The sequence below is a fragment of the Ciceribacter ferrooxidans genome (genome assembly GCF_004137355.1).
GTDB classification, from domain to species: Bacteria; Pseudomonadota; Alphaproteobacteria; order Rhizobiales; family Rhizobiaceae; genus Allorhizobium; species Allorhizobium ferrooxidans.
This window is the reverse complement of record NZ_SDVB01000170.1, coordinates 281,179-335,765: the sequence shown is the minus strand read 5'-3', so window position 1 is coordinate 335,765 and position 54,587 is coordinate 281,179. Positions and strand designations below refer to the sequence as shown.

The 54,587-nt window shown below is 63.5% G+C and carries 55 protein-coding genes and 1 tRNA gene (1 of these 56 running past the window's edge); 19 read left to right on the top strand and 37 right to left on the bottom strand.

The genetic code is table 11. From position 1 onward, the window contains the following. Positions 1-6: 6 nt before the first annotated feature. Positions 7-444 carry a YciI family protein gene (locus tag EUU22_RS06020; RefSeq protein ID WP_129331144.1) on the bottom strand — a complete coding sequence of 146 codons (438 nt, stop codon included), beginning with the start codon at positions 442-444 and terminating at the stop codon, positions 7-9. Positions 445-654: 210 nt separating this feature from the next. Here EUU22_RS06020 and lhpI point away from each other — a divergent pair, with 210 nt between their 5' ends. Beyond that, positions 655-2,388: a cis-3-hydroxy-L-proline dehydratase gene (gene lhpI, locus EUU22_RS06015; RefSeq protein WP_129331143.1), complete on the top strand. Its 1,734-nt coding sequence runs from the start codon at positions 655-657 to the stop codon at positions 2,386-2,388. Between the two features lie 45 nt (positions 2,389-2,433). Here the strand turns inward: lhpI and EUU22_RS06010 are convergent, their stop codons facing one another. Further along, on the bottom strand, positions 2,434-3,642 hold the full coding sequence (locus EUU22_RS06010; protein WP_129331142.1) for a serine hydrolase domain-containing protein: 1,209 nt from the start codon (positions 3,640-3,642) through the stop codon (positions 2,434-2,436). Between the two features lie 128 nt (positions 3,643-3,770). Between EUU22_RS06010 and EUU22_RS06005 the strand changes: the two genes are divergently transcribed. Then, positions 3,771-4,700 carry a helix-turn-helix domain-containing protein gene (locus tag EUU22_RS06005; protein WP_129331141.1) on the top strand — a complete coding sequence of 310 codons (930 nt, stop codon included), beginning with the start codon at positions 3,771-3,773 and terminating at the stop codon, positions 4,698-4,700. On the opposite strand, the gene msrQ is transcribed toward EUU22_RS06005, so the two are convergent. Beyond that, positions 4,697-5,329 carry a protein-methionine-sulfoxide reductase heme-binding subunit MsrQ gene (gene msrQ / locus EUU22_RS06000; protein WP_129331140.1) on the bottom strand — a complete coding sequence of 211 codons (633 nt, stop codon included), beginning with the start codon at positions 5,327-5,329 and terminating at the stop codon, positions 4,697-4,699. The genes EUU22_RS06005 and msrQ overlap by 4 nt on opposite strands. Further along, positions 5,329-6,279 (bottom strand): protein-methionine-sulfoxide reductase catalytic subunit MsrP, encoded by a 951-nt coding sequence (gene msrP, locus EUU22_RS05995; RefSeq protein WP_129331139.1) that lies wholly within the window; start codon positions 6,277-6,279, stop codon positions 5,329-5,331. Before msrP ends, msrQ begins: the two co-directional genes overlap by 1 nt. 245 nt (positions 6,280-6,524) lie before the next feature. On the opposite strand from msrP, the gene EUU22_RS05990 reads away from it, so the two are divergent. The 3 genes from EUU22_RS05990 to EUU22_RS25955 all read left to right on the top strand — a co-directional run bounded on the left by EUU22_RS05990 (position 6,525) and on the right by EUU22_RS25955 (position 9,274). Continuing rightward, the gene (locus EUU22_RS05990; RefSeq protein ID WP_129331138.1) at positions 6,525-6,728 is read left to right on the top strand and encodes a DUF1059 domain-containing protein; all 204 of its coding nucleotides are present in this window, start codon (positions 6,525-6,527) and stop codon (positions 6,726-6,728) included. A gap of 387 nt (positions 6,729-7,115) precedes the next feature. After that, positions 7,116-8,951: a dihydroxy-acid dehydratase gene (gene ilvD / locus EUU22_RS05985; RefSeq protein ID WP_129331137.1), complete on the top strand. Its 1,836-nt coding sequence runs from the start codon at positions 7,116-7,118 to the stop codon at positions 8,949-8,951. 200 nt (positions 8,952-9,151) lie between these two features. Then, positions 9,152-9,274, top strand: coding sequence for a hypothetical protein (locus tag EUU22_RS25955; protein WP_280956473.1), 123 nt, complete (start codon positions 9,152-9,154; stop codon positions 9,272-9,274). A gap of 45 nt (positions 9,275-9,319) precedes the next feature. Here the strand turns inward: EUU22_RS25955 and EUU22_RS05980 are convergent, their stop codons facing one another. The 6 genes from EUU22_RS05980 to EUU22_RS05955 form a co-directional block, all read right to left on the bottom strand. Further along, complete coding sequence (locus EUU22_RS05980) at positions 9,320-9,532, bottom strand: hypothetical protein (RefSeq protein WP_129331136.1); 213 nt, start codon at positions 9,530-9,532, stop codon at positions 9,320-9,322. A 47-nt stretch (positions 9,533-9,579) separates the two neighbouring features. Then, positions 9,580-9,990, bottom strand: a complete 411-nt coding sequence (locus tag EUU22_RS05975) for an SRPBCC family protein (protein ID WP_129331135.1) — start codon at positions 9,988-9,990, stop codon at positions 9,580-9,582. Next, positions 9,987-10,310, bottom strand: a complete 324-nt coding sequence (locus EUU22_RS05970) for an ArsR/SmtB family transcription factor (protein WP_129331134.1) — start codon at positions 10,308-10,310, stop codon at positions 9,987-9,989. Before EUU22_RS05970 ends, EUU22_RS05975 begins: the two co-directional genes overlap by 4 nt. Before the next feature lie 299 nt (positions 10,311-10,609). Then, the gene (locus EUU22_RS05965) at positions 10,610-11,110 is read right to left on the bottom strand and encodes a diheme cytochrome c (protein ID WP_129331133.1); all 501 of its coding nucleotides are present in this window, start codon (positions 11,108-11,110) and stop codon (positions 10,610-10,612) included. Between the two features lie 13 nt (positions 11,111-11,123). After that, a complete protein-coding gene (locus EUU22_RS05960; protein ID WP_205687857.1) occupies positions 11,124-11,528 on the bottom strand; it encodes a DUF1924 domain-containing protein in 405 nt (134 codons plus the stop codon). Further along, positions 11,525-12,661: a cytochrome b/b6 domain-containing protein gene (locus tag EUU22_RS05955; protein WP_129331132.1), complete on the bottom strand. Its 1,137-nt coding sequence runs from the start codon at positions 12,659-12,661 to the stop codon at positions 11,525-11,527. Before EUU22_RS05955 ends, EUU22_RS05960 begins: the two co-directional genes overlap by 4 nt. Positions 12,662-12,967: 306 nt before the next feature. On the opposite strand from EUU22_RS05955, the gene EUU22_RS05950 reads away from it, so the two are divergent. Further along, a complete protein-coding gene (locus tag EUU22_RS05950; protein ID WP_129331131.1) occupies positions 12,968-14,377 on the top strand; it encodes a DegQ family serine endoprotease in 1,410 nt (469 codons plus the stop codon). Further along, positions 14,374-15,690 (top strand): replication-associated recombination protein A, encoded by a 1,317-nt coding sequence (locus tag EUU22_RS05945; protein ID WP_129331130.1) that lies wholly within the window; start codon positions 14,374-14,376, stop codon positions 15,688-15,690. Before EUU22_RS05950 ends, EUU22_RS05945 begins: the two co-directional genes overlap by 4 nt. 5 nt (positions 15,691-15,695) lie before the next feature. Here the strand turns inward: EUU22_RS05945 and EUU22_RS05940 are convergent, their stop codons facing one another. Next, positions 15,696-16,010, bottom strand: coding sequence for a DUF1883 domain-containing protein (locus EUU22_RS05940; protein WP_129331129.1), 315 nt, complete (start codon positions 16,008-16,010; stop codon positions 15,696-15,698). A gap of 170 nt (positions 16,011-16,180) precedes the next feature. Between EUU22_RS05940 and EUU22_RS05935 the strand changes: the two genes are divergently transcribed. Further along, positions 16,181-16,417, top strand: coding sequence for a hypothetical protein (locus EUU22_RS05935; RefSeq protein ID WP_129331128.1), 237 nt, complete (start codon positions 16,181-16,183; stop codon positions 16,415-16,417). A 45-nt stretch (positions 16,418-16,462) separates the two neighbouring features. On the opposite strand, the gene EUU22_RS05930 is transcribed toward EUU22_RS05935, so the two are convergent. The 7 genes from EUU22_RS05930 to EUU22_RS25535 form a co-directional block, all read right to left on the bottom strand. Then, positions 16,463-16,894, bottom strand: coding sequence for a GNAT family N-acetyltransferase (locus EUU22_RS05930; protein WP_129331127.1), 432 nt, complete (start codon positions 16,892-16,894; stop codon positions 16,463-16,465). Between the two features lie 105 nt (positions 16,895-16,999). Further along, the gene (locus EUU22_RS05925) at positions 17,000-17,542 is read right to left on the bottom strand and encodes an SRPBCC family protein (RefSeq protein ID WP_129331126.1); all 543 of its coding nucleotides are present in this window, start codon (positions 17,540-17,542) and stop codon (positions 17,000-17,002) included. Beyond that, on the bottom strand, positions 17,539-19,686 hold the full coding sequence (locus tag EUU22_RS05920) for a copper-transporting P-type ATPase (protein WP_129331483.1): 2,148 nt from the start codon (positions 19,684-19,686) through the stop codon (positions 17,539-17,541). Before EUU22_RS05920 ends, EUU22_RS05925 begins: the two co-directional genes overlap by 4 nt. A gap of 150 nt (positions 19,687-19,836) precedes the next feature. After that, positions 19,837-21,336, bottom strand: coding sequence for a multicopper oxidase family protein (locus EUU22_RS05915; RefSeq protein ID WP_129331125.1), 1,500 nt, complete (start codon positions 21,334-21,336; stop codon positions 19,837-19,839). A 97-nt stretch (positions 21,337-21,433) separates the two neighbouring features. After that, entirely contained in the window at positions 21,434-21,799 is a 366-nt protein-coding gene (locus EUU22_RS05910; protein WP_129331124.1) for a hypothetical protein, read from the bottom strand. Between the two features lie 90 nt (positions 21,800-21,889). Next, positions 21,890-22,366: an HIT family protein gene (locus EUU22_RS05905; protein ID WP_129331123.1), complete on the bottom strand. Its 477-nt coding sequence runs from the start codon at positions 22,364-22,366 to the stop codon at positions 21,890-21,892. A 154-nt stretch (positions 22,367-22,520) separates the two neighbouring features. Next, entirely contained in the window at positions 22,521-23,081 is a 561-nt protein-coding gene (locus EUU22_RS25535) for a Holotricin-3 precursor (RefSeq protein WP_205687856.1), read from the bottom strand. Positions 23,082-23,403: 322 nt separating this feature from the next. Here EUU22_RS25535 and EUU22_RS05890 point away from each other — a divergent pair, with 322 nt between their 5' ends. Together EUU22_RS05890 and EUU22_RS05885 are read left to right on the top strand one after the other, a co-directional pair. Then, positions 23,404-24,270 (top strand): alpha/beta fold hydrolase, encoded by an 867-nt coding sequence (locus EUU22_RS05890; protein WP_129331121.1) that lies wholly within the window; start codon positions 23,404-23,406, stop codon positions 24,268-24,270. Between the two features lie 28 nt (positions 24,271-24,298). After that, positions 24,299-24,481: a DUF559 domain-containing protein gene (locus EUU22_RS05885; RefSeq protein WP_245484916.1), complete on the top strand. Its 183-nt coding sequence runs from the start codon at positions 24,299-24,301 to the stop codon at positions 24,479-24,481. 184 nt (positions 24,482-24,665) lie between these two features. On the opposite strand, the gene lepB is transcribed toward EUU22_RS05885, so the two are convergent. Then, positions 24,666-25,541 (bottom strand): signal peptidase I, encoded by an 876-nt coding sequence (lepB, locus tag EUU22_RS05880; RefSeq protein ID WP_165351098.1) that lies wholly within the window; start codon positions 25,539-25,541, stop codon positions 24,666-24,668. Between the two features lie 223 nt (positions 25,542-25,764). After that, positions 25,765-29,580 carry a vitamin B12-dependent ribonucleotide reductase gene (locus EUU22_RS05875; protein ID WP_129331118.1) on the bottom strand — a complete coding sequence of 1,272 codons (3,816 nt, stop codon included), beginning with the start codon at positions 29,578-29,580 and terminating at the stop codon, positions 25,765-25,767. Positions 29,581-30,266: 686 nt separating this feature from the next. Here EUU22_RS05875 and EUU22_RS05865 point away from each other — a divergent pair. Both EUU22_RS05865 and EUU22_RS05860 read left to right on the top strand, forming a co-directional pair. After that, a complete protein-coding gene (locus tag EUU22_RS05865; protein ID WP_129331116.1) occupies positions 30,267-30,656 on the top strand; it encodes a hypothetical protein in 390 nt (129 codons plus the stop codon). Positions 30,657-30,729: 73 nt separating this feature from the next. Further along, positions 30,730-32,409: a M10 family metallopeptidase gene (locus EUU22_RS05860; RefSeq protein ID WP_165351097.1), complete on the top strand. Its 1,680-nt coding sequence runs from the start codon at positions 30,730-30,732 to the stop codon at positions 32,407-32,409. A gap of 83 nt (positions 32,410-32,492) precedes the next feature. Here EUU22_RS05860 and gpt read toward each other — a convergent pair whose 3' ends face one another. The 3 genes from gpt to EUU22_RS05845 all read right to left on the bottom strand — a co-directional run bounded on the left by gpt (position 32,493) and on the right by EUU22_RS05845 (position 34,944). Next, positions 32,493-32,990: a xanthine phosphoribosyltransferase gene (gene gpt / locus EUU22_RS05855; protein WP_129331114.1), complete on the bottom strand. Its 498-nt coding sequence runs from the start codon at positions 32,988-32,990 to the stop codon at positions 32,493-32,495. Positions 32,991-33,204: 214 nt separating this feature from the next. Then, positions 33,205-34,047: a universal stress protein gene (locus EUU22_RS05850; protein WP_129331113.1), complete on the bottom strand. Its 843-nt coding sequence runs from the start codon at positions 34,045-34,047 to the stop codon at positions 33,205-33,207. A gap of 111 nt (positions 34,048-34,158) precedes the next feature. Then, entirely contained in the window at positions 34,159-34,944 is a 786-nt protein-coding gene (locus EUU22_RS05845; RefSeq protein WP_129331112.1) for a competence/damage-inducible protein A, read from the bottom strand. A gap of 228 nt (positions 34,945-35,172) precedes the next feature. On the opposite strand from EUU22_RS05845, the gene wrbA reads away from it, so the two are divergent. Both wrbA and EUU22_RS05835 read left to right on the top strand, forming a co-directional pair. Continuing rightward, positions 35,173-35,769, top strand: a complete 597-nt coding sequence (gene wrbA / locus EUU22_RS05840) for an NAD(P)H:quinone oxidoreductase type IV (RefSeq protein WP_129331111.1) — start codon at positions 35,173-35,175, stop codon at positions 35,767-35,769. Positions 35,770-35,915: 146 nt separating this feature from the next. Next, the gene (locus tag EUU22_RS05835; protein ID WP_129331110.1) at positions 35,916-36,161 is read left to right on the top strand and encodes a PilZ domain-containing protein; all 246 of its coding nucleotides are present in this window, start codon (positions 35,916-35,918) and stop codon (positions 36,159-36,161) included. A gap of 51 nt (positions 36,162-36,212) precedes the next feature. Here EUU22_RS05835 and EUU22_RS05830 read toward each other — a convergent pair. From EUU22_RS05830 to EUU22_RS05815, 4 genes are all read right to left on the bottom strand, one after another. Next, positions 36,213-36,297 (bottom strand) — tRNA-Leu (locus EUU22_RS05830). Positions 36,298-36,411: 114 nt separating this feature from the next. Then, on the bottom strand, positions 36,412-36,873 hold the full coding sequence (locus EUU22_RS05825; RefSeq protein ID WP_129331109.1) for a hypothetical protein: 462 nt from the start codon (positions 36,871-36,873) through the stop codon (positions 36,412-36,414). Between the two features lie 105 nt (positions 36,874-36,978). After that, complete coding sequence (locus EUU22_RS05820) at positions 36,979-37,584, bottom strand: hypothetical protein (RefSeq protein ID WP_129331108.1); 606 nt, start codon at positions 37,582-37,584, stop codon at positions 36,979-36,981. Between the two features lie 72 nt (positions 37,585-37,656). Beyond that, positions 37,657-39,111 (bottom strand): TrkH family potassium uptake protein, encoded by a 1,455-nt coding sequence (locus EUU22_RS05815; RefSeq protein ID WP_129331107.1) that lies wholly within the window; start codon positions 39,109-39,111, stop codon positions 37,657-37,659. Between the two features lie 100 nt (positions 39,112-39,211). On the opposite strand from EUU22_RS05815, the gene ilvA reads away from it, so the two are divergent. Then, positions 39,212-40,462: a threonine ammonia-lyase gene (gene ilvA, locus EUU22_RS05810; protein ID WP_129331106.1), complete on the top strand. Its 1,251-nt coding sequence runs from the start codon at positions 39,212-39,214 to the stop codon at positions 40,460-40,462. On the opposite strand, the gene EUU22_RS05805 is transcribed toward ilvA, so the two are convergent. Then, entirely contained in the window at positions 40,455-41,498 is a 1,044-nt protein-coding gene (locus EUU22_RS05805; protein ID WP_129331105.1) for a glycerophosphodiester phosphodiesterase family protein, read from the bottom strand. The two genes, ilvA and EUU22_RS05805, sit on opposite strands and share 8 nt — an antisense overlap. A gap of 102 nt (positions 41,499-41,600) precedes the next feature. Here EUU22_RS05805 and EUU22_RS05800 point away from each other — a divergent pair, with 102 nt between their 5' ends. Beyond that, positions 41,601-41,924 (top strand): HlyU family transcriptional regulator, encoded by a 324-nt coding sequence (locus EUU22_RS05800; protein ID WP_129331104.1) that lies wholly within the window; start codon positions 41,601-41,603, stop codon positions 41,922-41,924. Between the two features lie 231 nt (positions 41,925-42,155). After that, positions 42,156-43,421, top strand: coding sequence for a GGDEF domain-containing protein (locus tag EUU22_RS05795; RefSeq protein ID WP_129331103.1), 1,266 nt, complete (start codon positions 42,156-42,158; stop codon positions 43,419-43,421). Positions 43,422-43,448: 27 nt separating this feature from the next. On the opposite strand, the gene EUU22_RS05790 is transcribed toward EUU22_RS05795, so the two are convergent. From EUU22_RS05790 to EUU22_RS05780, 3 genes are all read right to left on the bottom strand, one after another. Beyond that, entirely contained in the window at positions 43,449-45,434 is a 1,986-nt protein-coding gene (locus EUU22_RS05790; protein ID WP_129331102.1) for a bifunctional 2',3'-cyclic-nucleotide 2'-phosphodiesterase/3'-nucleotidase, read from the bottom strand. A 236-nt stretch (positions 45,435-45,670) separates the two neighbouring features. Next, positions 45,671-46,009: a PilZ domain-containing protein gene (locus EUU22_RS05785; RefSeq protein WP_129331101.1), complete on the bottom strand. Its 339-nt coding sequence runs from the start codon at positions 46,007-46,009 to the stop codon at positions 45,671-45,673. Positions 46,010-46,102: 93 nt separating this feature from the next. After that, positions 46,103-46,564, bottom strand: coding sequence for an Lrp/AsnC family transcriptional regulator (locus EUU22_RS05780; RefSeq protein ID WP_129331100.1), 462 nt, complete (start codon positions 46,562-46,564; stop codon positions 46,103-46,105). Positions 46,565-46,719: 155 nt separating this feature from the next. Here EUU22_RS05780 and ald point away from each other — a divergent pair, with 155 nt between their 5' ends. After that, a complete protein-coding gene (ald, locus tag EUU22_RS05775; RefSeq protein ID WP_129331099.1) occupies positions 46,720-47,838 on the top strand; it encodes an alanine dehydrogenase in 1,119 nt (372 codons plus the stop codon). Between the two features lie 105 nt (positions 47,839-47,943). Here the strand turns inward: ald and EUU22_RS05770 are convergent, their stop codons facing one another. Next, positions 47,944-48,414 (bottom strand): DUF1203 domain-containing protein, encoded by a 471-nt coding sequence (locus EUU22_RS05770; RefSeq protein ID WP_129331098.1) that lies wholly within the window; start codon positions 48,412-48,414, stop codon positions 47,944-47,946. Between the two features lie 166 nt (positions 48,415-48,580). On the opposite strand from EUU22_RS05770, the gene EUU22_RS05765 reads away from it, so the two are divergent. Continuing rightward, positions 48,581-49,411, top strand: coding sequence for a DUF4344 domain-containing metallopeptidase (locus tag EUU22_RS05765; protein ID WP_165351096.1), 831 nt, complete (start codon positions 48,581-48,583; stop codon positions 49,409-49,411). A gap of 16 nt (positions 49,412-49,427) precedes the next feature. On the opposite strand, the gene sseA is transcribed toward EUU22_RS05765, so the two are convergent. From sseA to EUU22_RS05740, 5 genes are all read right to left on the bottom strand, one after another. Continuing rightward, positions 49,428-50,861, bottom strand: coding sequence for a 3-mercaptopyruvate sulfurtransferase (gene sseA / locus EUU22_RS05760; RefSeq protein WP_129331096.1), 1,434 nt, complete (start codon positions 50,859-50,861; stop codon positions 49,428-49,430). 18 nt (positions 50,862-50,879) lie between these two features. Next, positions 50,880-51,617: an alanyl-tRNA editing protein gene (locus EUU22_RS05755; protein ID WP_129331095.1), complete on the bottom strand. Its 738-nt coding sequence runs from the start codon at positions 51,615-51,617 to the stop codon at positions 50,880-50,882. A 9-nt stretch (positions 51,618-51,626) separates the two neighbouring features. Continuing rightward, positions 51,627-52,664 (bottom strand): cysteine synthase A, encoded by a 1,038-nt coding sequence (locus tag EUU22_RS05750; protein ID WP_129331094.1) that lies wholly within the window; start codon positions 52,662-52,664, stop codon positions 51,627-51,629. A 139-nt stretch (positions 52,665-52,803) separates the two neighbouring features. Continuing rightward, complete coding sequence (locus tag EUU22_RS05745; protein ID WP_129331093.1) at positions 52,804-54,252, bottom strand: cryptochrome/photolyase family protein; 1,449 nt, start codon at positions 54,250-54,252, stop codon at positions 52,804-52,806. Positions 54,253-54,329: 77 nt separating this feature from the next. Beyond that, positions 54,330-54,587, bottom strand: the 3' portion of a protein-coding gene (locus EUU22_RS05740) for a hypothetical protein (RefSeq protein ID WP_129331092.1). The gene runs 189 nt beyond the window's last position; only the last 258 of its 447 coding nucleotides appear in the window; the start codon falls outside the window, past its right edge — the gene reads right to left on this strand; it ends in the stop codon at positions 54,330-54,332.

Below are 54,587 nucleotides of genomic sequence, written 5' to 3'. Positions count from 1 at the left end.
GATGGCTCAGGACTTGCCGGCTTCACGCTCGGCGAGCCGCTCGCCGGTGCGTTCGTGCAGCTCGATGACATCCGGCGTCAGCGCCTCGGCGAAGTCCGAGAGTTCGTAGACGGGGCGGATTTCGATCTCGCTCGGCCCCGGCATCGGGTTCGGGCAGCGCTTTACCCATTCGACGGCCTCGTCCATGTCCTTGACCTCCCAGATCCAGTAGCCGGCGACCAGTTCGCGGGTCTCTGCGAAGGGGCCGTCGATCACACGGCGGCCCGGACCGTCGAAGGCCACGCGCTTGCCTTTGGATGAGGGTTTCAACCCTTCGCCGGCGAGCATGATGCCGGCATTCACCAGCTCCTCGTTGAACTTGCCCATCGCTTCACCGAGCTCGTTGCTCGGCATGACGCCTGCTTCGCTGTCTGTCGTCGCCTTGACCATGACCATTACACGCATCGTTCTTCTCCTCTGTTGAACCAAGGCCGCCTCGGCGTGCCCGACACCATGACGAACGAATGTTGCAGAAATCGACATGGGTGATGAATCTTTTTTGCCGATCGTTTGCAGCGTGTTGATGGCGGGCGACATTGCTCGGATGGTTGGTTCCTTGCAGCGTCTCGCGTCCGTGGTATGAGGAAGAGAATCGCGGCATCATGGGAGGCGACCATGGACGAGCAAAGCACGGCTTTCGCAGCCCCCGCGGCGATGCTGGTTGAGGGCAGGGCGGAGGGGCCGCTTCTCTTCTCCCACACTGCCTTGAGCTTCTGGGGCGGGGTCGATCCGGAGACCGGTATCGTCATTGACCATGCCCATCCGCTCCGCGGGGTTTGCCTCGCCGGCGCCGTGCTGGCTATGCCGGGCGGTCGCGGGTCCTGCACCGGCAGCGCCATCCTGCTGCAACTGATCGTCAACGGACTGGCGCCCGTCGCCATGGTCTTCTCGCAACGCGAGGACATCCTCACCCTCGGTGTGATCGTTGCCGAAGAGGTCTATGGTCGCTCTCTGCCGATCGCGGTGCTCGAGCCAGCGGATTTCATCCGCCTGGAGGGGCGGAAGAGCCTGTGTGTTGGGAGCGGTTCCGTGTTCGAGCCCGGTGCCACACCGGTGCGAGGAGAGAAGGTTGCCGCGTCCGCTGATCCGCTGACACTCGCCGAAAAAGACCGCGAGCTGCTTTCAGCATCCGTCTCCCCGGCAACCAGCCTTGCCATGCGGATCGTCACCCGGATGGCACGACTTGACGGGGCGGAGCGGCTGATCGACGTGGCGCAGGTCCATGTCGATGGCTGCATCTATACCGGTCCCGCGAGCCTCGATTTCGCCGAGAAGCTTGCCGGTTGGGGCGGCCGCGTCGTCGTCCCGACTTCGCTCAACGCAATCTCGGTGGATCAGGCGCGCTGGCGCGAGCAGGGAACCGATCCCGCGCGCTCGCAGGCCGCAAGCGCCCTTGCCGACGCCTATGTCCGCATGGGAGCGGCACCGACCTTCACCTGCGCACCCTATCAGCTCGACGACGCCCCGCACCGGGGCGAGGACATCGCCTGGGCGGAATCGAACGCCGTAGTCTATGCCAACAGCGTGCTCGGCGCACACACGATGAAGTATCCGGACTTCCTCGACATCTGCATCGCGCTCACCGGACGCGCGCCGCACGCCGGCTGCCATATCGACGAAAACCGCAAGGCCCGGCTGCTCATCGAGGTTGAGCCGATGACCGGTTGCGACGACTGCTTGTGGCCGCTGCTCGGCTACCAGGTCGGCCTCCTCGCGCCGAATACCATCCCGGTGCTGACCGGGCTAGAGACGGTCGCACCGAGTGACGACGACCTGAAGGCCTTCGGCGCAGCCTTCGCCACCACCTCTGCCGCGCCGATGTTCCACATCGTCGGGGTCACGCCCGAGGCGCCGACGCTTCAGGCCGCCGCGGGCGGCGCAACGCTGCCGGTGCTCACCGTGTCGCACGCCGATCTGCTGGCGGTCTGGCGGAGCTTCAATCCGGTGACCGGCGAGCCGGTCGACCTGGTCGCGCTCGGCAATCCGCATTTCTCCGCTGACGAATGCCGGCATCTCGCCGAACTCTGCCGCGGGCGGAAGAAGCATCCCGACGTGGCACTTACCGTTACGGCAAGTCGCTCCACTTACGGGAAGATCATCGAGAGCGGCCTTGCCGCCGAACTGGAGGCCTTCGGCGTCACCTTCGTTCGCGATGCCTGCTGGTGCACGGTGATGCCGCCGATCGTGCCGCCGGCGGCGCGCCTGATCGTCACCAATTCAGGAAAATACGCTCATTACGGCCCGGGGCTGAGCGGCAAGGAGGTGCGTTTTGCAAGCCTTGCGGGATGCGTCGATGCGGCTATCCTCGGCCGTTGCCCGGAAGCGCCACCGGCCTGGCTGACGAGCTGAACGCGCGTCGCAGGGCCGGAACGACCGGCCCTGCCGGGTTACAACTCAGTTCGCGAGGTTTTTGACGATCTGCTCGAAGAAGGCGATGTTCTCTTTCTCGAAGCCGAGCGGATCGGCCGGCGAATCGAGCTTGACGATCACCGTCCTGCTCGGCGGATCGATATAGATGAACTGGTTGAACAGGCCGATCGCCGCGTAGGCGTCCGAGCCCGGCACCGTCCACCACTGATAGGCATAGCCGAGCCAGTCGTCCTTGCTCGCCGGCTCCGTTGTCGCATCCGGTACCGTCGACTGTTTCACCCAGTCCGCTGGGATGACCTGACGTCCGTTCGCCTTGCCGTCGTCGAGCATCATCAGGCCGAAACGGCCGTAGTCGCGGAGCGCCGCATTCATGCCGGCGCCGAAGAACTCGCGGCCGACGGTATCCGGCCCGTCGAGCATGTAGAAGGCGTCCGATTCCATGCCGGCGGGCTTCCAGATCTTCTCGCTCAGATAGTCCGCGCCTTTCATGCCGGTCGCCTTTTCGAGGACGCACCCGAGAACGGATGTGTCGAGGGTCGAATAGTTGAAGACCTCTCCCGGCTTGTGCTCGGTCTTGGCGCGGTCCTTCGCATAGTCGCACCAGCGGTACTTGTAGGCGACGAGTGAATTGTTGTGCACTTCGGTCAGCTGCGTGTCGCTGCCGAATTCATACACTTCCAGCCAGGCGACACCCGAGCGCATCATCAGGAGATCGCGGATCGAGACATCGGCGTAAGCCGAACTCTTCCAGTCGGGCAGATAGTCGACCACCCTGTCGTCGAGGCTCTTGATCTTGCCCTCGGAGACAGCAATCCCGATCATCGTCGCCAGCATCGACTTCGCCATCGAAAAAGAAATGTGGTGTCCTTTTTCGTCGAGGCCGTTGCGGTAGATCTCGTTCACGATCTTGCCGTCGTGGATCACCAGAAGTCCGTTGGTCGCGGTCTTCTCGAGGAAATCATCGAGCGACAGGGATTGCTCGCCGAGCGTGAATTTCTCCCCGATAGCGCGTGGTTCGGAGGGCACTGCCCAGACGCTGTCGCCGGCCCGCACCGGTCTCGTCGCGAAGATCGAGTCCATGTGCTGGAAGGTGAGGACGGAAAGTTCGGGCGTCATCATCGCCGCGCGGGCGTTGACCATGGTCGGTGTCAGCCATTTCTGGTCGTCCGCCCGGGCGAGCGCAGGCATCGCAAGACCGGCCAGGATCACGGCCGAAAGAACTCGTTTCTGCATGTCGGAAGTTCCCCTTTTTTGTTGATCGATAAGGGGTAGAGCATCCACGGCTGGACTGGCTATCCGCTTCGTGTGATGATTTCTGCCTGTTTTCCGGGCAATCCGGATCGCAAGGCAATGGTTGGACGATGTTCTACGAGCGACAGTCTCTCCGGGATGCGAGTGAACACGACGCCTGCGACGGCGAGTGGGTGCAGAGCTATCGGCAGGTGAGCCGCGGGACCTATGGCGCCTCCTTCGAACTGATGGCCGTCGGCGATGCCGTAATCAGCCGCGAGCGCATCGCTCCATCGGTCGCGCAGGAGACGAGAAGCCCGGCCGGAAAGCTCTCCTTCATCTTCCCGATCACGGCGCAGGGCGGCTGGCGCGTCAACGGTCACCACGAAACGGGCACGATGGTCGCGCTGCGTCAGGGCGAAACAGAGTTGATGACCGTCGTGGGCGAGGAGAGCGACCTCATCAGCCTTACGCTGCCGGTCGAGGCGATAGGGCTTTCGATCGGAGGCTCGGCCGTCCGCTCACGCGCCCGTTCGCCGACCGACGAGGCCCTTGGCGACTGGCTCGCCTGCCTGCTCGGCTTCGGAGCGTTGGAGGGACGGCCGTCCGCCGATCTCGAACGGGTCCTGCCGGACCTCCTTGCCGAGAGGTTTCTCGACTTCTGGGCAGCTTTCGATGATCGCAGCAAAGGGCTCACCGGCCGGCGCGCCTCGCTCGACCTGTTCCGGCGGGTGGAGCGGCAGATTGCGGACGATCCGGGCGAACCGGTCACGCTACCGTCGCTCGCCAGTCAGCTCGACGTGCCGCTCGAACGCCTGCGTTCTGCCTTCTTGGATGCCGTCGGCATGCCGCCGTCGCTGTGGTTGCGTCTTGCGAGGCTCGACGGCGCCCGCCGTGACCTTCTCGATCCCAAATCCTCCCCGGGCGACGTCTCCGACATCGCCATGCGGTGGGGCTTCTTTCATCTCGGGCGATTTTCCGGACTGTATCGAACGCACTACGGCGAGACGCCCGTCGAGACCCTGAAGCGCCTCGACCGCGCGTCCGGCCGGCGACCTTAGGCTCTCGCGGATGCCGGCATCCGGCGCTGCCGTTTCCGGCTCATCAGCCGCGGCCGCACCAGCCGGTAGCCGAGAAGAAGTGTGACCGCGGCGATATAGAAGGCTGGTTCGGCGGTGACCGATTTCAACGACAGCGCATAATGGAGCACGCCGGCGGCGGCAATCGCGTAGACGAGCCGGTGCAGCATGGTCCAGCGCGGACCGAGTCTGCGGATCGACCAGCGGTTGGAGGTGAGTGCCAGCGGGATCAGCATGACGAGTCCCGCCATGCCGAGCATGATGTAGGGCCGCTTGGCGAGGTCTCCGGCGATCGACGTCAGGATCATCCCGCGATCGAGCGTGAGATAGACGGTGAAATGCGCGAGCACGTACCAGAAGGCGAGCAGCCCCAATGCGCGTCGATAGCTAATTAGGTTGATGCCTAAGAGATCGCGCATCGGCGTGACGAGCAGCGTCAGGCAAAGAAAGCGTAGCGCCCAGAGGCCGAGGAAGTGCTCGAAGGTCCTGACGGGATCGGCACCCAGATCGGCCGTGACCCCTAGGTAGAATGTCCAGAAGCCGGGTGCGAGGCCGATCGCATAGAGCGCCCAGACGGAAAGCGGTCGGTAGCGGGCGGGAAGGGCAGCCATCAATAGTACTTCGCGAGATCCATGCCGGCGTAGAGGCCGGCGACCTCTTCCGCATAGCCGTTGAAGGGCAGGGTCTCGCGCCGGGAGCCGCCGAAGAGCCCGCCGCCTTCGCCGATCCGCCGTTCCGTCGCCTGGCTCCAGCGAGGGTGGTCGACCGCCGGATTGACGTTCGCGTAGAAGCCGTATTCCTGCGGCGCCGAGAGGTTCCAGGTGCAGGGCGGTTCCTTCTCGGTGAGCGTGATCCGGACGATCGACTTGATGCCCTTGAAGCCGTATTTCCACGGCACGACGAGGCGGAGCGGCGCGCCGTTCTGGTTCGGCAGCGTCTCGCCGTAAAGGCCGGTCGCGAGGATCGTCAGCGGATGACGTGCCTCGTCGAGCCTCAGGCCCTCGACATAGGGCCAGCGGAGCGGCTGGAAGAGCCCGCGCTGGCCGGGCATTTCATCGGAGCGCACAACCGTCTCGAAGGCGACGTATTTCGCGCTGCCGAGCGGCTCTGCTCGGTCGAGCAGGGCCGAAAGCGGAAAGCCGATCCACGGGATCACCATCGACCAGGCCTCGACGCAGCGCATCCGGTAGACGCGCTCCTCCATCGGAAAGTCCTTCATGATATCGTCGATGCCGAAGACGGTGGGCTTGGCGACGAGGCCGCCCACCTCCACCCGCCAGGGGCTCGGCTTGAAGTCGCCGGAATAGCGGACCGGATCGGCCTTGTCGGTGCCAAATTCGTAGAAATTGTTGTAGCTGGTCGCATCCTCCTTCGAGGTGACCGTCTCGTCGACCTTGTAGTCGCTGGGCTTGGCGGCCAGGGGAGCGGCGTGCAGCGATTTCGGCAGGGCGGCGAGCGCAAGCCCGGCGCCGGCGGTCGCCATCAGCGTCCGGCGGTTCATGTAGAGCGCCGGCGGCGTGATCTCGCTCGCGGCGATCTTGGGCGGACGATAGGATGGCATGGCTCTGTTCTCTCGTCTTTGTTTGTCTTCTGAGGGAGTATACGCACGAAATTGGAGCAGAGTTTCACGCGCCGGAAAAGAAACTTTTGACCACGATTTCGTGTAGTCGTCCTGGCCCGGACAACGGCAATGATGAGAGGACGCATGCTGCACGGCCAGCCTTATCGTTTGTCGCCTCACGACAACGGGAGTAAAATACAAACGGGCTGGGTTTCTCAAAGGCAAGGCTTGTCAGGGAGGACAAAATGGGCCGCAAGTTTATCGATTGCCGGGAATTCCCGAGCGAAATGAAATGCACCGTAGCCATTTCCGCGGACAGCATGGAAGAATTGGTCGATGCAGCGGTCGTGCACGCGGTGTCGGTTCACGGAGAGCATGACACACCAGCGTTTCGCGCCGAAATCCGTAAAGCTGTCCATGAGATGGAAACCCCGCGCAGCGTCGCTTGACCTGCGCGGAACTTAAGGCCTTCAGGGGCAGAAGAAAACACGCACTCTTTCCCTGGAGCGGCGAGCGTGTGACTTCTGTTCAGTTGCCGAGGGCTCGGTTGACCGGGCGAACCGCACCAGGGGATCATGACACCACCGCCTCGTCCGGCCGCCGTGTTGACCGCTGGTCTTTGGGCCACCCATTTCATGGCATCGGTGGAACCCCGGCCTCAGCTGGCCGTGCCTCCAGGCTGTTGTCTTCGAGCGTACCGAATTGCCGGTTGCCGATAGTGACAGGCCGGATCCGATCCTTTACGAAAGACCACAAAAGTGCGCGTGTTTATGGCCTTTGGCCGGGCATGCCGGCGGGTAATCCCGTACGAGAGAACTGATCCGAGGAAATTACTGATGCCAGCTTATCGTTCAAGAACCACGACTCACGGCCGGAACATGGCGGGCGCACGCGGTCTCTGGCGCGCGACGGGCATGAAGGATGCCGACTTCGGCAAGCCGATCATCGCAGTGGTGAACTCGTTCACCCAGTTCGTTCCAGGCCACGTCCACCTGAAGGATCTCGGCCAGCTCGTGGCCCGCGAGATCGAAGCGGCCGGCGGCGTCGCCAAGGAGTTCAACACGATCGCCGTCGACGACGGCATCGCCATGGGCCATGACGGCATGCTCTATTCGCTGCCGTCGCGCGAACTCATCGCCGACAGCGTCGAATACATGGTCAACGCCCACTGCGCCGACGCGATGGTCTGCATCTCGAACTGCGACAAGATTACCCCCGGCATGCTGATGGCGTCGCTGCGCCTCAACATTCCGACGGTCTTCGTCTCCGGTGGCCCGATGGAGGCCGGCAAGGTCGTCCTGCATGGCAAGAAGCATGCGCTCGACCTCGTCGACGCCATGGTCGCCGCCGCCGATGACAAGGTGTCCGACGAGGACGTCAAGGCGATCGAACAGTCCGCCTGCCCGACCTGCGGCTCCTGCTCGGGCATGTTCACCGCCAATTCGATGAACTGCCTGACGGAAGCGCTCGGCCTGTCGCTGCCCGGCAACGGCTCGACGCTCGCCACCCATGCCGACCGCAAGCGGCTTTTCGTCGAGGCTGGTCACCTGATCGTCGATCTCGCCCGCCGCTGGTACGAGCAGGAAGATGCTACCGTCCTGCCGCGGACCATTGCCTCCAAGGCGGCCTTCGAAAACGCCATGGCGCTCGACATCGCCATGGGTGGCTCGACCAATACCGTGCTGCACATCCTCGCCGCCGCCCACGAGGCAGCGGTGGACTTCACCATGGACGACATCGACCGCCTGTCGCGCAGGGTCCCGTGCCTTTCCAAGGTGGCGCCGGCCAAGAACGACGTCCACATGGAAGACGTTCACCGCGCCGGCGGCATCATGCGCATCCTCGGCGAGCTCGAGCGTGGTGGCCTGATCAATCGCGAATGCCCGACCGTGCACGCCGCCACCCTCGGCGACGCGATCGACCGTTGGGACATCACCCGCACGAATTCCGAGACGGTGCGCGAATTTTTCAAGGCCGCTCCGGGCGGCGTGCCAACCCAGACGGCTTTCTCACAGAATGCACGCTGGGAGGAACTCGACACCGATGGTGAGAAGGGCATCATCCGCTCGGTCGAACACCCGTTCTCCAAGGATGGCGGCCTCGCCGTTCTGAAGGGCAACATCGCGCTGGACGGCTGCATCGTGAAGACGGCGGGCGTCGACGAGTCGATCCTGAAGTTCACCGGTCCGGCCAAGGTCTATGAGAGCCAGGACGCGGCGGTGAAGGCGATCCTCTCCAACGAGGTCGTTGCCCGCGATGTCGTTGTCATCCGCTACGAAGGCCCGAAGGGCGGCCCCGGCATGCAGGAAATGCTCTATCCGACGAGCTATCTGAAGTCGAAGGGCCTCGGCAAGGAATGTGCGCTGATCACCGACGGGCGCTTCTCCGGCGGCACCTCGGGTCTGTCGATCGGTCACGTTTCGCCGGAAGCGGCAAACGGCGGTACGATCGGCCTGGTTCGCGACGGCGATACGATCGAGATCGACATCCCGAACCGCACGATCAATCTCGCGGTCAGCGCTGATGAACTCGCGCGCCGCCGTGCGGAGCAGGATAAGGCCGGCTGGAAGCCGTCGAGCCCGCGCAAGCGCAACGTAACGACGGCGCTGAAGGCCTATGCCGCCTTCGCGAGCTCTGCCGACAAGGGCGCTGTCCGCATTTTGCCGGAATAAGGCCAGCACGGCGCCTACGAATTATCGCGGGCAACCCGCCGGTGAAAGCCGGCGGGTTTCTGTTTGACCGGCAGGACGCTTGCGACCAAACGGGACGTCAGGGCTTTCGCCGCGATTGATCCAATTCGAGCGATTGCCTTAGAGGGAAGTGAGGACCTTCGCGCTATCCTGTCTCTCGATTTCAACTGGGAGACAGTGTGATGAAGTTCGTATTTGGTGGTGTTGCAACCATGGTATTGGCCGTCATGGTCTTCATGCTGGTCGATCTCGACCCGCAGCCGGCCGACGCGGCGCCCCCCGTCAATGCCCAGATTACCGACTGATTGCCGCCGCGGTGCCGCCCGGCAACCGGCACGTTCGTCGCGGCTTCAAGCGGTTGCGGGTTTGGCTCTTCTGAAATAGGGAAGAGCGAACATGTAGAGGCCGCTGAACAATAAGAGGAAGAGCGGCGGCAGAGGTGAGTAGGTCACCCAGGCGGGTGGTTCCCCGAACGACATCGCGACGAAATTGGCGGCGACGGTCGCCGTGAAGACAATCGACGTCCAGCGGTGGAACTGGCGTATTCCGGTATTCCAGGTCATGCTTTGCTCCTTCGTAACGGGGGTCGGGCGGGCGCTGCGTGCTGACGTCAGTCCAGCCGCTCGAGGACGGCTTCGAGTTTGTCGATGAACTGCGGCCAGCCGGCCTTTGCCCCGCCATAGAAACGCGGCTGATCGGACTTGAAGCCTGTCTGTTCCATGCGCAGATGGGTTCCGCTCTCCACGGGCGTCAGCGTCCAGGTCACGACGCTCCTGAGGTCGTGGGCGTCCCAGGTATAGGAGAGCGCCCGGTCGGGCTCGACGGTGCGGACCACGCAGTCGATAGAGCCCCAGTCGGCTTCCAGCCTGAAGCGGTGGCCGGTCTCCGGCTTGAACTCATTCTTCATCAACCACTCGGCGATGAGATGCGGCTGCGTCAGCGCGCGCCAGATTTTCTCCGGCGGAAAGGGAAGTTCGCGCTCGACGACGACGGAGCGCGTTGCGGTCTCGGCAGTGGTCATTGGTCCATCCTCCTGAGTAGGTCCTCGAGCTCGTCGAAGCGGGTGTGCCAGAAGCCGGACATCTGCTTTGTCCAGTCGACCAGCGGCGCCAGAGCCTCGAGCCGGGCGCTGTAGTGGGTCTGACGCCCCTCGTGGCGGTCGCACACGAGGCCTGCGCGTTTCAGTACCGCGAGATGCTTGGACACGGCGGGCTGCGAGACGCCCGCCTCAGCCGTCAGCGCGGTGACGGTCTGGTCGCCCTCGCGGCAGAGCCGTTCAAAGATGGCCCTGCGGGTCGGGTCGGCAAGTGTCCTGAAAAGGATATCGTGTACGTCCGGCATGAAATCGATAACTCTTTGGTTATGTTTATTTATATAACCGTGAAGTTATGGATCAGTCAAGGGGTGTCTGGTTCCACGAGGAGTTACGTTCTCGAAGGAAAAGGAAGGTGCGGAGGTAATGACCTAATTATGCCGGTGCCGGGCCATCTTCTCGTTCGCGCGGATGAACCCGCCCGCCGAACTGCGACCGTGGCAATCGCGCGACGTGCAGAAAGGGCAAGGCCCGCCGGCGGGAGCGCGTCGGCGGGCCTTGCCGTCCGGTGCCGCCGACGTGGAAGGCAGCACTTTCAGGCTCTCGATCAGTCGTCTTCGAAATAGCCCTGTTCGGCGCCGCGGTGGCAGGCGGCACAGTTCGAGATCGAACCGATCTTCGGGTTCGACTTCGCCCGGGCGATGAGTTTGGAGCCGTGCTCGCGTGTGAACCACGGCAGCTCGGAGATGCGCAGCGGGATCTGGTCTGCCTTGAGTCCGCGTATGGAGCGGCCGCCGGCGTCCGCCGCATTGGCGACCAGATAATCCTCGATTTCCTTGCGGACAGGTTCGTCGAGGCTTGCGTCCTCGCCGAAGTGGTTCGACAGGTCGCCCATCAGCGCCTGCCAGGAGCGCTGCGGCAGCAGACCGGGCGGATAGGCCATGTGGCAGGCGGAACATTCGGTCTTCACCGTCTCGTTGGTGACGGCGCGTATGCCGCCTTCGCCACCCTCATCGTCATCGGCGAAGGCAGGGCCGAGGAGGGCGGCACCCGAAAAGGCGGCGGCAACGAGCGCCAGTTTGAGAGCGGACTTCAGTGTCGTCGTCATCGGAGATCTCCGGTCAGAGGCTGGAAAGATAGGTGATAATATTGCCCTTTTCCTCGGCGGTACATTCGCGCCCGAGGACCGAGGTGCAGTTGCGGCGGAACCATTTTTCCACCTTGGCAGCATCGGTGAAGCGGCTCGAATTGACAGAGACGGCCATCGGCTCGATCGGCTTGCCGACGCGCGACTTGCCGGGCTGGCGTGGATCGGCGGTGTGGCAGGTCGTGCAGGAGGGCGTGTCCGGCTTGCCTCCGGTGTGGTTCGCCTGAAACAGCGCCTTGCCGGCATCCGCCGAGAAGGAGGCGACGCCGGCGGCGCTCGCATAGTCCTTCAGGATGGCGTCGCGGGCAGGGTCGGCGTTTGCGGGCGCCGCCGCAAGCAGGCCGACGCCAAACAGCAGGAGCATCGCTGTCTTCTTCATTTCAAGTCCTCCTTCGGGATGTTGATATTCGCGGGATAGAAGGCGCCGCTCTCGGCATCGCGGTGGCAGGCGGCACAGTTCGCCTTGCTGCTCACGGGCTTTGCCGAAAAGACGGTGTCCGGAATGTCGCCGTGCATGCGCTTCCAAAACGGTGCCGCTGTGAGTTCGTAGGGCGATGCCGGATCGAGGCGGCGGAAGGCGTTGGCCGGCTTGGTGTCGGCGCTTTCGGCGGCGTTCGCAGTCAGGAACGCCGTGATCGTTCCCGCCGTTGCGGGATCGAGGCTCGCATCCTCGCCGAAATGGTCGTCGAGGTTCTCCATCAACGCCTGCCAGCTGGCGGCCGGCAGCAGGCTCGGATGATAGGCCATGTGGCAGGCGGTGCATTCCTGCCGGTAGATGGGATCGAGTTGCGCCACGGGCATGCCGGATGGGGGGATGGCTGCAAGCGAAAGCCCGAGCGGCACGGCAGCGCCGAACAGCACGAGTATCGTGACGAAGGCCACGAGCGGACGGGCGACGACCGGCCGCTCCTGATGCATTCCGGGCTCCAGCCGCTTGCGGCCCGTCACCATCGCACGGGTCAGGTTTTCACCCGTGCGCCAGCTTTCAAAGAGCGCGCCGGCGATGTGCAGCCCGACGAGGCCGAGCAGCGCGAAGGCGAGCAGTTCATGGACCTCGCGCGCCGAAAATCCGGTCGCAAAGGAGAAGAGGGCGGCGTCCGGCCCCTTCTTGAAGACCCCGCCGAAAATGATCGTGCCGGACACGACGAGACCCGCGATCACCGCGACAAGCGCGAGGATCATCAGGGCGCCGAGCGGGTTATGGCCGAGATGAGGGCGGGCGGTTCCCGATTTCAGTTCGCCGACATGGGAGAGTACCGTGCCTAGTGACGGCAGGAATGACGAGAAGCGGGCATAGGTGCTGCCCGCGAAGCCCCATACGATGCGGATGACGAGGAGGGCGGCGAGCACCGCCCCCGCCCAGATATGCACCTCGATCCAGCGCCCGCCGAGAAGGAATCCGGTGACGGCCGCGACCGCGACGAGGGCGAACTGCGCCCAGTGATAGGCGCGGACCGGCAGGTCCCAGACGGGTATGCGGGTGTCCCTCGGCTGTGGCGCTTGGTCGGGCATCTTCTTTCCCTCGGAATCGGCTCTTCCTCGGGAAAGCTAGAGGTGCTTCCTGACAACCACCTGAACGCGCATCGTCGGAATTGATAAAGCGCAAGTCAATCAGAAGGTTATGTGCCGGGTCGACTTGCCGCGCTCCGGGACCGGGAGCCGGCCTGTGACCGGAAAACATGACGGACTTGTAATGTCGCCGGCCTTGGAAATGTGCCGCGCCAGGCTAATTGTAGGGATCGAAGGAGGGCGATTTGCCGTTCCCTTCCGGTTCGCTCCGCACTAAAAGCCATTCTGTAAATCTATCGGGAGTCTCCCATGCAAGGCCTGCTCCGCTTCGCCGCCGTTTCGGTGCTTTCGTTCGCTCTGCTGTCGCCGGTTTCTGTTTTTGCCCAGGAGGCGGCCAAGGTCTTGCCGCGCTCGCAGGCCGAGATGCAGCTCTCCTTCGCGCCGCTCGTGCGCGAGACCCATGGCGCGGTCGTCAACGTCTACGCGGAACGCATGGTCCAGCGGCGCATGTCGCCCTTCGCCGGCGATCCGTTCTTCGAACAGTTCTTCGGCCAGCGCATGCCGAACCGCAGCGAGAAACAGACATCGCTCGGTTCGGGTGTCATCGTCGATCCCAACGGCGTCGTCGTCACCAACAACCACGTGATCGGCGGCGCTGACGAGATCAAGGTCGCGCTCGCCGACGGGCGGGAGTTCCCCTGCAAGGTGGTGCTGAAGGACGATCGTCTCGATCTCGCCGTGCTGAAGATTGATGCCCGTGAGCCGCTGCCGGCCCTGAAGATCGGCAATTCGGACGCGATCGAGGTGGGCGACCTCGTGCTCGCCATTGGAAACCCCTTCGGTGTCGGCCAGACGGTGACGAGCGGCATCGTCTCGGGGCTCGCCCGCAATCAGGTGACGGAAGGCGATTTCGGCTTCTTCATCCAGACCGATGCGGCGATCAATCCCGGCAATTCCGGCGGTGCGCTGATGAACATGAATGGCGAACTGATCGGCATCAACACGGCGATCTTCTCCAAGGGTGGCGGCTCGAACGGCGTCGGCTTTGCGATTCCCGCCAATCTCGTGAAGGTCTTTCTCGCCGCCGCCGAACGGGGTGACGTCAGTTTCGAACGTCCCTATATCGGCGCCTCCTTCGATGCCGTGACCTCGGATGTCGCCGAAGCGCTGGGGCTCGACAGGCCGCGCGGCGCCTTGGTCGTTCGCGTAGTCGAGGACGGACCGGCCGCGAAGGCAGGACTGCGTCCCGGCCAGGTGGTGACTGCCGTCAACGGTGTTCCCGTTGAACATCCCGACGCGCTCGGTTACCGGTTGACGACCGCGGGTCTCGGGTCGTCGGTAACGCTGGCCGTCAAGGAGAACGGGTCGGAAAAGGAGATCAGCCTGCCGTTGACGGCTGCGCCGGAAACCCGCCCGCGCGACGAGAGGATGATCGGCGGTCACAGCCCGTTCGCCGGCGCTACCGTCGCCAATCTATCGCCGCGGCTCGCCTACGAGCTGCACATGCGGACGGAGGTCACCGGTGTCGTCATCACCGCCGTCGACGGCAGTTCCATCGCTGCACGGCTCGGCTTCCAGCCTCACGACATCATCGTCGCCGTCAATGGTACCGACATCACGTCCAGCGCCGACATGGAGACGTTGGCCGCCACCGACCCCGGCATCTGGCGGGTGGAAATCGAGCGTGACGGCGAGCGTATCAGGCAATTTTTCCGATGAGCGACGATCTCTTTGCACCGCAGGTTCCCGACGCCGTCGCCTCGAAGCGGCCGCTCGCCGATCGGCTGCGTCCCACCTCGCTTGCCGAGGTGACCGGGCAGGAGCACCTGACGGGCGACGATGGCGTGCTACGCCGGATGATCGACAGCGGCTCGCTCGGTTCGATGATCTTCTGGGGGCCGCCCGGCACGGGCAAAACCACCGTCGCCCGGCTGCTTTCCGGCGAGGCGGGCCTTGCCTTCGAACAGATCTCGGCAATCTTTTCCGGCGTCGCGGACCTCAAGAAAGTCTTCGACGCGGCGCGGACGCGGCGGATGAACGGACGCCAGACGCTGCTTTTCGTCGATGAGATCCATCGTTTCAACCGTGCACAGCAGGACAGTTTCCTGCCGGTCATGGAGGACGGCACGATCATCCTCGTCGGTGCAACGACGGAGAACCCCTCGTTCGAGCTCAACGCCGCACTTTTGTCCCGTGCCCGGGTGCTGACCTTCAAATCCCATGACGAGGAAAGCCTCGAGACGCTGCTCGCGCGAGCCGAGGCGGTGGAAGGCAAACCTCTGCCGCTCGATGCCGAGGCGAGGGCGAGCCTCATCCGCATGGCGGATGGCGACGGCAGGGCGGCGCTGACGCTTGCCGAGGAAGTCTGGCGCGCCGCCCGTAAGGACGAGGTGTTCGACACGGAGGGCCTGACCCGGATCGTCCAGCGGCGTGCGCCGGTCTACGACAAGGGACAGGACGGCCACTACAACCTGATCTCTGCGCTCCACAAGTCGGTGCGCGGTTCCGATCCAGATGCCGCGCTCTACTATCTCTGCAGGATGTTCGACGCCGGCGAGGACCCACTCTATCTCGGCCGTCGGCTGGTTCGCATGGCCGTTGAGGATATCGGTCTTGCCGATCCACAGGCGCTGGTGATCTGCAACGCCGCGAAGGACGCCTATGATTATCTCGGCTCACCGGAGGGCGAACTGGCGCTGGCCGAAGCCTGCGTCTATCTCGCCACCGCGCCGAAGTCGAATGCCGTTTACACCGCCTACAAGTCGGCGATGCGGGCGGCCAAGGAGAACGGCTCGCTGCTGCCGCCGAAGCACATCCTGAATGCCCCGACAAAGCTGATGAAGGGCGAGGGTTACGGCGAGGGCTACCGTTACGACCACGACGAGCCGGACGCCTTTTCGGGCCAGGACTATTTTCCGGAGAAGATGGGACGAAAGACCTTCTATGATCCGCCGGAGCGCGGCTTCGAGCGGGAGATCCGCAAGCGCCTCGACTGGTGGTCGAAGCTTCGCCGGGAGCGCGGCGGCGCCTGATCGCCTTACGACGCCTTCTGCTGACGCTGCTGCCGGGCCGGCGAAGCGATCATGCGGACGGAGGAGTCGGCAAGTCCGTGATGGCCTTCCATGTCCACGATCAGATGCCAGTGGGCGGCTTCCGGAATGGTCAGCCGGATCGGCGACTTCTTGGCGACGCCGCCGATATACTTGAAATCCAGGGTTTCCTTGAAACGCTGGAAATTCGTCGCCGTCATCAGGCGTACATTGTTCACAGCGCTGAGCGTCACCTCGATGATCGCGCCGGCCGGCTGTTCCTTGAGGTCGTAGTGGGTGAAGCGGAAGGTCGGGTTCGGCATGCAGGTCTCGCGTCAGTCAGTGCTTTGAAGGTGCACTCTAAGGCCCGGCGGTTAAGGATTGGTGGCCTGGCGCTCGATGCTCGCACAGGCTCATCCGGAACCATCGGTCGCCGCCCCGCGTTGAACCGGTACATGTAGTCAGACAGGCCCCGTGGGCCGAGGAGGCGATCATGAAAACCGATCTGTTCATCACCGTGATGGTGGGGATGATGGTGAACGCCGTGCTGTTCGGCATCGGTGCCGTCACGGTTCTTTCGATTCCGGCCCTGAACGAACAGGCGAAATACCTGCTGCCGGCCGTGATCGTGCTCGCATTCGCGCTGACGCCGTTCATTTCGCGCGCCATCGCACCCCACTTGCGCATTCGCAACTGGTATAACTGGCGGGAAAACAGGTACAACGCCTGACGGCGACGCCGCTCGTCAGGGCGGCCTCGTCTACCCGTCAGACGGTCAGGAAAATCGCTTCTTCAGGAAGAACTGGCCGTGAGCGCCGGAACCGCCTTCGAGTTCGCCGAAGACGGTATAGCCGAGCTTCTCGTAGAAGGGCCGCGCCTGGAAGTCGTAGGTGTCGAGCCAGACCCCGACGAAGCCGCGCCGGCGTGCGATCTCTTCCGCTTCCTCCATCAACCGGCTGCCGAGCCCCAGCCCGCGGAGGTTCTCCGGCACCACCAGATACTTGATGAAAGCCCATCCGTAGCTCTCTTCCCCATAGAGACCGCCGATTACGGCATCGGTTTGTGGGTCGCGCAGCAGCACGGAGAAATCGGCGCCGCGAACGCGGCCCGTCTGCGCCTGATTGTAGGTGCGCAGCACGGCGAGCACCGCGTCACGGTCGTCGGGCGGCGTGTCGCTCACGACGACATCGATGACGGGGCTTTGCATATCGGCTGACCTCGGGGAGGGGATGTGGGAGACGGGAATCGCCGGAAAGAGCATAGACCGAGACGCACCTGCGGAATACCGGCCGGTGCGCCTCTCTGCCGTGAATCAGACGGCAGATGCGGAAGACTTGGCGAGATCGGTCGCATCCTCGGCGATTCGCCGGACGCACCAGCGGGCATAGGCCGGCCCGAACAGCGATCCCGCGATTCGACCCAGCCGTGTATCCGGATCGTTATAGTCGATGAAGACGCGGAGATGCGATCCGTCCGCGGCGGGCGTGATGTCAAAGCCCATGCGGTAAGCACCGATCACCAGAAGGCGAGGGCATCCGCGTGTGACCCAGACCTTCCGCGACGGCCGCCGATGCTCGGTCACCACCTCATCGACGGCCAGCTTGAGGAAGGCGAAGCGACCTTCCATCCGGATCGACGATCCGACGGCCCGGCCTTGGCCTTCGTCGAGGCGATAGCGCATCCAGCCGCCGAGCATCATCAGCGATGGTTCACGCATGTGTCGGCCGAGCCGCGTAGGATCGTCCAGCGCGTCGAACAGATATTGGGGCGAGGCCGCGATCTCCCTGTCGGCCGAGGCCGAATGTGCATAGTTGGCCTTCTCGTCCTCCCGCTGCCGATCGTCGCCGGGCGTCACAGCTGTGCACTCCGCAGGCGTAGTGCATTGGTGATCACGCTGACGGAGGAGAGCGCCATCGCCGCCGCCGCTATGATCGGCGACAGCAGGAGGCCGAAGACGGGATAGAGCACACCCGCCGCGACGGGCACCCCGAGCGCGTTGTAGATGAAGGCGAAGAAAAGGTTCTGGCGGATGTTCCGCATCGTCGTGCGGCTCAATTGCCTCGCCCGCACGATGCCTTCGAGATCGCCCCTGAGGAGGGTGACGCCGGCGCTTTCGATCGCGACGTCGGTTCCCGTTCCCATGGCGATGCCCACGTCGGCAGCGGCAAGGGCGGGAGCGTCGTTGACGCCGTCGCCGGCCATGGCGACGGCACGGCCTTCCTTGCGCAGCCGCGCGACGATTTCGCTCTTGTGCTCCGGCAGCACCTCCGCCTCCACCTCGGCAATCCCGAGCTTGCGGGCGACGGCGTTTGCGGTGGTGCGATTGTCGCCGGTGAGCATCACCACGCGTACGCCTTCCGCAAGGAGCGCGCTGACGGCGGACGGCGTCGTCGGCTTGATCGGGTCCGCGATGGCGAAAAGACCGGCCAGACGGCCGTCGACGGCGGTGAAAATGACCGTCGCGCCTTCGCCACGTAACTCCTCCGCCTTTTCGTTAAGCGCCGAAATGTCGATCTTCTCGTCCGCCATGATCCGGTGGCTGCCGATGATCAGCCGGTGTCCGTCGACGGTGCCCGTTACGCCGCGTCCGACGGGGCTGTCGAAGTCCCGCGCATCGGCGAGCGTGATCTTGCGGACTTCGGCCGCGTTCACCACGGCGGTTGCCAGCGGGTGCTCGCTCGACCGCTCCAGGCTTGCCGCAAGTCGCAGCAGTTCGCTCTCATCGACGCCGGGAACGGCGGCGATGGCGACGACCTCCGGCCGTCCGGCCGTCAGCGTGCCGGTCTTGTCGACGACGAGTGTGTCGATCTTTTCCATGCGCTCCAGCGCCTCGGCATTCTTGATCAGCACGCCCATACCGGCGCCGCGCCCGACGCCCACCATGATCGACATCGGCGTCGCGAGCCCCAGTGCACAGGGGCATGCGATGATAAGCACGGCGACTGCCGCCACGAGGCCGTGGGCGAAGCGCGGCTCGGGCCCGACCGCCATCCAGGTGCCGAAGGCGACCAGCGCGACGAGGATAACGATCGGAACGAACCAGCCCGACACGTCGTCGGCGAGCCGTTGGATCGGCGCCCGCGAACGCTGCGCTTCCGCCACCATATGGACGATCTGCGAGAGCACCGTGTCGCGTCCGACCCGCCGCGCCTCCATGACGAAGCCGCCGGTACGGTTGATCGTGCCGCCGATCAGCCTGGCGCCGACCTCTTTGGTGACCGGCATGGATTCGCCGGTGATCATCGACTCGTCGACGGAACTGCGGCCTTCGAGGAGCTCGCCGTCGACAGGAACCTTCTCGCCTGGACGGACGCGCAACCTGTCGCCGACCGCGACAATGTCGAGCGGCACGTCCTCGTCGGTCCCGTCGCTGCGCATGCGCCGCGCGGTCTTCGGCGCGAGATCGAGAAGCGCGCGGATCGCACCGCCGGTCTGCTCGCGCGCACGCAATTCCAGCACCTGCCCGAGCAGCACCAGCACGGTGATCACGGCCGCCGCCTCGAAATAGACGTCGACTGCGCCGTCGCCGGAGCGGAAGGTGGCGGGGAAGAGCGACGGAGCGACGGTCGCAACGACGCTGTAGATCCACGCCGCGCCCGTGCCCATGGCGATCAGCGTGAACATGTTGAGGTGGCGCGAGACGAGCGAGGCCCAGCCGCGCTCGAAGAAGGGATAGCCGGCCCAGAGCACCACCGGCGTCGCTAGCGCCAGCTGGATCCAGGAGCCTGTCGTCGGCGGGATGAGCATGTGCAGGTCGAAGAGGTGCTGGCCCATCTCCAGAAGGACGACCGGCAGGGTCAGCGCCAGTCCGATCCAGAAGCGCCGCTGCATGTCGAGGAGTTCCGGGCTCGGGCCCGTCTCCAGCGTCGCCGTCTCCGGCTCCAGCGCCATACCGCAGATCGGGCAATTGCCGGGTCCGAGCTGGCGGATCTGCGGATGCATGGGGCAGGTGTAGACGATCCCGCTCTTGCCGGAGGCAACCGGTGGCGGCGACGCCATTCCGCTGGCCTCGCGAGCGTGATGAGTAGAGTGCCCGGTCGGCCTGTGGTCATGACCGTGATGGTGGTGATGGTGTTCTTCAGCCACAATTACCTCCTCGCGTTAACGGTCGGGACACGGGCGAGGGTCAAACCTCGCCCGTGCATTCTATCAGGCATTGTCGTAAGCGACGAAGGCCATCATGCCCGAGGCCATGTGGTAGAGGTGGTGGCAGTGGAACGGCCAGCGTCCGGCATTGTTGGCGTCGAACTCCAGTGCGACCTCGACCATCGGCGGCAGCAGCACCGTGTCGCGAACCGCGCCGGCGATTTCGACGCCATTGACCGCCGTCACCTGGAAGTGGTGTCCATGCAGGTGCATCGGATGCGCCATCATCGACATGTTCTGGACGACGAAGCGGATGCGCTCGCCGGTGCCGACGGCAAGCGCCTCGGCGCCTGCGATCGACCAGGTGTAGCTTGCCATGTCGCCGCCGAGCACCATGCGGTAGCTGCGGGCGGGCGGGCGCCTGTCGAGCGGCGTTACGGCCCTCAGCCGTTGTTCGAGTGCCAGATCGAGCACGGGACCGGTCTCTTCGCCGTCACCGGCGAGCTTGCCGATCGAGGCCCCGGCACTCGCGAGCACGATGCCGGTCCGTTTCGTCGAGCCCTCGCGCAGGGCGAGCACCGGGAAGGCGCCGCCCTCCTTGGGAAGCTCGACCATGATGTCGAGCCGCTGGCCCATGGAGGCCGGGAAGCGCGTGCCGGCGATCGGCTGCACCGGCTGGCCGTCGACCGCGACGAGGCGGCCGAGCACCTCGCCGGTGTCGATGGTGAAGGCGGTTGCGGTGGCGCCGTTGATGATCCTCAGCCGCACCCGTCCGCCTTTCTCGACCTGCACCACTTGCGGGTCGTCGAGTGTGCGGTCATTGGCGAGATAGGCGTCGTATTCGATGTCGTTGAGGTCCATGCCGGCCATCCCGCCCATTCCGGGCATGGCCATGCCCTGCTGGCCACCCATGGAGCCGCCGCCCATGGAACCACCCATGTCGTGGCCCATATGGCCCATGCCGGACATTCCGCCCATCGACATTCCGCCCATCTGGGCGGCGCCGTGGCCGTCACCACCCTTCAGTTCTGCGAGGAGCTCCTCGGGAGACTTGAACGAGAAGTCATGGAGTAGGATGACCACCTCCTGCTCGTCGCTTCCGGCCTCTTCCGGCCGGCGGACGATCAGTGGCGCGGCCAGCAGGTTCTGCTCCTGCAGCGTATGCGCGTGCATCCAGTGGGTGCCGCCGGCGCCGACGGGGAAGGTGTAGCGGCGGGTTTCCTGAGGCGCCAGCAGGGCGGCCGGATTGTCCGGGACACCGTCCATGGCCCAGGGCGGGGTGAGCCCATGCCAGTGAATGAGCGTCGGCTCGGCGGTCTCGTTGGCGAGCAGTACATCGAAATCGGCGCCCGCGTCGAAGGTCAGGCCGGGCGTGCCGTCCGGCTGGACGAGCCCGAACACCTTGGCCGGCTTGCCGTTGACGTCGAGGACTCGGCTGGTGACGGCGAGGCGCTTCGCCGGTGTTTCGGCGGCGGCCCGTGCGGAGGGTGAGAGGAAGGAAGGGGCGAACCCGGCCGCGGCGGTGCCGAGGGCGAGGGTCTTCAAGAATTGACGGCGATACACGATCTTTTCTCCTGATCGGTGTGTCGGCTTCGGCCGACAGCAGTTTCATCCATGCATGTGGGGACATGCCGCCGCTGGAACGCGGCCGGCGGATCGATCAGGCGAGGGGTCGTGGCGGTTCGAAATCCGGCGGCGGCTCGCTGCCGGAAAGGCCGAACTGGCGTTCGGGATAGCGAAGATGAAGGAAGGCGACCGCATGGGGAGCGGCCGCGGCGGGACCGGCTGCCGAAACGCAGAGCGGGCAGGCGATCGTGCAGCAGGGAACCGCTGCCGCTTTAGTAGCCGTGCTGTCACCGGATTTTGTATGGTGGTGCTGATGATGGGCGCCGTCGGCCGTGACAGTCACGACGCTGCCGCAGTTCTTCTGGTGCGCGCTGGCTCCGGGCGCACCGGCAAAGGCGAGCGCGGCCACGACGACCAGCACCAACCAAGCAAGTCTCCCGAAATCGCGCAATTGCCGCATCAGGCCATGTCTCCGCGAAGGACGATGCATCGGGATCGAACGCGCCGCCTCCGTCACTCTCGCTTCATCTAGGACGCATTTGCGGCATTCTCAAGGGGGCGACGGCCGACCGGTGTCACCGTCCGCGGCAAACAGCGCCCGCAGATGGGCGGCGATCGCATAGGCCTCCTCGAGCGGCACCGGCGGCGGGGGCTTGGGCGAGGGGTTCTGGTGGTAGCGGGTATCGGCGATGACGTAGTGTTTCCACTGCCGCGGCGTGTCGTAGCGCGGGATGGCATGCACATGAAGTTGCGGCCATTCGTTGCCGAGCTGCGTATGATTGAAGCGTGCCGGCCGGAACGCCGCCCCGACGACACGCTCATAGCGCTGCAGGACATGCCGAAGATCGCCGTACTCATCGTCGGTGCAGGTCGCGAGCGAGGTATCCGAGACGCGCTTTGCGATGACGAGGCAGCGCCCGAGATAGCTCTGGTTGAAATGAAGGCGCGTCAGCCAGTGCTCGCTCTCGCAGACGTCCATGCGCGCGAGATCGACGTCTTTCATGCGGATGTCGAAGGAGAGAGGCATTGGCGGGCTCTGCCGGGGAACGGTGCCCGATGTTCCCGCGATTCGTGCGGAGGTTGCAAGGCCGCGTGCGGCATCCGCCGCAATCGGTTGCGCCTTTGTCCGGCCGGGCGCGACGGCCCTCTCCTGTTTGGGGGAGAGGGCGAGAGCGCCGGGCTCAGCGCGAATCGAGAATGGCGTTCAGCTCATCGATCTGGGCGGTGGTCAGCGTCAGGCCGAAGCCTGCTTCCAGCTCATCGACGGCGGCGTCGAGGGCGGCCGTCTGGGCGGTCGGATCGGCAAGTCCGAGGGCTGCGGCGCGGGCTTCCTGGTAGGTGGCGACCTTGCCGACGGCCGAATTCGGCGAGGCGAACATGCGCGCGACCGGTGAGGCGTGGGCGGCGTTGAGCGGGCCGAGTTCGTCCGCGCCGATCGTTTCGGTCTCCGTTCCCTTCACCTTCGTCGGCCTGTTGCCGAGTTTGCCATAGGCATTGCCGTTCCGCGACTTGTCGGAGGCATGACCGTTGCCACGGCCACCGCCGTTCTCGCCGCTGTGGCCACCACCGTTGCCGCCACCGTGGCCGCCGCCGTTTCCACCCCCGTTGCCTCCGCCATGACCGCCGCCGTTTCCGTTGCCGGCAAGTGCCTGGTCGACGAAGCCGAAGCCGCCCGCGGACGGCATCGTGAACGCGACGGCCAGCGCGGCGGTGCAGACCGCAATGCGCGCAAAGTGTTTCATCGGAACCTCCATTGTCGTGTTTCCCACCTTCTTCGTTACAGTGCCGGGATGTCTGCCCCTCTTCCGGGGGCCTTGCAAACTTCAGCCGCGGCGCTCCTCATGGATCAAAAGGAAGGATACGAACATTAATATGACATGAAGAATTTGGGTGCAAAGCAACGGGTCCTCCGGCCAAAACGCTTGCAGTCGCCGTCCTCCCCAAAAATTGGGGTATCCCGCACAGTTCGCCGCGCTCCCGCTCTGCCGCCGGGAAGGCGGCGGGCGGGAACGTTGCGGCCGTTTCGACATTCTGACGGTAACAGACATCGGGAGGAGACTGCCCATGCGCCCGGCTGCCCGGCAACGACTTCGCCTGTCCGGCGGAACGGACTTGCCCTTTGTTACCGCGGGTGATCCATCCGGACGCGCCGTGCTGCTGCTGCACGGATTTCCGAGTTCCGCGCGGACATTCCGTGACATTATCGAACCTCTGTCGAAGGTCGCCTACGTCATCGCGCCCGACCTGCCGGGTTTCGGCCAGTCCGACGTCCTGCCGGCGCCCTCGTTCTCCGCCTTCGGCGCGGTGGTTTCGGAACTGCTGGAGCGGCTCGGGACAGGACCGCGCTATATCTACCTTCACGATTTCGGCGCGCCGGTCGGCTTTCACATCGCCATGCAGGAACCGGAAAAGGTCCTCGGCTTCGTCATCCAGAATGCCAATGCACACAAGACGGGGCAGGGAGCCGGATGGGCCGCGACGCAGGCCTTCTGGCAGGACCCGAGCCCGGAGAACGAGGCGGCTGCGACCGCGCACCTGACCTTCGGGGGTACGCGCAACCAGTACATCGCCGACCTGCCGCCTGAGATCGCCGCGCGGATCCCGGCGGAAAGCTGGGAGGAGGACTGGCGGGTGATGTGCCTGCCCGGCCGGATGGAGACGCAGCGCGCGCTCGTCGCCGACTATGGCCGTTACGTCGCGTCCTTCGATGCCATCGCCGACTATCTCGCACACCGGCAGCCGCCAGCGCTGCTGCTCTGGGGACGGTACGACGCCTTCTTCGACATCGCCGAAGTCCTGTCCTGGATGAGGGCTCTGCCGAGAATGGAAGCCCACATCTTCGACGCCGGCCACTTCCTGCTCGAAACCCACGCGGCCGCGGCCGCGTTGCTGATGCTGGACTTTATCCGGCGCAGCCGGGACGAGCGGTAAGCGACGGCTGATTGCGGGCTGCTTCGAGGTGAGGCTGATCGTGGAGGTCGACGGGGGGCAGCATGCCGAGAGTGCCGGCGATGCGGTTCGGGACCGAGTTTTCCGGAATGACGGCGTCCGCATTCGTGGCTTCTGGAACGAGGAGGTAACCGACAATCTCGACGGTGTGTGCCTTGCCATTCGGGCGGAATTGCTGAACACCGGGGAGTAAGGCGCTTGCGGACGTCTCCTCGCCCCTTGTGGGAGAGGAAGCAATTTCAGCATTTTAGCTGCGCTAAGACCGCGATTTTGTAACATCTCCCGCAGAAGGAGAGGAGGGCGTCGTGTGGACCGGCGTGGTTCTCATCAAACTGCAGTGCCTTCGCCGCCTCCAAGGGCGCGATAGACCGAGACGGCTATTGGACTCTGAGCCAGGACCTCCCGGCCACTTCGGAATTGAAATATATGAGCCATGGCCGTGAGGCGATGTTCTCATTGGGCACGAATCCGACATCAAACCGGCTGTCCCGACTGTTGTCCCGGTTGTCGCCCATCATGAAATAGTGATCGTCGGGCACCAGAAATTCGCGGGTGTTGTCACCCCGTGAAGTGTCGTCGAGCATCTCTATGATGGGGTGCACAACGCCTCCGGGGAGATGTTCCATGTAGAGGGTTACGCCGGCCTCATGCGGGATGTCCGTTGTGATGAGGGGTTGTCTCTCGACCATCACGCCGTTGATGAAGAGTCTGCCGTCCCGCATCTGGATACGATCTCCGGGTTGGCCGATCACGCGACTGACATAGTCGACCGTCGGCTCCGCGGGAAAGGCGAAGACAACGACTTCACCTCGTTTGGGCGGCCGTCCCCCGAGCCGATGGCTCGGGCCCATGCCGAACATCAGTGAATACCTGCTGATCCCGTAGGTCAGTTTTTCGGAGAACAGAAAGTCCCCGACCTGGAGGGTCGGCATCATTGAACCGGAGGGGATATTGAACGGCTGAACCAGGAAGTTTCGGATGATCAGTGCTGTAAGAAGCGGCACGAGGAAGAAGACGAGAATCCAGTTGTGGAGCTTTGCGAACCACGGATAGCGATCCCGCGGCACGTGGTTCGACGCCGCGATGTAGGCATGGATGCCACCCGCGAGACGGAAAGCTAGGCCCATCAGGATCGCCATCCAGCTGGGGTAGCTTATGGCCTGCAGATGCAGCGCAGCTGGCACGGCATAGGTTACGGCAATGCCGGCGACAAGGTACGCGATCCCCATCCGGCCTCTGCCGAGATAGAACATGCCCAGTTCAGGGGACAGAAAGAAGCTGATGGCGGCGGCCCAAACCGGATGTCGTCTCCGATAGGAAGAAAATATCTGCACTTGTTAAACCTGATGAAAAGGCTGACTGGGTGTGTGTCAGCAAACGAAAAAAGCCGTGATGAACTTAATCACCACGGCTTGCAGATTGGAAGCCCGTGAGAGGGAACTGACCCGGATTGGTCGTCCTCTCCCCGAGATTAGTTCAAGAGCACCCGCTGGTCGCCCCGCACGTGTCGCACTTCTCGCACGTGCCGTTGCGCACCATGGTGAAGTTCTGGCACTCCGAGCACATGTTGCCGGTGTAGCCCTGGGCGATCGAGCGCATGCGGCGCTCGGCCTCGACCTTCTTCGCTTCCGCCTTGGCCGATGCCGCGTCGGCGGCGGCCTTGTCGGAGAAGAGGGCGGTCTTTTCCTGGCCCACCTCGTCGGTCACCGTCTCGGCCTCGATCTCCTCGGCGAGTTCGGCGGCGCGTTCCTCGTAGTCCCGCTTGAAGGAGACGATCTCGGAGGTGGAGATCGCAACCGTCGTGTCGAGCTTGCGGGCGGCGGAGCCGGCAAAGGCCGTCACGTTGCCGCCGGCGGATGCCTTGGCGGGAGCCGCGGTCGAGGCACCCTTCGGTTCGGAGAGCGACCGGTCGACGCCCGTGCCGCCGACCAGCGTCGGCTTGTAGCCGCGGGTCCAGCCGGTGGAGACGAGGTTGGTCTTGCCCTCCTTGATGCCCTTGCCGAGCGCGGTGTTGGAGAAGTCCGACGTGTCGACATGGGCGAGATCGTGGCGGCCGAGATAGGAGACGGCGAGTTCGCGGAACACGTAGTCGAGGATCGACGTCGCGTTCTTGATCGCATCATTGCCGATGACCATGCCGGCCGGCTCGAACTTGGTGAAGGTGAAGGCCTCCACATATTCCTCGAGCGGCACGCCGTATTGCAGGCCGAGCGAGATGGCGATGGCGAAGTTGTTCATCATCGCACGGAAGGCAGCACCTTCCTTGTGCATGTCGATGAAGATCTCGCCGATGCGGCCGTCACCGAATTCGCCGGTGCGCAGGTACACCTTGTGGCCGCCGACGGTTGCCTTCTGGGTATAGCCCTGGCGACGGTTCGGCAGTTTCTCGCGTTCGCGGGTGACGCGCTCGATGACCCGCTCGATGATCTTCTCCGTGACCGTCACCGCCTGGGCGGCGGCCGGCTGCTGGATGAGATCCTCGATGGCGTCCTCGTCTTCCTCGTCCTCGACCAGCGCCGAGTTGAGCGGCTGCGAGAGCTTGGAGCCGTCGCGATAGAGCGCGTTCGCCTTCAGCGCGAGCTTCCAGGAGAGCATGTAGGCGCTGCCGCAATCCTCGACGGTTGCGTCGTTCGGCATGTTGATCGTCTTGGAGATCGCCCCCGAAATGAACGGCTGGGCGGCCGCCATCATGCGGATATGGCTTTCGACCGAGAGGTAGCGCTTGCCGATCTTGCCGCACGGGTTGGCGCAATCGAAGACCGGCAGGTGCTCGGCCTTGAGGAAGGGGGCGCCTTCCAGCGTCATCGCACCGCAGATGTGGATGTTGGCCGCTTCGACGTCCTTCTTCGAGAAACCGACATGCTCCAGGAGGTTGAAGCTCATGTCGGACAGCTGTTCGTCGGTGACCTTCAGCGTCTCCTTCAGGAAGTCGGCGCCGAGCGTCCACTGGTTGAAGGCGAACTTGATGTCGAAGGCGCTCTTCAGCGCGCCGTTGACGGCGGCGACCTTCTCGTCCGTAAAGCCCTTGGCCTTGAGCGTGCCGGGGTTGATGCCCGGTGCCTGGTTGAGGTTGCCGTGGCCGACCGCATAGGCCTCGATTTCGGCGATCTGGCTTTCGGAGTAGCCGAGCGTGCGCAGCGCTTCCGGAACGGCACGGTTGATGATCTTGAAATAGCCGCCGCCGGCGAGCTTCTTGAACTTCACCAGCGCGAAGTCGGGCTCGATGCCGGTGGTGTCGCAATCCATCACGAGGCCGATCGTGCCGGTCGGCGCGATGACCGAGACCTGGGCGTTGCGGTAACCGTGCTTCTCGCCGAGTTCCAGCGCCTTGTCCCAGGCGGCGGTCGCGTGGGCGATGAGCGCCGGGTCGGAGCAATCGGCGTGGATCAGCGCAACCGGGTTGACCGACAGGCCCTCATAGCCTTCCGAAAGACCATGGGCGGCGCGGCGATGGTTGCGGATGACGCGCAACATCTGGTCGCGGTTCGGCTGGTAGCCCGGGAAGGGGCCGAGTTCCGAGGCGATTTCGGCGGAGGTCGCGTAGGAGACGCCGGTCATGATCGCGGTCAGCGCGCCGCAGATGGCGCGGCCTTCGGCGGAGTCGTACGGAATGCCCGAGGACATCAGCAGGCCGCCGATATTGGCGTAGCCGAGGCCGAGCGTGCGGTATTCGTAGGAGAGTTCCGCGATCTGGCGCGACGGGAACTGTGCCATCATCACCGAGACTTCGAGGACGACGGTCCACAGCCGAACGGCGTGTTCATAATCGCCGATTGCGATCTTGCCGGTCTTCGCGTCCTTGAACTGCAGAAGGTTGAGCGAGGCGAGGTTGCAGGCCGTGTCGTCGAGGAACATGTATTCCGAGCACGGGTTCGACGCGCGGATCGGACCGGCGGCCGGGCAGGTGTGCCAGTCGTTCATCGTCGTGTTGAAGTGCAGGCCGGGATCGGCCGACGCCCAGGCGGCGTAGGAAATCTTCTCCCACAGGTCGCGCGCCTTCAGCGTCTTCATGACGCGGCCGTCCTTGCGGGCGGTCAGGTTCCATTCGCCGTCATTCTCCACGGCACGCAGGAAGTCGTCCTTCAAAGAAACAGAGTTGTTGGAGTTCTGGCCGGAGACGGTGAGATAGGCTTCCGAATCCCAGTCCGTGTCGTAGGTCTTGAACTCCATGTCCTTGTAGCCCTGCTGGGCGAACTGGATGACCCGCTTGATGTAGCTTTCGGGAACCTGGTCCTTCTTGGCGGCGCGGATTTCGCGCTTGAGTGCCGGGTTCTTGTTGGGATCGAAGCAGTCTCCGTTGTCGGCCTCGCAGTTGACGCAGGCCTTCATGATCGCCTTCAGGTGCCGGGCAACGATCTTCGAGCCGGTGACGAGGGCGGCGACCTTCTGCTCTTCCTTTACCTTCCAGTCGATGTACTCCTCGATATCCGGATGATCGATGTCGACGACGACCATCTTGGCGGCGCGCCGCGTGGTGCCGCCCGACTTGATCGCGCCCGCAGCCCGGTCGCCGATCTTGAGGAAGCTCATGAGACCGGAGGACTTGCCGCCGCCCGAAAGCTTCTCGCCTTCGCCGCGCAGGTAGGAGAAGTTGGAGCCGGTGCCGGAACCGTACTTGAAGAGGCGCGCTTCGCGCACCCAGAGATCCATGATGCCGCCTTCGTTGACGAGATCGTCACCGACCGACTGGATGAAGCAGGCATGCGGCTGCGGGTGCTCGTAGGCCGACTTTGACTTGACGAGCTTGCCGGTGAAGGGGTCGACGTAAAAATGGCCCTGGCCGGGGCCGTCGATGCCGTAGGCCCAATGCAGGCCGGTGTTGAACCACTGCGGCGAATTCGGCGCGACGCGCTGGGTGGCGAGCATGTAGGCGAGTTCGTCGCGGAAGGTCAGCGCATCTTCTTCCGACGAAAAATACTTGCCCTTCCAGCCCCAGTAGGCCCAGGTGCCGGCGAGACGGTCAAAGACCTGGCGGGCATCGGATTCGGCGCCGTAACGCTCCTTTTCCGGCAGCGCCTTCAGGGCTTCGGTATCCGGCACGGACCGCCACAGGAAGGAGGGAACGTCGTTCTCCTCGACCTTCTTGACGATCTTCGGCACGCCGGCCTTGCGGAAATACTTCTGCGCCAGCACGTCGGTCGCCACCTGGCTGAACTGCGCAGGCACGTCGATGTCCGCAGCCCGGAAGACCGTCGAGCCGTCGGGATTCTTGATTTCACTCACCGCCTTGCGGAATTCGATTTCCGCATAGGGCGACTGACCCGGCTTGGTAAATCGGCGTTCGATGCGCATCTGCCTTCGTCCCTCGTTGTTCGGCGCCAGACGGCGCGACAAATCCCGTCCGGCCACTCGGTTCGACGCGTGCAGCCGGTCTCACTTCATACTGTTCAGGTGAATCATTCCCGTGATGATCGACCTGTATCTTGTGGTGAATGTGGCTGCAAACACTAAATATAGTATTAACAGTTTATTTCCGCCAGTCCCCGCATCGCGCTTTGGCGAAAAATTTCGCGCACGAATACCTGCAGGTTGCGCCCACTTCATGTGAACTGCCCCCTCGCTTCGCATCGCGATTTTTCTGGAACGAACCGGTCTCGTTAATCCCGGTCCAGCCGCCGCCGCAACATAAGAATGTATTAACTTTGAAACGGCCGATTCCGTCAAGGGCTGGTTTGCGTCGAAATGGTTAACACCACATCTTGTGTGTTCATCTGTGGAAAACGGGGAAAGCGGCGATCCCGATGGAATCACTTGTGTTTTCCGTCCGATCCCACGCCGGCAGGGCGCAAAGGGTAGCCCGCCGTCACGTTCTCGCCGCACGATATCCACGATCGCGTCGATATCTTGCACTAACAGAGCATTGTCGTTGCACGAAGTGCGCGAATGCGTTAACGACACAACGAGTGCGCGAGTGTTCGCGTTTACGGTCCGCTAAAGGCTGCCTCGTAGCTTGGTGTCGTAAGCTGTTGGGCCGGATTATGAAGAAGATCGGGAAGCTATTGCCCCTTGTAGTGGTGACGTCGATGGCCGGCAGTGTGGGTGCCGAATCACTCGTCTTCGAATGTCAGGCGGAGACAGGCGTCGCTGCGACAGAAAATTTCCGGCTGGCCTGTTCTTCGGTCGAGGGGGAGGTCCGCAAGCGCCTGGCCACTCCGCCCGCCGGATCTGCCGTGCGCCTCGAAATCACCGCGCTCGACGAGCGGCGGATTTCCGGCAGGCTTTCCTGGGCGGGGCACTCCGGCGCGAGCTTTGCACACGGTCCGACCATCAGCACTAGCATTTCGGATGCTGCGCTGAACGCACGTACGATCGCGAAGTTCGCCCGCGACCTGGTGCAGGTATCGGATATTGATTTCAACCGGCTTTGACCGCGGGGTAGAGAAAATGTCGAGAAGCCAGAATAGCGTTGATGCTTTCGAGATGCATGAGCGCAGCTACGACTTGCAAGTCGCAGATGATGCGTTCCGCTCGGAACACCGCGAACTTTCCGCGGATGAAGACGGGACCGACCGGCTGAACGACGCGTTTGCCGCCTTCTCGATGTCGTTCGCCGGAACTGTCACGAAGGCCGCGCTGCCGATCTACACCAACGACCAGATCGCCGCGTATCTGACGGATGGCTTCTGGAATTCCGAAGGGGAAAGCTGGCGCAAGTTCGCCGTCAGCGCCGGCGGGACCATCACCGTCAACATTGCGGCCTTGACGGCGGCCGGCCAGCAGTTCGCCAAATGGGCGCTCGCAGCTTGGACTGCCGCGTCGGGATTGAAGTTCTCCTACACGACCGGTTCCGCGCAGATCACCTTCGACGATGCCGGCAGCTATGAAGCCTGGTCCAGTTCGACGACCAGCGGCAACACGATCATCTCGTCCGAGGTCAACATCTCGACCGACTGGATCAACTACTACGGTTTGACGAAAGACACCTATTCGATGCAGACCTACATTCACGAGATCGGGCACGCCCTCGGCCTCGGGCATGCAGGCCCCTACAACGGAACCGCCACCTACGGCACTGACAACATTTATCTGAACGATTCCTGGCAGGCGACGATCATGTCGTACTTCTCGCAGTACGATAACACCTATGTCGACGCGGACTTCGCCTGGATCGTCACCCCGATGATCGCCGACGTGCTGGCGATCCGTGACCTTTACGGTACGACCGCCATCAATTCCGGAAACACGACCTACAGCTATAGCTCGTTTGCCGGTGGAGACCCCATCGCCGCGACCATCGTCGATACCGGCGGCGTCGACACCATTGATTTCAGCTGGGTGAGTGTCGCTCAGCGGATTGATCTCAATCCCGAAACCTATTCCGATACTGCGGGGCTCGTCGGCAATCTCGGCATTGCCCGCGGCACGATTATCGAGAACGCGATCGGCGGTTCCGGCAATGACAGGATCTACGGCAATGCCGTCGCAAACGTCCTGACCGGCGGTGCTGGAAACGATGTCCTGGATGGCCGTGGTGGGACGGACACCCTGAATGGTGGCGCCGGCAACGACACCTACATTATGAGTGCAACGGGGGACAAGATTGTCGACGCGAGCGGCGTCGACAAGATCTATGCCTCCGTTACCATGTCGCTCGTCTCCTACACGGCAGTCGAACACCTCGTCCTGACGGGTTCAGGCAATGTCAGCGGCACCGGAAACGGGCTGGCGAACATTCTGAACGGGAACGGTGGCAACAACATGCTGAATGGCGTCGGCGGAAACGACACCATCAATGGCGGCGTCGGTACAGACCGGCTCTATGGCGGCCTCGGCAATGACAAGTTGACGGGCGGCGTGGGAGCTGACGCCTTTGTCTTCAACACGACGCTGAATTCGTCCACCAACGTCGACACGATCACCGATTTCTCCGTCGCCGACGACACGGTTTGGCTGGAGAATGCAGTGTTCAAGTCGTTAACGAAGACCGGAGCACTCGCGTCCTCGGCCTTCTACGCCAGCGCGGCAGGCCTCGCCCACGACTCCAACGACCGGATCATCTACGAGACCGACACGGGCAATCTTTACTATGACTCGAACGGCAGCGCCGCGGGCGGCAGGATCATGTTCGCGCACCTGAAGGCCGGCCTCGCGTTGACTTACCAGGATTTCCTGGTGGTCTGACGGCCCGCCAGTTCTCAGCGAACCAAAAACAAGAAGCGCCGGCGGGTTTCGCCGGCGCTTCTCGTTTTTCAACTTCGGGAACTTCAGCCCTTGTGGCCCTTGGCGATTGGCTCCTGATAGGTGAAGCCCATGTCCCATGGAAAATAGATCCAGGTGTCCTGGCTGACCTCGGTCACGAACGTGTCGACCGTCGGCACGCCCTTGGGTTTCGCGTAGACGCAGGCGAAGTGCGCTTTCGGCAACATTGCCCGCACCTCTGAAGCGGTCTTTCCGGTGTCCGTCAGGTCGTCGACGACCAGGACACCTTCTCCGCCGTTCTCCGTGAGGTCGGCGGTGATCCCCTTCAGCACGTTCATATCGCCCTGGTTCACATAGTCGTGGTAGGAGGCGATGCAGACCGTCTCGATGAGGCGGATGTTGAGTTCGCGCGAGATGATGGCCGCCGGAACGAGCCCTCCGCGCGTGATGCAGACGATTGCGCGGAATTCCTGGTTCAAACCGGCGAGGCGCCAGGCTAGCGCCCGGGCATCGCGATGGAACTGATCCCAGGAAACGGGAAAGGCTTTATCGGGGAGGGACATTCGAGGACTCCGCAAGACGTTCGGTTTGGCGCCGGAGGTCCGGCGGGTTGTCGGACGGGCCGGGCCGGAAGCGACCATCGTCGTGTCGGCGCGAGGCCAAAAACACGATTCGCGCGGTTGGCGCCGCGCGAATGTCGCCCCCTTGGGCTTTCGTCTTTGACCGCTGCTATTAGCGGGTTTTGCCGGCGCATGGCAAGGGCGCCGCGCCGCCTGCTCAGCGGGAGAGGAGCGTGAGTGCCGTCATCGAATCGAGCACGGTTCGGGTCACGCCGCCGAAGAGCGCTTCCCACCACCGCTTGTGGGTGTAGGCTCCCATGACGAGGAGGTCGATGCTGCTGTCCGACAGCCGGTTCTCGATCGCTGCGGGAGCGGGCATCTCGTCTGTCGCTGCCTGTGAAACGGTTACGTTTATGCCGTGGCGGGCGAGCGTGGCGGCGATTTCCGCGCCGGCGACCGTAGTGGACCGGCCGCTCTGCTCCGGCGGTTCGACCGAGAAGACTTCTACCGTCTCGGCGCTCTTCAGGAAGGGAAGGGCATCGAAGGTCGCCCGTGCCGCTTCGCGCGAACCGTTCCAGGCGATCAGAACGCGCTTGATCGGCTTCGGTTGCTTGAAGATGTAGGGGACGAGCAGGACAGGCCGGCCGCTTTCAAACAGGAAGTGCTCCAGCTCTGACCTGCTTTCGGAGAGAAGGCTGTCGTCTCCCTGTGCAGCGATCACGAGGTCGCAGCTGCGGGCGCTGTCGATCAGCGACGCGGCATTGAGGCCGGCCGACGACAGAAAACTGCGCCACTCGTAGGAGATGCCTTCCCGCGCGCAACGATCGCGGAAGAACTGTTCGATCGTCACCGTCTCGTCATGCGCCATGTCCTGCAGCGCCTGGACCGTCGCGGGGTCCGGGATTTCCATCGGCGCCACGAGCGGTACGGAGGCAATGGCTTCCGCGTGGAGGCCGATGACATGGGCGCCGAACCGTTCGGCTATGGAGAGGGAGAATTCGGTAATCTGCCGCGCGTCCTTCGGAGTGTCCAGGACAGCGAGAATGGTCTTGTACGCCATGATTGCCTCCTCAGCGGTGACACGGGAGAACCCCGCGTCAGAATTCTATGCAGGCGATTGTGGCGCTCTTCCTTGACTTCGGTCAATCCGCGTCACGAAGAAAAGATCGAGTCAGACTGGTTCGGCGGGATGTCCTCGTTCGGCTTGAATAGCCTGTTTTTGTTCAGCGATTTTCTCGATCATGGTCGAGATCGCAGCGGCCGCCGCTTCGAGGGCGTCCTTGTCGCGCGAGCGCACGACGAGTTCGGTCGAGAAGCGCTCGCCGTCGAACTTCGGATAGGAGCCGATGCTGGTCGAAGGGTGAGCGTCCTGCACCGCGGCGAGCGCGGTCCCGATATCCCCCTCGCCGTAGGGGCAGCGAATAACCTGCGAGAGGACACGGACGCCGGCCGGCAGGGTGGCGATCACGTTGTCCACCATGGCCTGGAAGACCTGCGGTACGCCGGCCATCACGTAGACGTTGCCGATGATGAAGCCAGGCGCGGTGGATACGGGGTTGGGGATGTGACGGCTTCCCTCCGGCATGCGTGCCATGCGCTGGCGCGCCTCGCTGAATTCCATGTTCCGGCGCGCATACATCTCGCCGAGCAGCCGCATGGCCTCGGCGTCGTGGGTGCATGGGACCCCGAAGGCGCGGGCGACCGCATCTGCGGTGATGTCGTCGTGAGTCGGCCCGATTCCGCCCGAGGTGAAGACATAGTCGTAACGCGTGCGAAGCGCGTTTAGCGCCTCGACGATCGCGTCTTCCTCGTCGCCGACGATGCGAACTTCCTTCAGGTCGATGCCGGCGAGCGTCAGAACATCCGCGAGATGGCCGATGTTCTTGTCCTTCGTTCTTCCGGAGAGGAGTTCGTCGCCGATCGCGAGCATGGCGGCCGTCTTGATGTCATCGGTCATGGAGGTCGTCCGGTAAGAGGTGATCGCTTCCTATCTAGCCGGCCCCGCCTGCTTTGAGAAGCGCAGCCGGGCTGAACCGTTCACGAAAACATCGAGGGCAGGCCACGGGTGCAACAGCGCCGGATGGTGAACACTGCGTCTCGCAGCCGTGATCTGTTCGTCGTCGGGCTGAGTGCTACATGGGGATCAGACAAAACGGGTGATCGCCCACAACGAAGGAGATGTTTCGTGGCAAAGGTCCTGGTTCTCTATTATTCGTCTTACGGCCATATCGAAACCATGGCGTACGCCGTCGCCGAAGGCGCGAAGTCGGCCGGCGCGGACGTGACCGTCAAGCGGGTGCCGGAGCTCGTTCCGGAGGACGTTGCCAGAAACTCCCACTTCAAGCTGGATCAGAAGGCCGAGATTGCGAAGGTCGACGAACTTGCCGACTACGACGCGATCATCATCGGCGCCGGCACGCGATTCGGCACCGTTGCCTCGCAGATGCGTAATTTCTGGGATCAGACCGGCGGCCTCTGGTTCAACGGCAAGCTGGTCGGCAAGGTCGGCTCCGTCTTCACCTCTTCCGCCACCCAGCACGGCGGACAGGAATCGACCATCCTCGGCTTCATCCCGACGCTCCTGCACCATGGCATGGTCGTCGCCGGGCTGCCCTATGCGTTCCAGGGACAGTCGGGTGTCGAGGCGGTCAAGGGCGGCTCGCCCTACGGCGCGTCCACCATTACGGATGGCGACGGCTCGCGCCAGCCTTCCGAGGTCGAGCTCGAGGGTGCTCGCTACCAGGGCGCGCACGTAGCGCGCATCGCGGCCAAGCTCGCCTGATTTTTCAGTCGTCCGACATTCAAGGCGCGGGACACGTTCCCGCGCCTTTTTTGTTTGCCGGGACAACAATTTGCACTGGCGCAATCCTCCGCGCGTTGTATGTATTATGCGTGATATTGCATGTTCTCGGCAGGGGGTAGAACGCGATGGACGACAAGAGGGCGGAGCCACGCCTGCGCTCGCTCAAGGGTGCGCGGATCGTTTTCAACAACGGTTTCTCGACGATGGACTGCATGGCGCGGAATCTCTCGCCGGGCGGCGCCAAGCTGGTGTTGCCTTCGACGGCGGGTATTCCCGATTCCTTCGGATTGAACTTTGAGGACGGCAAGCGTCACACCTGCACTGTGCGCTGGCGAACCCCGACCGAACTCGGCGTCTCCTTCGAAGACTAGGAACCGATCGGACCCAGACCGGTTGCCGGCCGCTGCAAGGCGGGTACGACCTGGTGCGGACGACGGGGGTCGAACCCGTACGGATCGCTCCGAGGGATTTTAAGTCCCTTGCGTCTACCAGTTTCGCCACGTCCGCGCGGGCTTCTGTTTCGACGAGTTGCGGGCCGTCGTCAAGGCCGGTGGCGGCAATTGTTGCTGCCGTCGTTCGTCACTCCACGACACGACATGCCCAGGGGCGGAAGGGCGCTGACTACTGCTTTCCGCCGAAATCCTCGGGAAAGGCCGCAGCATAGGCGTTGAGATGGTCTTCGCAGACGGCGAGCTTCTGCTGGTACTCGGCGTCCATCTTGCCCGCGGCGGAGTAGACGTTGATGCCTTGTTCCTGGATTTGGGCCATGCTCTGCGCCGATCCCAGTGCCAGCCTGGCGGCATCATCCTCGTTGATGCCGCGATCCTTCTTCAGACGGTGCACGGACAGCAGCCAGAACATGGTGGTGCGCTCTTCGAGCGCCTTCACCTCCGGTTTGCTCTGCGTGACGGCCCAGCCGGAGAGAACCTTCAGCCGTCCGGCGCAGGAGGCCATCGTTTGCCACCATTCGGTGGTTATCGTTTTTCCGGTTGCGTCGGCATAGGTATGCATCCGGTCGTCCGCTACAGTCACACCGGCACTAGCGGCAAGTAGTGCTACAGCGGCGATAAGTCTCTGCCTCATCTTCCAAGTTTCCGTTCGTTCTTCGTTTCTATGGCCTCGTTGGTCGTTCGGGGCGATGGGCTGAACGCGATGCGCGCCTGACCTTGGCCGCTGCCGCGTCGGGCGTTATTCCCCCGCGAGCGTGAAGGGCTGTTCCACCTTGGCCGTACTGCCGCCGACCGTATCCTTGATGGTGTAGCGCAACACATAGTCGCCGGGGTCGGCGCCGCTCACATCCAGCGTCAGGTGTGTGAATATCTCCTGATTGCGGACGAAGCCGGTGAAGGTGAAGTTTCCGAAATTTTCCTGAGAGGCGAGCGTCTGACCGGATGTGTCAGTGATCGCGAGGTCGACTGTAAAGTTCGACTGGCGCTTGCCGCCTTCGACGGGCTTCCAGTCGAGGCCGAGGAGCTCGACATAGGTGACCAGCGGTTCACCGGCCTTGAAGACCGAATCGGACCTTTCGTCATAGGCGCCGTAGGCCGTCGGTTTTCCGGCGACGAACACTGCCTTCTTGACCGTCAAGGGAAGCGCCATGGAGAAGTCGGCAGTTGCTTCCGCGATCGTCTCGTAAGCGCTGATGACGTCGCCGGCCGCGGCCTTCTCCTCCGCCAGTTTCGCGGTGTCGGCCAGCGGACCGGCTGCCGCTGGAAAACCTGCAAGAAGCGATGCGCAGAGAACACCGCAGGTGCGGCGGAACCGACGGCGGTTCCCGCTACGAAGAATTGACATTTGAAAAAAAACCTCCCGTCCCCGATGATGTCGAGAGTTCTTCCAAAAGAGCCGCCCGTCAAGAGGCCGTCTTCAGGTGCGCCAGAACACGGGCATCAGCAGCACGAGGACGGTCAGCACCTCGAGGCGCCCGAGCAGCATCATCAGCGAGAGCAGGTAGAGCGCCGGCTCATTCATCGTCGAGAAATTGCCGGCAGGACCGATGACCTCGCCGACCCCCGGGCCGACGTTCGACAGAGCAGTGATGACGGAAGAGGTTGCGGTGAGGAAATCGTAGCCGAAAGCGCTCATGGCCATCGATCCCACGACCCAGAGAAAGAGATAGGCGCTGAAGAAGAGGAAGACCGTGCGTTGGGTTTCCGGCTCCACCGTCTGCCGGCCGTAACGGACCGAATAGACGGCGCTCGGATAGATGAGTTTTTTCAGGCCGATGACGACGATGTTGGCGAGGATGACAAAGCGATACGACTTGATGCCGCCGGCAGTCGAGCCCGAGCATCCGCCCATGAAGGTCGCGAAGAAGGCGGCCATCACGACGAAGGGCCCCCAGAGCGTATAGTCTTCGCTGGCGAAGCCGGTCGTGGAGAGAAGAGAAGAAAAGTTGAAGAAGGCGTGGGTGAGCGCCCTGTCGAATTCGACGGCGTTGACGAGGTGGTGGTAGACCGCCGTCGCGAGGGCGAATGCCCCCAGATAACCTAGAAAGACCACGATCTGCGGGTCTCGCAGCGAATCGAGACGACCGCGGACGATGAAGACGATCAGGATCGAGAAGGGCAGGCTGCACACCGCCATGAAGAAGGTCGATACCCACAGGATGAGATCGCTTCGGAAGTAGCCGAAGGATGCGTCATGGGTGGAAAAGCCCGCCGTCGCAACGGTGGTGAAGGCGTGATTGATCGCGTCGAAATGGCTCATCCCGGCGAAATCGTAGGCGATCATGCAGGCGACCGTGATGCCGACATAGATGCCGAAGAAGGCCCGGGTGAAGGTGGCGAGCCGCGCGAACGGCTTGTCGGCGATGTCGGAGGATTCCATCTTGAAGAAGGACATGCCGCCGACTCGCAGGAACGGCAGCACGAAGAGACCGAGCGCGACGATACCGATGCCGCCGAGCCAGGCAAGCAGCGAGCGCCACATCAGGAGGCCCGGCGGCATGTGGTCCAGTCCAACGATAACGCTGGAGCCGGTCGTCGTGATGCCGGAAATTGCCTCGAACAGCGCCTGCGGGAAGGTAAGGCCCGGGCCTGCGAACATCAAAGGGACCGCGCCGACCAGCGAAAAGACGGCCCAGAGCAGGTTGACGAGCAGGAAACCCAGCCGCTTGGTAAAGACGGGCGGCGGGCAGCGGGTCGCCATCGCCGTCATCAGCGAGAGACCGCCCACCATGAAGGAGCAGAGCGCGAAAACTCGCCAGTCCGCATGACCGTAATAGAGGTCCACCATCGAAGGGATGAGCATCGCCGTTGCAAGATAGAGACCGCAGATGGCGGCGATGTATATCGAGAAGCGGAAAAGGCTTGCGTTCAATGAGGCGTTCCCGTTTCGCGGTGCCGCGGAAAGAACCTTTGTCTCCGCAATGGGCATATGCCATAGCGGGAGAAGTGTAATTTTTCAATGGATGGATAACGTGACGCGCAATGACGTGCGGGCGGCCGCAGAGGCCATGCGGGAGATCTTCCCGGCAACTCCCCTGCAGTTCAACGAGCACCTGAGCGCGAGGCTCGGGGCGAAGGTCTACCTCAAGCGGGAAGACCTGACGCCGGTCCGTTCCTACAAGATTCGCGGCGCCTTCAATTTCTTCCGCAAGGTCATCGCCGCAGGCGGCGGCAATACCACCTTCGTCTGCGCGTCGGCCGGCAATCACGCGCAGGGCTTTGCGTTCGTCTGCCGCCATTTCGGTGTCCCGGGCGTCGTTTTCATGCCCGTGACGACGCCGCAGCAGAAGATCGACAAAACCCGCATCTTCGGCGGCGAATTCATCACCATCCGTCTTTTCGGTGATATCTTCGACCAGTGCTATGCGGCTGCGCGCGAACACGTGGAGGCGATCGGCGGCCATATGGTGCCGCCGTTCGACGACGCCGACATCATCGAGGGGCAGGCGACGGTCGCCGCCGAGATCGAGGAACAACTGCCGGAGGGCGAAACGCTCGACCTCGTCGCCATTCCGGTCGGCGGCGGCGGTCTGTCGTCCGGGATTACCGGCTATCTCTCCGATACCCTGCGGCCGGAGGCCTTTCTGCTTGCGGAGCCGGCCGGAGCGCCGAGCCTCAGGAAGAGCCTCGAAGCCGGCGAGGTCGTGACGCTCGCCAGGGTTGACAATTTCGTCGACGGCGCGGCGGTCGCCCGGATCGGCGATCTCAATTTCGCCGCCTTGAAGCATTTTGCTCCCGAACAGGTGCAGGTGGTACCGGAAAATGCCATCTGCGTCACCATCACCGACATGCTGAACATCGAAGGCGTGGTGCTGGAGCCGGCCGGCGCGCTGTCGATCGCCGCCCTCGAACTGCTGCCGCGCGAGGTGATCGAGGGCAAGACCGTGGTGGCGATCGTCACCGGCGGCAATTTCGATTTCGAACGCCTTCCGGACGTCAAGGAACGCGCAATGCGCTATGCGGGACTGAAGAAATACTTCATCCTGCGGCTGCCGCAACGACCCGGCGCATTGCGCGATTTCCTGAACCTGCTCGGACCCGACGACGACATCGCCCGCTTCGAATACCTGAAGAAGTCTGCGCGCAACTTCGGCTCCATCCTGATCGGCATCGAGACAAAGGACCGGCGGAACTTCCAGGAACTCGTCGGTCGCTTCGAAGGGGCGGGGCTCGGTTTCGAGGACATTACCGAGAACGAGATTCTCGCCAACCTCATCATCTGACCGGGGACGAGGGCAGGGTGCCGAAGTGGCAGGCCCCGCCTTCGCTGGACTTTGCACAGAAGCCGCTTTCCTCGGCATAGGTGCGGGCCTTTTCGATCCAGTTGGTCCAGATAAAACCCGGGAAGCCGGGGGGCACCATGCTCCACGTCGCGACGTCGTCGATACCGGCGCTGCCGGTGTCGCCTTTCTCGTAGGCTCCGAGCAGGATGACGTCGGAGCCTGCCGCGCGGACGCGGTTGTAGAACTTTTCCGGCCAGCCCCACAGCAGGAAAGCGTAATTGACCGGCACGGGCACGAGCGTGTCACGGCAGGCTGCAGGCATGTAACCGGTCCAGCCGAGCGCCAGATAGCCGAGCAGGCATTCCTTCGCACTCCGAGCGCTGTAGCCTGGGAGACCCGGCACCGCCGCGACGGCAGCCTCGGTCGGTTCGCCGCCGCCGTAGACGGCAAACACCGCCGCGCGATAGGCGGCATTTGAATTCAGCAGCCTTGCCAGCGTCTCGCCCTCTTCGGCGCGGCGGCTCTTGAAATTGACGAGAAATCGCCCCTCCGGCAGCGTGTCGAGAACCTCGGTCAGCGTCGGCATCATGCCGATGCCGCGACCACGGAAGGGGAAGGTCGCGCCGCCGTCGGCGGTATAGCCGTAGCCGATGTCCAGCCGCTTCAGTCGCGCCATCGGCGTCTCCTCGGTGACCTCGCTTGCCTCGGTCCTGCAGTCGAGCGTCCAGTCGTGGAAGACGGCGAAGGCGCCGTCGGGCGTCAGGTGCACGTCGAGTTCGACCACGGCGGCGCCGGCGTCGAAGGCGGCGCGCATCGAGGGAATGGTGTTTTCCAGGAATGCATGTTCGGGCCGCAGGATGCGGCTTGCCGTGCAGGTTTCGGCGGTCAGTCCTTCACGGTCGAAAATCTGGTGTTGTCCGCGATGAGCGAGCAGGCGTGGTGCATCTCCTTCGGGAAAGGCCGAGAACAGGCTGGTGTTCGCACCCCAGAGGAGGGCGATCACGACGGTCGAGGCGATCAGCGTGAGGCGAATCATGACGTCTCCCGGAGCGGTTTCGCCACGAGCCTCTCCCCAAATCCCGCATTTCGGTGGTCAGGGGGCCTTCTTCGTGCCGCGCGGATATGCTAACCAGAGCGCATGGCATCATTCTTCTCGAACATCTTTTCGGCCTTCTCCGGCGCATCCAGGGACAAGACTGCCCCGACGGCCGGCGCAGAACCTCAGGCTCATGCCGGCTGTACCATTCATGCGGCTCCGATCCGTGAAGGAAGCCAGTATCGTCTGGCCGGACGCATCGAAAAGGTGGTCGACGGGGAAACGCTGGAGCGCACCTTCATCCGGGCGGACGTCTTCACGTCCGCCGACGATGCTCTCGAATGCACCTTCCGCAAAGCGCGCCAGATCATCGATCAGAACGGAACGTCACTCTTCGCAGACGGCGTCAAGTCGCGCCCGGTCTGACGGCCGGCATTCGATCCCACGGCCTTTTCCCGCTTTGAACGCAGCGACGGTTTTGTTGCAAAACAGTCGAGGGATTCGGACGTTCTTGACGTTTTGCGGCTTGCGCCGAGACGATCTTCAAATCCAGAAGTACGCTAGGGTATAGCGACTCGCGGTGCATTCGCCGGAGCGGTGCTGCATGGCAGCCGCGCGGCTCGGCTGAAGGCGTCGGGACAAGGGGGCAAAACGGGGATGAATCAGAGCACGAATTTTGCGCTCTTCGTGGTTGAGGCGGTGTTGTACTTCACCCTGCTGACCACTCTCCTTCACTTTCGTCACCGCATCGGACTCGGCGTCTTCCTGACCGCGCTGGGCGTCATGCACTTTGTCGAAACGTACCTGGCCGCCGTCTTTTACGTCGATCTGCCGATCGGTATCGTCTCGCCGGGCTCGTCGATCTTCTTCGCAGGCAAGCTGGTGATGATCCTGATGCTCTACATCAAGGAGGATGCGGCAACCGTTCGCCAGCCGATCTACGGCCTGTTCATCGGCAACGCGGTAACGCTGATCATCGCCCAGTTGCTGCTGCTCCACCACACGGTTTCGCTGACGCCCGGACAGACGGCGGACGTGGCCTTCCTCCGCGAGATGGGCCTGCTGATGCTTTGGGGAACGGCTCTTCTCTACATCGACTCGCTTGCAATCATCCTGCTCTACGAGCGGATCGGCCGGCTGTTCCCCGGTCCGACGATCGGCAGGGTCGCTGCAAGCAGCGTGCTCGTGCTTACCTTCGACCAAGTCGGCTTCTACGGCCTGCTCGCCTATCTTTACGATGCACCGGCGGCCGTGTTCTGGGGTGGCTGGAAAGCCAAGATGGTGGCGGCGCTCCTCTATTCGGCGATGTTCGCGCTATATCAAGCATTCTTTCGTGATCCGGGCATGGTGCTGGCGCGCCGTCCGATTCGGGACATCTTCACCGACCTGACCTTTCGCGAGCGCTACGAGGACCTGCTGGCGCGAACCGGGCGCGATGTGCTCACTGGCGCCTTCGACCGCGGGCGCATGGAGATCGAGGCACCACGCCTGCTGCGGGAATCGACCGAGCGCCGCAAGGCGCTAAGCGTCGTGATCGTCGACGTCGACCACTTCAAGGCGGTGAACGACCGCTTCGGCCATCTCCACGGGGACAGCGTGCTCCGCGAGGTGGCCGACGAGCTACATCGCGGCACCCGCACCGGTGACCTGCTGTTTCGCTACGGCGGCGAGGAATTCGTCGTCGTTCTGCCGGAGGCCAATCACGCCGACGCGCTGCTGATCTCGGAGCGCATGCGACAGGAGATCGCCGCAGGCATCCGCGACCACGGCGGCGAGCCCATCACCGTCAGCATCGGCGTCGCGACGGCACCGGAGGATGGTGCGAACTTCACCAGTCTGCTCGCCGCCGCCGACAACCGCCTCTACCGGGCGAAGAATGCCGGCCGCAACCGCACGGAAGGAAGGCCGGACAGCGGCATCTGAGGCCGCCGCCGGTCTCGTGCCCGAGCTTCAGAGGATCAGCCGGAACCTTGCGAACCCTTCCTCTCCGTCGCCGGCGTCCTCGATCTTCGCGCCCCTGACGTCCTTGGCGTATTGCCGACCCTTCGGCCCTGTCTCGAAGATCGCCGTGGCCCCCTGGTTTGGAGCGAAGGACCAGTTGTCGTCGGCCGACGGATTGATCTCGCCCTGGTCGACGATGTAGCGGACGATGACGTCGCGGTTGGTGTCCGGCGCGACGAAGATCACCTTGTCTGCCGCGATCTCGGGGAACTTGCCGCCGCCGCCGGCGCGATAGTTGTTGGTCGCCACCACGAACTTGCGGCCGGGATCGATCGGCTGTCCGCCGAACTGCAGGTTGACGATCCGGTTCGCGTCCGGATTGATGACCTTGCCGTCGCCGTCGTATTTCGGCGGCTGGGCGAGGTCGATCTGGTAGGTGACACCGTCGATCACGTCGAAATTGTAGGACGGGAAGTGCGCATTGAGGAGCGGCGCGTCCTTCGCGCCGGGCGTCACCTGGTTGAACATCCCGGCCGACATTTCGAGCCAGTTCTTGACCTGTTCGCCGGTTACCAGCACTGCCTGCACCGTGTTCGGGTAGAGATAGAGGTCGGCGACGTTCTTGATCGCGATATCACCGGCGGCGACGTCGGTATAGTAGTCCGACCCACCACGCCCGCCGGCCTTGAAGGGGGCCGCCGCCGAGAGGACCGGGTAGTCCTTGTATTCGGAATCCTTCAGCATTTCCCGGATGTACCAGGTCTGCGCATTCGAGACGATCTGCACCGACGGGTCGTCCGCGACCAGCGCAAAATAGGAGTAGAGCGGCGCCGAGGTCTTGCCGACCGGCGTGCGGACATATTGCAGCGTGGCCTCGTGCTCGGCGGTGACGGCGGCCACGATCTCCGGTTTGTCGGATACGTCGGCGACGATCTTGCGGTTGTCGTCGCGGTGATAAATCGGCCGCGCCTCGCAGGTGAAGTCGACGATCTTCCAGCTTGCGCCGTCCTTCTCCAGCAGGAGGTCGATGAGGCCGAGGTGGGAGCCCCAGAATCCTCCCATCACTGCCGGCTTGCCGAGCAGCGTCCCCTTGACCGGGTCTGCACCGGGTACGTCATCCCAGGTCTTCGGACCGGGGAAGACCAGATGCTGGTGGCCGGTGAAGACCGCGTCGATGCCCTCGACGCCGGCGAGATAGAGTGAGGCGTTTTCCATGCGCTCGCTCTGGCCGTGCCCGTCGATGCCCGAATGGGAAAGTGCGACGATGAGATCGGCACCTTCCTCCTTCATTACCGGAACCCAGGCGCGCGCCGCCTCGACGATGTCGCGGGTCTGTGCCCGGCCTTCGAGATTCTTGGCATCCCACACCATGATCTGCGGCGGAACGAAGCCGATGAAGCCGATGCGGATCGGGTTCTCGTTGCCGGCGCCATCACGGATCTTGCGGTCGAGGATGGTGTACGGCTTGAAATGGAGTTCGTCCTTCCTGGGATCGTCCGCCAGCATGCCCTTCGTGAGATTGGCGCACACGATCGGAAAGTTCGCGCCCCCCAGCGTGTTGAACATGAAGTCGAGGCCGTAGTTGAACTCGTGGTTGCCGAGCGTGCCGCAATCGTAGCCGAGGGTGTTCATCGCCTTGACGACCGGATGCAGGTCGCCGGCCTTCATGCCTTTTTCATAGGCCATGTAATCGCCCATCGGATTGCCTTGCAGCAGGTCTCCGTTGTCGATCAGCATCGAGTTCCCGGCTTCGGCACGGATGGAATCGATGATCGAGGCGGTACGGGCAAGCCCCATCGTGTCGTTCGGCTTGTCGGCGTAGTAGTCGTAGGGCATCACGTTGACGTGGATGTCCGTCGTTTCCATGAGCCGCAGATGCGCCTGGTTGCCGTTCGCCCGGGCTGCGAAGGGATGGAGCACGATGAGGGCTGTGGTTGCTGCGAAGCCTCCGAGAAGGCTGCGTCGGGAAATGGGATGCAGATCAGACAGGGACATGTGGGGTCTTCCTCCGGAGGCTGTCTTCGCGACGGGCAAGACTAGAGCCGTTTAGGGACAAGTGCATCCGGAAAATGACAGGCATGTGTCGGTTGTACCCCTGGCTTGTGGGTAGCCGCCGGCGTCACTCTTCACCGGCATGCAGATGGCGCAGCATACAGGGCGCAGTTTCGCCGAACCCGGCGAACATGATCCTTCACCGGCGGGATGCGCCACTGTATGCCTTTCCCGGCCGATCAGCGGGTCAGAACCGGGCGGACTTCCTTGTGGAAATGCCGGAAGTAGGCCGACATCTGTGCGAGCGTGTTGCTCGTGTTGATCACTTCGACGCCGAGACGACTCGCCTTGCGCCAGCGCACCGTGGCTTCGATCAGCCCCAGGTGATCGTTCTGGATCTGTACGATACTGCCCGTAGCGGCATGGAGCGGTGTGGCGAGTTCGAGCGCGAGCCCCGTGCGCGAGACGTCGACCATCCGCGCATTGGCCTCCTGCTGCAGATACTTCACCTTGCTGTCGACCCGGCAGCGTTGCCGCGATGCCCGGCGCGTCTCCATGTTCAGATTGGATTTCGTCATGTTTCCCCCGAAAAGGTTGTCCTGGACGCGCAACCTTAGGAGGAGTTCTTTGCCGGTCGTTGAATCTTGCCGCTAAAATTGTCGTTATATGCGTCAAAGGCCGACGTTCGGCCGGTCGATGATCTCGCGGAGCGCAAAGCTGGAGTTGATCTTGACCACATGAGGCAGGGCCGACAGCCAGTCGCGGTGGATGCGCTCGTAGTCCTCCAGATCCTTCGCCGCGACCCGGAGGATATAGTCGTATTCACCGGACATGAGATAGCAGACGAGGACGTTCGGGCATCGCTTTACCGCAGCCTCGAAATCGGAGAGTGTTTTCGCGAACTGACCCGAAAGCGAGATGTGCACGATTGCGATCATCTTATATTCGAGTACTTTGTTCGACAGCCGCGCGTGATAGCCGCTGATCACACCCGATCGCTCGAGGATGTCGTGGCGCCGCGAACAGGCGGAGGCACTCAGCCCGACCTTTTCGGCGAGCTCGGCATTCGTCATGCGGCCGTTTTGCTGAAGCGCTTTCAAAATCGCAAGATCAATCGCGTCTAGCTCGTGCATTCGAACATCCTTCGAAATATTCCTCTATTCCAGCAATAATGCGCGAAATTAATGCTGGTCAAAATTGAAATTTGCAAGGACATTTTGCGCCGTCGGTGTTTCAAATTTGGGGTCAAATCACCCGAGGCGAAAACGCCGGCAAGAGAGGAACGAAAATGCTCGTAGGTTGCCCCAAGGAAATCAAGAATCACGAGTACCGGGTCGGGCTGACGCCCGGTGCCGTGCGCGAATACGTGGCGCATGGCCACAAGGTACTGATCGAGACGGGCGCTGGCGGCGGTATCGGCGCCGACGACAATGCCTATATCGCGGCCGGTGCCGAGATCGTCGGTTCGGCCAAGGACATCTTCTCCCGTGCCGACATGGTCGTGAAGGTCAAGGAACCGCAGCCGTCGGAATGGGTGCAGTTGCGTGAAGGCCAGATCCTCTACACCTACCTTCACCTCGCTCCCGATCCGGAACAGACGAAGGGTCTGCTCGAATCCGGCGTTACCGCCGTCGCCTACGAAACCGTGACCGACGAGCGCGGCGGCCTGCCGCTGCTCGCTCCGATGTCGGAAGTCGCCGGTCGCCTGGCGATCCAGGCCGGCGCCACGGCACTGCAGAAGGCCCATGGCGGCCGCGGCGTGCTGCTCGGCGGCGTTCCCGGCGTACTTCCGGGCAAGGTCACCGTCATCGGCGGCGGCGTCGTCGGTCTGCATTCTGCCCGTATGGCGGCTGGCCTCGGCGCCGAAGTCACCATCATCGACCGCTCGTTGCCGCGTCTGCGCCAACTCGACGACATCTTCGCTGGTCGTGTCCGCACGCTCTACTCGACGATCGACAGCCTCGAACAGGCCGTCTTCGCCGCCGACCTTGTGATCGGCGCCGTGCTGATCCCGGGTGCCGCTGCGCCGAAGCTCGTCACCCGCGAAATGCTTTCGGGCATGAAGAAGGGGGCGGTCATCGTCGACGTTGCCATCGACCAGGGCGGCTGCTTCGAGACCTCGCACGCAACGACGCATTCGCACCCGACCTACGAAGTCGATGGCGTCGTCCACTATTGCGTCGCCAACATGCCCGGCGCTGTTCCGGTCACGTCCACCGAGGCCCTGAACAACGCCACGCTCATGCACGGTCTTGCGCTCGCCGATCGCGGCCTGCGGGCCCTCGCCGAAGACCGTCACCTGCGCAATGGCCTCAACGTACATCGCGGCCGCATCACCAACCGGCCGGTCGCGGATGCGCTCGGCTACGAGATGCACGCGCCGGAGATGGTGCTGAACGTCGCGTAACGTAAACCGACGCGTCCGCAACGCGCATTCCGTCACGTAAGAACAACGGAACGTCGCTGCGCATTTTACGACCGGCCAGTCTCTGGCCGGTCGTTCGCGTTTTACTCACACCCGGTCGATACGGCACTGGTAACAGTTGTTGGTCGCCGACCGGACATGCACGTAGGCGATCTCGCTCCGTTCGAGAAGCTCGGCGGCATACTGCCTGATCTCCTCGCGCGGGACGACGGCGCCGGGGCCGTAGACGATCCGGTCGTTGTCGCCGTAGCCGCGCAGGATGTAGCTCGGGTGCCGCAGGATCGGCGGCAGCGCATCTCCGCCTTCATGACGTTCGCAGGCCTCCGAATGCAGGAAGATCGGCCCGGTTTCCGCATACGGCTGGGGTGCGGGGAAGGGGCGGTGCGCGAGAGTGAGGTAAGGCTCGCCGGCGCCGACCAGGCGCAGACAGTGACGGCAGGGAACGCCGCCACCATCGGAAATGCGTCGTTCCGGGGTGAGGCCATAGGCGTCGGCTTCTCCCTCACGATATCCGGCTGCGACGGTGGACGGTAGGGCGGAAAATCGGATCATGGACATGGTGTCTCCTTTCGATCGCACCATTTTCCGCCTAGGACGTTCCCGAACCACCCGTTTCCTGCCGGATTGCGGAAAATTCGGCCCAAATTTGGTTGTTTCCGCAGATTGCCGCCCCGTGCCCGGATGCATTATGCAAAGTAGACGGGCTGTAGAATTCGGGGGAATTATGCTCAGAAAACTGATGTATGCGGCGCTCGCCTGCGTCGCGTTCGCGACGCCTCATGCCGCGCGGTCGGAAGAGGTGCTCGATCTCGGGAAGCTCAACGACGAGCAAATGACCGAGGCGATCAATTTCGTCACCGGCAACGCGATCTTCGTTCTTTTCCACGAAGCCGGTCACATGTTGGTTTCCGAACTCGGCGTGCCGGTACTCGGCCGTGAGGAGGATGCCGTCGACGCATTGTCGTCCATCCTGCTTCTCGAGGCCCATGACGAGACGCTCGACCAGGCGATCACCGATTCGGCCGATGGCTGGTTCCTCGCGAGCGACAAGAGCGCCGAGAACGGTGACGAGCTCGCTTTCTGGGACAGTCACGGGCTCGACGAGCAGCGCGCCTACCAGATGGTTTGCATGATGGTCGGCAACGACGCCGAGGGCTTCAAGCAGTTTGCCGACTCGATCGACTTCCCTCAGGAGCGGCGTGAGGAATGCGCGGTCGAATACGCGCAGACCGCACAAAGCTGGATGAGCCTGCTTGCACCGTACAATCGGGCCGACGGAAAGAAGGCCGACATGAAGGTGACCTACGAAAAGGTCGCCGACGAGGAGCTCGCGGCCTACGCCTCGATGATCCAGTCGGCGGGACTGCTCGAGGTCGTGCGGGACGTGTTCGCCGAGAGTTATAACCTGAAGGACGGAATCCGCGTCACGGCCAAGGCCTGCGGCCAGCCGAACGCCTTCTGGCATCCGGGTGAACGCGAGCTCACCTATTGCTACGAGCTCGCGCAGATGCACATGACGCTGATTGCCGACTACCTGCTGAACAAGGCGGAATGACGGACGCCGCGCGGCCTCACCGGGAGGCCGCGTCCCGGCGGATCATCTGAAGCAGCTCTTCCTCGGTGAGCGGCTCGACCAGCGCGTCGAAGGTCTCGACCGGCGAAAAGCCGAAGCGCTGGTAGAGTTGCAGCGCGCGCGGATGGTCGAGCGTGTTCGTTGTGACCGTCACCTTCTTCGGATCGTTCTGCCAGGCGAGATAGAGCGCCTGCAGCAGGAACCATTTGCCGAGGCCCATGCCGAGCACGTGCTCCATCAGGCCGAAGTAGGACAGCTCCACGACGTCATCGTTCTTCTGTGCCAGTTCGAAGAAGCCGGCAGGCGCTCCGTTGACATAGAGAACGTTGATGCTGACCTTCGGGTCGTGGACGATCGCGCGCAGCTCCGCGTCGTTCATCCGCAGTCGTGCGTGCCAGTGCCAGCGCCCGCCGACCTGGCGCTGCAGGAAGCGGTAGAAGGGCAGCGGAATCTCGACCGCCCGCATGATCGCCGTCTGGATATTGACCGGCACGGGCAGGCTCGTCTTCGGCGGCGCGGTCATTTCGAGGCGTGTAACGTGGGCGCGAAGTGGACCGTGCGCCCTCGGCGCAACGGGTCCGGCGGGGCCGGTGGTGACCGGCGTTTCGCCGCGGCCACCCCATTCCGACCAGGAACCGTCATAAAGCGTGTTGTCGCGATGGCCGAGAGACTCGAGCGCGAGCGTTATCACCGCCGCCGTTACCCCGGAGCCGCAGCTTGTTACGACCGGCTTTGTGAGGTCGATCCCGGCATCGGAAAAAATCGAGCGCAGCTTGGCGAGGTCCTTCAGGTGTCCGCCTTCGGAGAGCGAAAGCGCCGGTACGCTGCGGGCGCCGGGCATGTGCCCCGAACGCATCCCCTCGCGCGGTTCGGGCTCGTCGCCGGTGAAGCGACCGGCCGGTCGGGCATCGGCGATCTGACGCGAGCCGTTGTCGGCGATCTCCTGCATTTCCTCGAACGAGGTCAGGCGATCGCGTTGGAAGTTGGTGACGAAGTTGGCCGGCGCGGGTTCGGGCAGGTCCGTCTCGAGCGGCCGGCCTTCCGCCTTCCAGCCGTCGAGGCCGCCGTCGAGCACGTAAACGTTGCGGGCACCCATGACGCGGAACATCCACCAGACGCGCGGCGCGGAGAAAATGCCGGGGCCGTCATAGACGACGATCGTATCGGTCGCCGAAATGCCGAGCTTGCCGACCTCCTCGGCAAAGAGTTCCGGGGAGGGAAGCGAGTGCGGCAATCCGGTCGTCAGGTCGGCGATGACGTCCTGGTCGAAGAAGACGGCGCCGGGAATGTGCCCGGCCGCGTATTCGGCAGCACCGTTGCGGCCCTGTGCGGGCAGGTACCAGGACGCATCGACGATCTTGAATTCGGGGGCGCCGAGCTGTTTTTCCACCCAATCGGCGGACACGACGAAGCGGCTTTTCTCCGCAGGCATGGTTTTCTCCCGTTGCCGTCAGGCAAGGGCGTCCGGCGTTCCGAAACGGATGCGGAACCGGCGGTTCTCCTTGCCCTTCTTTTCAATCTTGGCGATATGAATCGCCCCGACCTCCTGGGTCTCGGAAACATGTGTGCCGCCGCAGGGCTGGCTGTCAACGGCGGAGTCTTCGCCGATGCAGACGAGGCTCACCCGGCCCATGCCGACGGGCGGGCGGACGTTCTTCGACTTGACTATGCCCGGATTGGCGACGAGCTCCTCGTCGGTGATCCATTGTACGAAGATCGGATGGTTTTCAGAGACGAGCCGCATCAGGTCCTTCGTCACCGTGTCGCGGTCGATCGTCTCCGTCATGTCGAAATCGACACGCGACTCGTCCTCGCCGACGGCGGCGCCGGTGATCGGGAAGGGGCAGACGACGGAGAGCAGGTGGCAGGCCGTGTGCATGCGCATCAGCTTGTAGCGACGCGGCCAGTCGACATGCATGACGAGCGTTTCGCCGACCGCCGGAAGAGCCTGCCCCTCTGCCGGCATGTGAAGGATGATGTCCTTTGTCGCGCCGTGCCGCGTGACGTCGAGTGCGATCCTCGAACCGGCGCTGCGTTCCAGGAAGCCCGTGTCACCCGGCTGGCCGCCGGAGGTCGCGTAGAAGCAGGTCCGGTCGGTTTCGATGCTGCCGTCCTCGTTGACCGCCGTCACCACCGCCTCGCAGGTCGAAAGATAGAAATCGTCGCGGTAGAGGGCGGTGGTCGGCATGGTTTCTCCCTATGCGGTCTCGAAGGGCAGGTCGAATTCTGTCGTCGTCTCGAGCCAGCCGGGGAGCGGCAGGGCCTTCGACGCGAGGAAGGCGGGGTTGAACAGTTTGGACTGGTAGCGGTTGCCATAGTCGCAGAGCATGGTCACGATGGTATGCCCCGGACCGAGCTCACGGGCAAGGCGGATCGCGCCGGCGATATTGATGCCTGACGAGCCGCCGAGGCAGAGCCCTTCCTGCTGCACGAGGTCGAAGATGATCGGCAGCGCTTCGGAGTCCGGGATCTGATAGGCGAAGTCCGGCGTGAAGCCTTCGAGATTGGCGGTGATGCGGCCCTGACCGATACCTTCGGTGATCGAGGAACCGGAGGACTTCAATTCGCCGTTCCGGTAGTATTCGTAGAGAGCGGCACCCTCGGGATCGGCGATGCCGATCTTGACGTCACGCTTCAACTCCCGCAGCCCGGCGGCGGTGCCGGCCAGCGTGCCGCCCGAGCCGACGGCGCAAATGAAGCCGTCCACCTTGCCTTCGGTCTGCGCGTAGATTTCCCGCGCGGTGGTCGCGATATGGGCGTCGCGGTTCACCGTGTTGTCGAACTGGTTCGCCCAGATCGCCCCGTTCGGCTCCGTCCTTGCCAGCTGTTCGGCGAGGCGGCCGGAGAGCCGCACATAGTTGTTCGGGTTCTTGTACGGAACGGCCGGAACCTCGACGAGCTCGGCCCCGAGAAGACGCAGCGCATCCTTCTTTTCCTGGCTCTGGGTTTCGGGGATGACGATCACCGTGCGATAGCCGAGCGCCTTGGCGACCAGCGTGAGGCCGATGCCGGTATTGCCGGCCGTCCCTTCGACGATGACGCCGCCGGGCGCGAGCAGGCCTTTCTTCTCGGCATCACGGATGATGTAGAGCGCGGCGCGATCCTTGACCGACTGGCCGGGGTTCAGGAACTCCGCCTTGCCGAGAATGGTGCAGCCGGTCGCCTCCGAGGCGTTCTTCAGCCGGATGAGCGGCGTATTACCGATCGCCTCGAGGACGGAGGGATGAAATGCCATGGGATGAGCCTTCTCTCTGTCGGAAGATTAAGGAGCGACTTTTCAAATCTCAAGACGAAGAAGACAAGGAATTCGGTTCCGCGGCGGAGCGTCGGCATAGAAAAACCGTGCTTTGCGGGCGATTGGCCGCGAGCGCGATCTATCCGGCCGACGGACCGGCGAGCCCGCGAAAGGCCGCGAGCGCCCGTTCGCGCGCCGCCTTGTGGTCGACGATCGGCAGTGGATAGGTTTTGCCGAGGGAAACGCCGGCGTCTTCGAGCACTGGAAGCGGCGCGTCGAAGGGCTTGTGGATGAACTTGTCCGGGAGTGCCTTCAGCTCGGGCACGAACTTTCGCACATAGGCGCCGTCGGGATCGAACTTCTCCCCTTGGCTGATCGGGTTGAAGATGCGGAAGAAGGGTGCGGCATCCGCTCCGGAGCCGGCGACCCATTGCCAGCTCGCGGCATTCGACGCCGGATCGGCGTCGACGAGCGTGTCGCGAAACCAGCGCTCGCCCTCCCGCCAGTCGATCAGCAGGTCCTTGACGAGGAAGGAGGCGACGATCATGCGCACCCGGTTGTGCATCCACCCGGTCCGCCAGAGCTGTCGCATGCCGGCGTCGACGATGGGGTAGCCGGTTTCGCCGCGCTGCCACCGCTGCAGCCCTTCCGGATCGTTCCGCCACGGGAAGCCGTCGAACTTTTCCGAAAAGTTGCGTCGTGCCAGCTCGGGGAAGTGAAAGAGCAGGTGATAGCTGAACTCCCGCCAGACCAGCTCCTTGCGGAGGCTCGTAAGGTCCTCCACACGTACATCGCCGGCAAGCACGCGTGTCGCGCGCCATATCTGTGCCGGCGAAATTTCGCCGAGAGCGAGGTGCGGCGAGAGCATGGAGACATGCGGTTCGGCGGGGAAGTTGCGGCGGACGGCATAGCCTTGAAGCCCGGCCTTGACGAAATCCTGGAGCCGTCTTTGGGCGCCCGCCTCTCCCGGCGTCCAGACGTTGCGGAACTCCGCGGCCCAATCCGGCTTCGTCGGCAGGAGGTGCCAGTCATCGAGCGTCTCGGTGTCCGGCCATACGTCCGGCGGGGGCAGGGCGAGCGGCGGCGGGAGCGGCTCCTCGGGCTCCCCGGAGCTTTCGAAGGCGCGCCAGAAGGGCGTGTAGACACGATAGAAGCCGCCGGTGCCCGTCTTCATCCGCGACGGCTCGTGCAGCAGTTGTCCCGGGAAGCTGTGGGCGGTGATCCCGTCGGCACGAAGCGCGGCCTTCAGGGCCGAATCGGTTTCGATTCCCTCGGGATCGTAACGCCGGTTCCACAGGATCTCGGTCGCCCCGCTTTCTGCAATCAGCGTCGAGAGAACGGCTTTCGGAGGGCCGCTGCGCAGCAGAAGCCTGCTTCCCAGTCTCTCCAGCGAGCGGGTGAGGGCGACAAGTGAATGGTGCAGCCACCAGCACTGCGCGCGGCCGAGCGGCCCGTTGTTCGGCTCATGGATATAGAGGGGAAGCACCGGCCGTCCGGTCGTCACAGCATGGGCGATGGCGCGGTTATCGCCGAGCCTCAGATCCTTGCGGAACCAGAGAATGACCGGGGTGCCGCCTGCATCGTGCATCTGCCGTTTCGCCCTTTGCTGCTCTCGGCATCTTATACGGGACGCGAGGCGAACCGGCTACGGCCTGATGCATGTGTTCAGGCGAAGCCGAAGAAGGACAGGATTGCGATCACCACGACGACGAGGCCGACAAGATAGATGAGCTGGTTCATCGTTTTCTCCTTCGCAGGTTCCGGAGAAGAATGGCCGCGGACAGGGATTGTTCCGAAGGGCTTCCTTCGCGAGCCGGCGAGAAACGAAAAATGCGGCGGGTTCATACCCGCCGCAAGTTGTTCCGTCTCCGAGTAGAGACTGGGCTGGGAGCAACCTCGCAGGACCGCACAAGGTGGATGGTG

Excerpts from the sequence above, each read along its gene's own strand:
- EUU22_RS06020 (WP_129331144.1), bottom strand. The coding sequence starts at position 444 with ATGCGTGTAATGGTCATGGTCAAGGCGACGACAGACAGCGAAGCAGGC.
- lhpI (WP_129331143.1), top strand. The coding sequence starts at position 655 with ATGGACGAGCAAAGCACGGCTTTCGCAGCCCCCGCGGCGATGCTGGTT.
- EUU22_RS06010 (WP_129331142.1), bottom strand. The coding sequence starts at position 3,642 with ATGCAGAAACGAGTTCTTTCGGCCGTGATCCTGGCCGGTCTTGCGATG.
- EUU22_RS06005 (WP_129331141.1), top strand. The coding sequence starts at position 3,771 with ATGTTCTACGAGCGACAGTCTCTCCGGGATGCGAGTGAACACGACGCC.
- msrQ (WP_129331140.1), bottom strand. The coding sequence starts at position 5,329 with ATGGCTGCCCTTCCCGCCCGCTACCGACCGCTTTCCGTCTGGGCGCTC.
- msrP (WP_129331139.1), bottom strand. The coding sequence starts at position 6,279 with ATGCCATCCTATCGTCCGCCCAAGATCGCCGCGAGCGAGATCACGCCG.
- EUU22_RS05990 (WP_129331138.1), top strand. The coding sequence starts at position 6,525 with ATGGGCCGCAAGTTTATCGATTGCCGGGAATTCCCGAGCGAAATGAAA.
- ilvD (WP_129331137.1), top strand. The coding sequence starts at position 7,116 with ATGCCAGCTTATCGTTCAAGAACCACGACTCACGGCCGGAACATGGCG.
- EUU22_RS25955 (WP_280956473.1), top strand. The coding sequence starts at position 9,152 with ATGAAGTTCGTATTTGGTGGTGTTGCAACCATGGTATTGGCCGTCATG.
- EUU22_RS05980 (WP_129331136.1), bottom strand. The coding sequence starts at position 9,532 with ATGACCTGGAATACCGGAATACGCCAGTTCCACCGCTGGACGTCGATT.
- EUU22_RS05975 (WP_129331135.1), bottom strand. The coding sequence starts at position 9,990 with ATGACCACTGCCGAGACCGCAACGCGCTCCGTCGTCGTCGAGCGCGAA.
- EUU22_RS05970 (WP_129331134.1), bottom strand. The coding sequence starts at position 10,310 with ATGCCGGACGTACACGATATCCTTTTCAGGACACTTGCCGACCCGACC.
- EUU22_RS05965 (WP_129331133.1), bottom strand. The coding sequence starts at position 11,110 with ATGACGACGACACTGAAGTCCGCTCTCAAACTGGCGCTCGTTGCCGCC.
- EUU22_RS05960 (WP_205687857.1), bottom strand. The coding sequence starts at position 11,528 with ATGAAGAAGACAGCGATGCTCCTGCTGTTTGGCGTCGGCCTGCTTGCG.
- EUU22_RS05955 (WP_129331132.1), bottom strand. The coding sequence starts at position 12,661 with ATGCCCGACCAAGCGCCACAGCCGAGGGACACCCGCATACCCGTCTGG.
- EUU22_RS05950 (WP_129331131.1), top strand. The coding sequence starts at position 12,968 with ATGCAAGGCCTGCTCCGCTTCGCCGCCGTTTCGGTGCTTTCGTTCGCT.
- EUU22_RS05945 (WP_129331130.1), top strand. The coding sequence starts at position 14,374 with ATGAGCGACGATCTCTTTGCACCGCAGGTTCCCGACGCCGTCGCCTCG.
- EUU22_RS05940 (WP_129331129.1), bottom strand. The coding sequence starts at position 16,010 with ATGCCGAACCCGACCTTCCGCTTCACCCACTACGACCTCAAGGAACAG.
- EUU22_RS05935 (WP_129331128.1), top strand. The coding sequence starts at position 16,181 with ATGAAAACCGATCTGTTCATCACCGTGATGGTGGGGATGATGGTGAAC.
- EUU22_RS05930 (WP_129331127.1), bottom strand. The coding sequence starts at position 16,894 with ATGCAAAGCCCCGTCATCGATGTCGTCGTGAGCGACACGCCGCCCGAC.
- EUU22_RS05920 (WP_129331483.1), bottom strand. The coding sequence starts at position 19,686 with ATGGCGTCGCCGCCACCGGTTGCCTCCGGCAAGAGCGGGATCGTCTAC.
- EUU22_RS05910 (WP_129331124.1), bottom strand. The coding sequence starts at position 21,799 with ATGCGGCAATTGCGCGATTTCGGGAGACTTGCTTGGTTGGTGCTGGTC.
- EUU22_RS05905 (WP_129331123.1), bottom strand. The coding sequence starts at position 22,366 with ATGCCTCTCTCCTTCGACATCCGCATGAAAGACGTCGATCTCGCGCGC.
- EUU22_RS25535 (WP_205687856.1), bottom strand. The coding sequence starts at position 23,081 with ATGAAACACTTTGCGCGCATTGCGGTCTGCACCGCCGCGCTGGCCGTC.
- EUU22_RS05890 (WP_129331121.1), top strand. The coding sequence starts at position 23,404 with ATGCGCCCGGCTGCCCGGCAACGACTTCGCCTGTCCGGCGGAACGGAC.
- lepB (WP_165351098.1), bottom strand. The coding sequence starts at position 25,541 with ATGTTCTATCTCGGCAGAGGCCGGATGGGGATCGCGTACCTTGTCGCC.
- EUU22_RS05875 (WP_129331118.1), bottom strand. The coding sequence starts at position 29,580 with ATGCGCATCGAACGCCGATTTACCAAGCCGGGTCAGTCGCCCTATGCG.
- EUU22_RS05865 (WP_129331116.1), top strand. The coding sequence starts at position 30,267 with ATGAAGAAGATCGGGAAGCTATTGCCCCTTGTAGTGGTGACGTCGATG.
- gpt (WP_129331114.1), bottom strand. The coding sequence starts at position 32,990 with ATGTCCCTCCCCGATAAAGCCTTTCCCGTTTCCTGGGATCAGTTCCAT.
- EUU22_RS05850 (WP_129331113.1), bottom strand. The coding sequence starts at position 34,047 with ATGGCGTACAAGACCATTCTCGCTGTCCTGGACACTCCGAAGGACGCG.
- EUU22_RS05845 (WP_129331112.1), bottom strand. The coding sequence starts at position 34,944 with ATGACCGATGACATCAAGACGGCCGCCATGCTCGCGATCGGCGACGAA.
- EUU22_RS05835 (WP_129331110.1), top strand. The coding sequence starts at position 35,916 with ATGGACGACAAGAGGGCGGAGCCACGCCTGCGCTCGCTCAAGGGTGCG.
- EUU22_RS05825 (WP_129331109.1), bottom strand. The coding sequence starts at position 36,873 with ATGAGGCAGAGACTTATCGCCGCTGTAGCACTACTTGCCGCTAGTGCC.
- EUU22_RS05820 (WP_129331108.1), bottom strand. The coding sequence starts at position 37,584 with ATGTCAATTCTTCGTAGCGGGAACCGCCGTCGGTTCCGCCGCACCTGC.
- EUU22_RS05805 (WP_129331105.1), bottom strand. The coding sequence starts at position 41,498 with ATGATTCGCCTCACGCTGATCGCCTCGACCGTCGTGATCGCCCTCCTC.
- EUU22_RS05800 (WP_129331104.1), top strand. The coding sequence starts at position 41,601 with ATGGCATCATTCTTCTCGAACATCTTTTCGGCCTTCTCCGGCGCATCC.
- EUU22_RS05795 (WP_129331103.1), top strand. The coding sequence starts at position 42,156 with ATGAATCAGAGCACGAATTTTGCGCTCTTCGTGGTTGAGGCGGTGTTG.
- EUU22_RS05790 (WP_129331102.1), bottom strand. The coding sequence starts at position 45,434 with ATGTCCCTGTCTGATCTGCATCCCATTTCCCGACGCAGCCTTCTCGGA.
- EUU22_RS05785 (WP_129331101.1), bottom strand. The coding sequence starts at position 46,009 with ATGACGAAATCCAATCTGAACATGGAGACGCGCCGGGCATCGCGGCAA.
- EUU22_RS05780 (WP_129331100.1), bottom strand. The coding sequence starts at position 46,564 with ATGCACGAGCTAGACGCGATTGATCTTGCGATTTTGAAAGCGCTTCAG.
- ald (WP_129331099.1), top strand. The coding sequence starts at position 46,720 with ATGCTCGTAGGTTGCCCCAAGGAAATCAAGAATCACGAGTACCGGGTC.
- EUU22_RS05770 (WP_129331098.1), bottom strand. The coding sequence starts at position 48,414 with ATGTCCATGATCCGATTTTCCGCCCTACCGTCCACCGTCGCAGCCGGA.
- EUU22_RS05765 (WP_165351096.1), top strand. The coding sequence starts at position 48,581 with ATGCTCAGAAAACTGATGTATGCGGCGCTCGCCTGCGTCGCGTTCGCG.
- sseA (WP_129331096.1), bottom strand. The coding sequence starts at position 50,861 with ATGCCTGCGGAGAAAAGCCGCTTCGTCGTGTCCGCCGATTGGGTGGAA.
- EUU22_RS05755 (WP_129331095.1), bottom strand. The coding sequence starts at position 51,617 with ATGCCGACCACCGCCCTCTACCGCGACGATTTCTATCTTTCGACCTGC.
- EUU22_RS05750 (WP_129331094.1), bottom strand. The coding sequence starts at position 52,664 with ATGGCATTTCATCCCTCCGTCCTCGAGGCGATCGGTAATACGCCGCTC.
- EUU22_RS05745 (WP_129331093.1), bottom strand. The coding sequence starts at position 54,252 with ATGCACGATGCAGGCGGCACCCCGGTCATTCTCTGGTTCCGCAAGGAT.